The following is a 53,446-nucleotide window of genomic DNA, read 5'->3' on the forward strand; positions in this document are numbered from 1 at the left end:
GCGGGGCAGGCGGTGTCTACTGGCGCACCGTCTCGATGCCCAGCTGCCGCAACTGCGCCTGCACGCTGTCCGGCCCGGCCAGGTGGGCGGCGCCGACCGCGATGAAGACGGTGCCGGGCTGCTGCAGCATCGTGGCGATCTTCGTTGCCCATGCCTCGTTGCGCTGTACCAGCAGCAGCTGGTACAGCTTCGGCTCGCGCCGGCGCATGTCGTCGTTGCCGATGCGGGCGATGGCATCCACGTCGCCGGCCTTCCAGGCGTCGATCAGCTCGGTGAGCTTGGCCGAGTCGTCCGCCGCCTCGCGCATGGTCGAGCGCAGGAAATCCAGTTCCACCGGGCGCGGCATGTCGGCGAGCAGGCGGATCTGCTGCTCGGCGGTTTCCAGCCCCAGCACCGGTTTGCCGACCGCGGATGCCTGCGCCTTCAGCTGCTTGTCCACGCCATGCTCCGGATCGAGCCCGGCCTTCAGCAGCGGCGACACGGTGAGCGTCAGCGCCGCCAGCCACGGGCGCATCATGTCCAGCGTCTGCATGCCGCCGGGTACGCCGGCCTTGTTCGCGAGGATGCGCAGCCGCTGCGCATCCGCCTCGCCGAGCTGGGTCGACAGCGGGTGCGTCGGGTCCATGCCGTGGCGCAGCACCAGCGCGGCCATGTTCGCCGCATCGTCGTCGACTAGCTCGATATACAGCGTCCGGCTGTCCGAGAGCGCGCGGTCCAGCGCCGGGTAATGCCAGCTGGCATCGTTCGGCAGCAGGTGTACGGTGCCGAATAGGTAGATCGTGGTGTCGGCGTTCCTCACCACCCACAGGGCCGGTTTCGCCAGCACCGAAGTGCAGGCGAACAGCAGGGCAAGGCAGGCGAGCAGGCGCAGGGTGAGCGAGGGCTTCATGCGGGGAGTGTCGCGGCAGGACGGCAGTTGTTCAATCCTGGGGGTGACGGGGAGGGTTTCAGGCTGTGGGGGGAGATGCCAAGAGCCGACTTAATTTCCTCCGTCCCGTTATTTGCCGTTATTTGGGCAGTTCTTCAGCAGCCACCCTTGGCGGGCATCATCTTGAGATAGTCCACATTGATGTCCTTCGGAAGATTGGGGTACTCCCGAGAAAGATATGCGCGGGCATCGTCAACGGTGATCGACGGATCTCGAACGATGCCGAAGCGACCATCTCGTTGGAAAATCTTGATCGAACCGACGAAGGTGACCACGCCCGGGTGCGAGTGAAAGGTTGGAACACCGACCCCTTTCCCGACCACAAAGCTTTTGCCGCCGATGCCTTCGGGCAAGATTTGGCCGATGCCATAGTCCTCAGTTCCAACGCGTGGCTTGAGCTTGAGTACGATAAAGTTATTTTCCGACCATACATTCGCGACATTGATGAGTCCCGTGCAATTCCACGACGAGTCATCACGCTCGCCCTTGAACACTGACAATCTAACCCTGTCGGAGACCCCAAGGACGATGAACGTATCGCCTTGTGAGTAAGGTAGCGTTGGTCGCGCCTGATGATTTTGAATGCAGCCGCTCAGCCCGATCGTCATCGCCAGCAGCACGCACAGCCAACTCAGTTTCACGTTAGGTCCTTGTGGTGGATGATCTATTCGGAAAACGCGGTTATGGTCATAGGCGTGAGGTGCTTAAGATCCGGGGGCGGGCCAGATGATTGCTCATTGAGTCTAACTCTTATTAGATTTCAAACTGCAGTCTAATCCCGCAACCTATCGCGTGTCGGCGGCGTCCCTTCTCCGGCCGTCGTCCTTGAAATCAACGCTTTCGCTTGCCCTGCGCAGCCCGACCTCGCCGCCTGATCTCGCAGCATTTCGACGCGCCGTGTCATGTCACCTCGCAGACCCGGTCACCGTCTCGAAATACCCCGGCCGGCCATCCTACATCGCCATGCTGCCGCCGTTCGGGCGGGACCGGAACCGGCCATGTGACGTTTCTTCGCCTAGCGACTGCGGACCCCTCAGCGCGGCACGCGATACCCGCCGGGCACGCCGTGCGGGCTCAGGGTGAGTTGCCACAGCTGGTCGCGGCGGCTGCGGAACACCGCGGCGGAGACGGCGAGGTAGTAGCGCCACATGCGCCGGAAGCGTTCGTCGTAGCTGGCCGGCAGGCTGGGCCAGGCGGCTTCGACGTTGGCGCGCCATGCGCTCAGGGTGCGGTCGTAGTCGGCGCCGAAGTTGTGCCAGTCCTCGACCACGAACAGGTCCTCCAGCGCGGTGGCGACCTGGCTGGCGGAGGGGATCATCGAGTTCGGGAAGATGTACTTCTCGATCCACGGATCGGGCTGCGCCGGCGCACCATTGCTGCCGATGCAGTGCAGCAGCGACAGGCCGTCGTCCTTGAGGCAGCGGCGCACCGTCTCGAAGTAGGTGCGGTAGTTCTTGCCGCCGACGTGCTCGAACATGCCGATCGAATACACCGCGTCGAACTGCTCGTTGACCTCGCGGTAGTCCTGCAGGCGGATCTCGATCGGCAGCCCGCTGCACAGCTCGCGCGCGTAATCGGCCTGTTGCTGCGACACGGTGATGCCGACGCCCTCGACGCCGTAGTGTTCGGCCGCGTACTTCAGCGCCTCGCCCCAGCCGCAGCCGATGTCCAGCACACGCTGGCCGGTCTTCAGCTGCAGCTTGCGGCAGACCAGGTCGAGCTTGGCCGCCTGTGCGTCGTCGAGGTTGCCGGCCTTGGCCCAGTAGCCGCAGGAATACACCAGGCGCTTGCCCAGCATGGCGTGGAACAGGTCGTTGCCGAGGTCGTAGTGGACCTTGCCGATCTCGAACGCGCGCTCGCCGCGCTGCAGGTTGATGAAGCGCGCCTTGAGGTGGGCGAGCAGGGTATCGAGCGTCTTCAGTTCCTGGTCCAGCCCGGCTGTGAGCAGGCGGGCGAACAGCGCGGGCAGGTCGTCGGCATCCCACCAGCCGTCCATATAGGCCTCGCCCAGGCCGAGCGAACCGTGCGCGAACACGCGGGCGTACAGGCGTTCGTCGTGCACGCGCAGGTCGGTCGGGGCGTCGCCGTCGATGCGGATACCGGCCTGTTCGAGCAGCTCGCTGGCACGATTCTTCAGGTCGTCCTGGCTCATGCGCGCCTCGTCAATGGATGGATCCGCGATCAGTGTCCGCCCAGCACCGCAAAGCTTGCCGGCGAATATGCATACGTTGCGTCGACGCCGGCGCGCCGCACCAGCTGCAGCAGCAGCTCGGCCTGTTCCTCGCGCAGCAGGAACTCGATCCTGACCGGCAGGTCGTCGGCCAGCTCGAAGAACTGCTCCTCGTGCAGCACGCCATGCCGGCCGAAGCCGGCGATCGCGCGGAATATCGAGCCGCCACCCAGGCCGTGGGCCCTGGCCTGTTCCAGCAGCCACTCGGAAAGCAGCATGCCGTCGTGCTTCGCGCGCGAGTGGCAGTAGAAATACAGGTGCACGCCTTGCTGCAGGTTTTCCTGGTTCATGCGGTGCTCCCGGTCAGTGGCGCAAGAGGCTGCGGGTGAGGGCGATGCCGAGCACGGTCATCGCCAGCGAGCCGGCCACATGCACGGCCACGTGGCCGCTGAACCACAGGTACTGCTGGCGCAGCAGCAGGGTGGCCGACTCGGCCGAGAAGGTGGAGAACGTGGTCAGCCCGCCGAGGAAGCCGGTGAACACGAACAGCCGCAGCGCCGGCGACAGCGTCTGGAAGTGGTCGAACAGACCCATCACGCAGCCCATCAGCAGGCCGCCGGCGAGGTTCGCCGCCAGCGTGCCCAGCGGCAGGGTAGGGAAGACGGGGTTGAGCAGCACGCCCAGACCCCAGCGCAGCCAGCAGCCCAGGGCGCCGCCGACACCGATTGCCACAAATCCGTTCAAACCCACGTGCGTGCCTCCCGACAGTGAAAGTGTCCGGTTGCCGCGGCGGCAGGCGCGCCTGCGCCGCCGGGAACCGGAGGTGCAGGCATCATCAGCTTCAACGCGGGATCGCGAGTAGCGGTTTGTCCCGGCTCGAAGGTGCCGGAACGGGAGGCATGCCATCTCCGAGCGGCCATCCTAATGGATCGGGCCGGTCGATCGTCAAGCGCAGCGGCTCTATACTGCGCGGCCCCTCGCAGCCACCGTGCCGCCATGAGCCCAGCCCATCGTCCCGTGCGCCGCAGCCTCCCCTGGCTGCTGGCCGCGCTGTCGATGATCGGGCCGTTCTCGATCGACGCGGTGTTCCCGGCGTTTCCGCTGGTCGGCGCGCGCTTCGGCGTGGACGCCGCGGCGCTGCAGCAGCTGATCAGCGTGTACCTGGTCACCTATGCCGCGATGAGCCTGTTCCATGGCGCGATCTCCGACGCGGTCGGGCGCAAGCCGGTGGTCGTCGCCGGCCTGCTGGTGTATGCGCTGGCGTCGGTGGGCGCGGCGACGTCCACCTCGTTCGCGATGCTGCTGGCCTGCCGCGGCCTGCAGGGCATGTGCGCCGGCGCCGGACTGGTGGTGGGCCGGGCGGTGATCCGCGACAGCCTGGAAGGAGCGGCCGCGCAACGGCTGATGTCGCAGGTGATGATGATCTTCGGGGTGGCGCCGGTGATCGCGCCGATGGTCGGCGCGCTGCTGCTGCCGCTGGGTGGCTGGCACGGCATCTTCTGGCTGCTGGCCGCGTTCACCGTGCTGCTGGCGCTGGCCCTGCAGCTGTTCCTGGACGAAACCCATCCACCAGCGCGGCGCACGCGATTTGCGCCGCGGCCGCTGCTGGCCGGCTACCTCGCCTTTGGCCGCGACCGGCTGTTCTGGCCGCTGCTGGTTTCCAGCTCGGTCAATTTCGCCGGGCTGTTCCTGTACATCGCCTCGGCGCCGCATATCGTGCGGGGGCTGCTGCAGCTGTCGGCGCAGGGCTTTCCATGGCTGTTCCTGCCGGTGGTGAGCGGCCTGATCGGCGGCGCCTGGCTGTCCGGGCGGATGGCCGAGCGGCACAGCGCGAAGTTCACGGTGAGCCTGGGTTATGCGGTGATGCTGCTGGCGTGCGCGGCGCACCTGCTGCTGGCGCTGCTGCTCCCGGTGCCGCGGTTGCCGTGGTCGATGCTGCCGCTGATCCTGCACGGCATCGGCGTGCAGCTGGCGTTCCCGACCCTCACGCTGTTGCTGCTGGATCGCTTCCCGCACCGTCGCGGCGGAATTTCCTCGGTGCAGGCGTTCGCCAGCCTGCTGCTGTGCAGTTTCGTGGCCGGGGTGATGTCGCCGTTGCTGTCGGCGAGCATGCTGCATCTGGCACTGGGCGCGTCGGCGCTGACCCTGCTCGGCGCGCTGGCGTGGTGGTGGTATCACCGCATCACGCGCTATCCGCTGGAGCAACCGCTGGCCGACACCGGGACGGCGGCGATGCAGGCGGAAATCGCCGAGCCGCGCTGAAACGAGCGCGCTGGATCAGGCCGGTGAGGCCGGCGTCGGCGCCGCGACGCCCAACGCCGATTCCGCCGGTATCAGCACGGAGGCATCGGCCAGCGCCCGGACCAGCGACGGTGAACGGTAGCTGCCGTCGGCGAGCCAGCGTTGCCATACCGAGGCGTCGATCTTCTCGTTGACGCCGGTGCCGAGCAGGCGGTCGAACGGCGGCTCGAATTCCTTGTAGATGCCGGCCATGAACTCTCGGTACGAATTGCGCGGCACGCCGCTTTCGGCGTCGGCCGATGGCACCAGCAGTTCGCGGCAGCCCAGGCCAGCGTCGATTGCCTTGTGCTGCAGCCATGCCAGCGGCAGGTCGGGCAGCGGATCGGGCCGGCGGCCGGCGCCGTCGCGCTCGTTGCCGCCGCCGACATCGGAGTGCGAACCGATGAACCAGCGCTGTTCGATCTCGATCTGCTCGAGCTTCTTCGAGGTCAGCGTCTCGCCGGGCTTCACCGTGTACGGGTTGCGTGTCCATACCGTGGGCGCGAAGTCGGCGCGGTGCTCGTCCAGCGCCAGCGCCTGGTAGGCGTATTTCACGATCTTGCTGAGTTCGGTGTCGTGGAACTGGTAGCGCTTGCGCGCAAAGGGAAACCACGAGGCGGTGCAGGGGATGCCGAGCGAGCCGACGGTATCCCACACGCCGATGAAGTGGATGTCGATCACGATCGAATGGCTGGCGCGGAATGCCACCGCGGCCGGGTCGTCGGGCTTGCAGAGGGTATCGCGGTAGAACGCGTAGGCCGCGGAAACGTCGGCCCTGGCCACGCCGCCGCGCGTGTCGCAGCGGAGCAGGCCGCACTTGCGGATCAGGCCGCCGAGGCTGCGTGCGGTGTAGGCGCCGCGGCTGAAGCCGAACAGGTAGAGCAGGTCGCCGGGCTGCCAGGTCTCGCACAGCCAGCGGTAACCATCGAGCACGTTGTCGGACAGGCCGTAACCGAACGCGCCGCCGAGCAGATGGGTCAGCCCGGGCTTCACGCCCACGCCGGGGATGTAGTTGACCAGCTGTGCGTTGCCGGCGTCGTCGCGCGGTGCCACCAGCCGGCGCAGGCGCTCCACGTTGGTGTTCGATTCGGGCTTGTTCCAGGTGCCGTCGAACAGCAGCACGAGCCTGCGCGTGGCCATGGCGCCCTCCGTCGTCCGGTTCGTCTGCGCCGACTCTAGGCCGTGATGCCGCGCCCGGCCAGTGCCGCGCGAATGGTATCGGCGGCACCTGCGATCGGGTGGCGGTATCCCTACAGGGTGGGCGAGTCGTCGTGCAGCATCGCCCGGCGCACGATGCTGATCGGCGCGGAACCCTGCTGCATGAAGCCGTCGTGGAACGCCATCAGGTTGAAGTCCTTGCCCTGCCGTGCCTCGAGATCGGCGCGCAGCTTCAGGATCTGCAGCTTGCCCAGCGTGTAGTACAGGTAGGTGGGATCGGCCGTGCCGCGCTTGGTTTCGACCTCGCCGACGGCACGCGACTGGTAGCCCTCGTTGACGAAGAAGTCGACCGCCTGCTCCATCGTCATCTGCCCGGTGTGCAGCTTGATGCCGACCACGAAGCGCGCGTTGCGCAGCAGGGCATCCTGCAGCTGGCCGAGCCGCAGCAGCAATTGCTGGCGTCGGTCGTGCGGGAACTCGAACTGCGCCAGCCCCGCGTCCAGCATCATCTGCTCGCAGTAGTGCGCCCAGCCCTCGATATTGGTGTTGGCGCCGAGCAGCTTGCGCACGCGGTCATCGAGGCGCTGCATCCATAGGAACTGGATGTAGTGGCCGGGATAGGCCTCGTGGGTGGCGACGGAGCTGATCACCGGATAGTTGAACTGCGCCATGAACTCCTGCGTGCGCTGGCTGTTCCAGCCGGGCTCGGGCAGGGTGACGTTGAAGTAGGCCTCCTTGGCGACGGTCTCGTACGGCCCGGGCGTGTCCATCGAGGCGAACGTGGTGGCGCGCATGAATGGGGGGGTTTCCTCCAGGATCGGCCGCACGTCCGAGGGAATCGTGATGATCCGTTTCTGCCGGATGAAGGCAGTCAGGTGGTCGAAGGTGGCGCGGAAGCTCTCAAGCAGCTTGTCCGGGGGAGGGTAGTCGGAGCCGAGTTCCGCCAGCACCTGACGCGGGGTCTTGGCCGGGTCCAGCTGGTGCGCCACCTCGGCGAAGCGGCGCTGGTTCTGGCGCAGGTCGGCCATGTCGATGGCGAGCAGCCGGTCCAGCGGCAGGGTGACCATCTCGTCGTACTTCAGCTTGTCGCGGAACGCGGCGGCGCCGATGCGGAAGTCGCCGTGCGCGCCCGGCAGCACGTCGCTCTTCAACCACGCCTGGTAATCCTCCAGCGCCTGGATCACGGCAGCGTTGCTGCTGGCGAATTGCCGCTTCAGCTCCGCGTCTGAGACCGCGGTGAAGGCCGCCGGCACGTCGTTGCGGAAGAACTGCACCAGCCCCGGCAGCTGTTCCAGCGCGATCTGCACGTAGATCTTCGGTGGGTTGTCGAGATTCTGGCGTGCCGCGGCAAGCACTGCCGGCATCAGGCGTTCGCGTGCGATCAGCGCGCGCAGGCGGGTTTCCGGCGGGGCGAACTTGCGTTCCATCAGGGTGAACGCGCTGCTGGTGATGCCGCTGGAATAGATGTCAGGGTTCTTCTGCCACGGCCGGATCGTCTCCAGCGTCAGCAGGGTGCTGCGGATGTTGTTCAGCACCAGCTCGCGATCGCCACGTACGCGCTCGCCCAGCGGCGCGGGATCGACCGCCGCCACGCGCCGCTCCCATTGCCTGAGTGCGTTGACGTTGGCCTCGATGTCGGTGCGCGTATAGCCCTCGAGTTTGTCGTCGTAGGCGTGAATGCCGTCGATGGTGGCGGTGGAGGGGTTGGCCGGGAAGTAGTAGCTGTCGAAGTAGCCGTCGGCCAGGTGCATGAAGGCCTGGTCCGCCGCGGCGCTGTCGGCGGCGGCCGCCGTGGTGCTGCCCAGCGTCAGCGCGGCGACCAGGCCGATCAGGAGGCGTGCGGTTCGGAGCATGGTGGTTCTCTCTCGGAAGGCGTGCCGTCGGCGTGGGGCTGCCGGCACCGGAAGCGGCCATTTTTCAGTAGTTTCCGCGCGGGGCGCAAGCGGCGTACGCTGCGTGTTTCACCGCCGTCGACGGACGAGGGTTGCAAGCCATGGACAAGCAGGTGCAGATCGACCGGGCGCAGGTGTTCCGCAGGATGCACGACCGCACGGCGATCCTGCTGTTGCCGAACGCATGGGATGCGGGCAGCGCGCGGCTGTTCGCGCAACGCGGCTTCGCCGCGATCGCCACCACCAGCGCCGGCATGGCCTGGTCGCTCGGCTACGCCGACGGCGAACGGGCGCCGCTGGCCGAGGTGCTGGCGGCGATCGCGCGGATCACGCGGGTGGTCGAGCTGCCGGTGACGGCGGATATCGAAACCGGCTATGGCGAGACGCCGGAGGCGGTGGCCGCCACGGTGCGCGCCGTGATCGCGGCCGGCGCGGTGGGCATCAACCTGGAGGACGGCCGCCCCGGCCACGGCCCGCTGCGACCCGTCGAGGAAGCCGCGGCCCGTATCCGCGCCGCACGCGGAGCGGCGGACGCGGCTGGCGTGCCGATCGTGATCAACGCGCGGGTGGACAACTGGATGCAGCACGCGGCCGATCCGGCCGCACCGCTCGCCGATGCCGTGCAGCGTGCCCAGGCCTATCTGGCGGCGGGCGCCGACGGCATCTATCCGATCGGGCTGGGCGACCACGCCACGCTGGCCGCGCTGGTGCAGGCGGTCGCTGCCCCGGTCAACGTGGCCGCTGGGGCCGGCATGCCCGACCTGGCCGAGCTGGCCCGGCTCGGCGTGGCCCGCGTCAGCACGGCCACCCGCTTCGCCACGCTGGCGCTGGCGGCCGTGGATCACGCTGCCACGATGCTGCGCGGGAGCGGCCGCTTCGACGGTTTGGTCGCCACCTTCACCTACGCGGACGCGCAGCGGCTGTTCGAGCGCGGCTGAGCGGCGCAGCAGTTTTTTCATCGAGGAGTCTGCAATGAGCAAGCGTATCGACTACCGCAGGGCGGCACCCGCGGGCCTGAAGGCCATGCTGGGCCTGGAGACGTATGTGCACGGCTCCGGCCTGGAGCATTCGCTGATCGAGCTGGTGAAGATGCGGGTGTCGCAGATCAACGGTTGCGCCTACTGCCTGGACATGCACAGCAAGGACGCGCGTGCCGCCGGCGAGACGGAGCAGCGCCTGCACGTGCTGGCGGCATGGCGAGAGGCGCCGTTCTACTCGGCACGCGAGCGGGCCGCGCTGGCCTGGGCCGAGGCGGTCACCCTGGTGTCGAAGAATGAACTGCCCGAGGCCCTGTACGAGGAGGTGCACGCGCAGTTCGACGACAAGTCGATGGTCGACCTCACCCTGGCCATCATCACCATCAACGGCTGGAACCGTCTGGCGATCGGTTTTCGCGCGGACGTGGGCAGCTACCAGCCGAAGTCGGCGGGCTGAGCGTGGCGCGGGCGTCGGCTCCCGCGGTGTGGCCGCGTGTGCATGGCTGAGCGTGCCGTAACGCTGGATCGCGAGTTCTACCGGCGCGACCCGCGCGCGGTCGCCCCCGACCTGCTGAACAAGGTGTTGCTGAACGCGGATGGCCGCAGCGGCCGCATCGTGGAAACCGAGGCCTACTGCGGGGCGGCGGATGCGGCCGCGCATTCCTGGCGCGGCCGCACGGCGCGCAATGCGACGATGTTCGGCGCACCGGGGCTGCTCTATGTGTATTTCACCTATGGCATTCACTGGTGCTGCAACCCGGTGTGCGGCGAGGAGGGCGAAGGCGTCGCGGTGTTGCTGCGCGCACTGGCGCCGCTGACCGGGTTGGCCGCGATGCGTGCGGCGCGGCCAGGTTGCCGCAGCGACCGCGACCTGTGCCGCGGGCCGGCACGATTGTGCCAGGCCATGGGCATCGGCCGCGCGCAGGACGGCATCGACCTGGTCGACGGCGCCGGCGGATTTAGCATCGTCGACGACGGCGTGCCGCCGCCCGCTGCTCCCGTGGCCACGGCGCGCGTCGGCATCAGCCGGGCGGTCGAGCAGCCCTGGCGCTGGTATGTGCCGGGCGACCCGCACGTCTCACGTCGCTGAGAGGTTGTGAGTTTTTCAACCTCTCAGACCGGCCACGGATGGCCGGGCATGAAACAGTCACGTCAGTGACTGTTTCATGTGAGCGAGTCCGGACAAATCCGCCGGGAGCGGATTTGAACAGCCGCAGGCTGGCCCGTAGGGGGCATGCCAAGAATGGCATGCATACGTGTACCGGACTCGCGACAGAAGAAAACCGCAGGAGGTGGTTTTCTTCACAAGCTCTGAGCGGAGTGCCGTGGTTACGGCGGCGGCAACATGAAGTTGACGGCGGTTTGATCGCGCGTGGTCCACGGTTGTCGGCATCCTTTCATCAGCTGCGGAGTCCGAGCCATGCCGTACTCATCCATCAGCGAACTGCCCGACGCCGTGCGCAGCCATGTGCCGAAGCATGGGCAGGAGATCTACAAGGAGGCGTTCAACAGCGCCTGGGACGAATATGCCGACAAGGATGAGCGGCGCGGCAGCGAGTCGCGCGAGGAGGCCGCACACAAGGTGGCCTGGGCGGCAGTGAAGAAGAAGTATGGCAAGGGTGCCGACGGCGACTGGCACGCGAAGTAGCGGCCCCGGTCAGTGCGGCAGGCCGCGCGCCTGGAGGAAGTCGCGGGCGTTGGCTGCATCCTGCTCGAACCAGGCACGCGCCGAGCCGAGCCGGAACGAATAGCCCCAGGCGTCCATGTCGGCCATCAGGCGTGCGCGCCCCACGCCGGGCAGTTCGTCGGCCAGCACGATCTGCAGGAAGCAGGTGGCGTCCTCTTCCTCGATCGAGTCGGTGGCGTCGGTATGGACGTCTGGACGTCTTTCCGGCGGCAGCACGATCAGGTGGCCGGCTTCGTGCAGCAGCGAATGCACCGGGGTGTCGTCGCGGGCATAGACGGTGTTGCCGATGATGCCGGCTTCCTCGTCGCCCCAGAAGCTGCCGGGGATCGGCTCGCCCGGCGCCACCCGCTGCAGCTGCAGGCCGAAGCGGCCGAGCAGGGCGGCCGGCGCCACGAAGCCGATCTGGCCCACGCGCAGCACGGTGCCGGCCGGGTCGCCGGGAGAAAGGGGAGTGTCGGGGTGCATGGGCGTGCGCGTCGGGCGCAGGTGGCTTCGATGGAGAGGGCGCCGGGCGACGCGGGTCGGTCGCCCGGCGGACAGGCCGCGGCGGCAGGGACTCAGCCGGTCTTGGCTTCGCTCTTGGGCGCCTGCTTGCCTTCCGGCAGGGTGACCGAAAGCTCGAGGATCTCGTGGCCGCTGTCGCGCTCGAAATTGATGTTGATCGCATCGAGGTCGACGTGAACGTATTTCTTGATCACTTCGAGCAGTTCGTTGCGCATCATCGGCAGGTAGTCCGGCGCGCCGCGGGTGGAGCGCTCCTGGGCCACGATGATGCGCAGGCGTTCCCGTGCGACCGTGGCGGTGGCCTCGGGCTTGCGCTTCAGGAAATCAAGAATACCCATCGCGATCAACCTCCGAACACGCGCTGCAGGAAGCCCTTCTTGGGCACGTCGATGAAGCGCAGGGGGCGCTCTTCGCCGAGGATGCGGGCCACGGTGTCGCTGTAGGCCTGGCCGGCCTGCGATGCGGCATCGACGATAACCGGGATGCCGTTGTTGGAGGCGGTCAGCACGTTCTCCGACTCGGGGATCACGCCGACCACCTCGATGCCGAGGATCTCCTCGACGTCCTTCACGCTGAGCATTTCGCCGATCGCCACCCGCGCCGGGTTGTAGCGGGTCAGCAGCAGGTGCTGGATGACCGGGCCGTCGCCCTTCTCCGCGCGCCGGGTCTTGCTGGCGAGCAGGCCGAGGATGCGGTCGGAGTCGCGTACCGAGGAAACCTCCGGGTTGACCACCACCACCGCATGGTCGGCGAAGTACATCGCCAGGTGGGCGCCTTTCTCGATGCCCGCCGGGGAGTCGCAGACCACGTAGTCGAAGCCGTCCTCGGACAGGCCGTCGAGCACCTTCTCGACGCCTTCCTGGGTCAGCGCGTCCTTGTCGCGGGTCTGGCTGGCGGCCAGCACGAACAGGTTGTCGTGGCGCTTGTCCCTGATCAGCGCCTGCTTCAGCGTGGCTTCGCCGTGGACGACGTTGACGAAGTCGTACACCACGCGCCGCTCGCAGCCCATGATCAGGTCGAGGTTGCGCAGGCCGACGTCGAAGTCGATCACGGCGACTTTCTTGCCGGCCATGGCCAGGCCGGTGGCGAGGGAAGCGCTGGTCGTCGTCTTGCCGACGCCGCCTTTGCCGGAGGTGACAACGATAATCTCAGCAGTCAAGGGCCCATCTCCGCATGATTGTTCTTGTTGTAAGGGGTTACAGCCTGGCGATCAACAGCTTGTCGCCTTCGAGCCAGCATTGCACGGACTGGCCATCGAGGTCCCGGGGGATCTGCTCGAACACCCGGTATTGCCCGGCGATCGCCACCAGTTCGGCACGGAAGTCGGACACGAAGATGCGCGCCTTGCCGTCGCCCTGCGCGCCGGCCATGGCGCGGCCGCGCAGGCTGCCGTAGATGTGGATGTTGCCGTCGGCGATCACCTCGGCGCCGTTGGCGACGGCGCCGGTGACGATCAGGTCGCGGTCGCGCGCGTAGACCTGCTGGCCCGAGCGCACCGAACCGGCATGGTGCAGCGTCCCCTGCATGCTGCCCGGCGCCGGCGCCGACAGGATCGGTTCGCGCTGGATCTGCGCGGCGGGCTCGACCGCGGCTGCCGGCGCCCCGGCGGCCGCGGCGGCCGGTTCGTAGGCGGCGCGGAACTTGGCGATCAGCGGCAGGCCCATGCGTTTGGCCAGCGCCTCGGTCTCGCTGGTGCCGTAGGCCAGGCCCACCGGCAGCATGCCGGCGCTGCGCACGGCTTCCAGCAGGGCGTCGACGGCGCCATCGTCGGGCAACGCGGGCAGGTGGCTCAGGTCCAGCACCACCGCGGCACGGGCGAACATCTGCGGTGCGGCGCGCACGCGGCGCTCGAGTTCGTCGCACAACGCGGCGGCGTCGACCCGGCGCACGCGCACGCAGGCAATGCCGACCTGGCCGAAACGCAGGTCGCAAGCATCATTGGCATCCATTTTTGCATTCACGGGCGCCGCTCTCCGGCGAGGCGGCGCGGGGTGGAGTCATGCCGGAAAGGGCGCTCGCGCTCGGCCAGCCAGGGCACCTCAGGCAGGCCGCCGTGTTCGAGCCAGGTGTCGCGGACGTAGGCGTAGCTGGGCAGGTCGCGGGCCAGCAGGCTGACCTGCGGACCGTGCTCGCCCATGCGCTGCTGGCCCACTTCCTGGAAGCCGTAGGTGCCGTGGAACAGCACCACAACGTCGTCGCGCGGCTCCAGGAACACCTCGCAGGTGAGCAGCGGCACGCGCACCTCGGCGTAGCTGTGCACGTCGCAATAGAAGATGCGGCCCAGGCCGTGGCGGCGATAGGCGTTCGCGATCACGATACGGTCGATGTAGACGAACTGCGGATAGTGCTCGGCAAACCAGCGGTAGTTCGGGCTTTCGTAATCGCCGCCCTCGCGCAGCGCGATCAGGAAGCCGGCCAGGTGGCCGTCGATCTCGGCCACGCGGAAATACTCGGCGTGCTCGTGGAAGTAGCGCAGCTGGGCGGTATCAAGGGCGAGGATGGAGCGACCGGCGGCGTTGTTGAGCGCCAGTACGGCATCCAGGTCGTGCTCGCGCACGTCGCGGATGGCAAGGGCCATTCGTTGCTCCGCAATGGTGGAATCGGGACAAGGTCGACCGGCGGCCTCGCGCAATGGCCCATTATGACATGCGGCCGGGGTCCTTACATCTCGCAAGGGCACATGTAAAAGCTTCGTAAAGGCGTCGATGGCTCCACGGCCATGACTTCCCGCGCATTGCGCGGGATGTGCGTTCAGCCAATGATGCGGCCATGCGCTGGCCTTTCTTCAACCACATCCGCCTGCTCCGCTACGCGGGCTTCTTCACCTACCTGTCGGTGGGCACGCCGCTGATCACCAACTGGGCCACCGAGCGGCTGAACCAGTTGCAGCGGCCGAACTTCTCGCTGCTGCTGTGGACGCTGTGCTACCTGATCTTCGGCCTGATGTACTGGCTGCTGACCAGCAACCTCGGCTCGCGACGCTATCCGGTGCTGAAGCTGCTGGGGCTGGCCCTGATGACGGCGGCGGCGGTGGCGGTGGGCTGGTACAGCCACAGCGGGCTGTCGGCGATGCTGATGGTGGTTGCCTCGCTGGTGCTGCCGTGGCTGCTGCCGTTCTGGCTGGCGGTGTCCTGGCTGGTGCTGCAGCACCTGAGCCTGGTGGCGGTTTTCGCCACGTTCCCCGAGTACGACCACAGCGTCGCGTTGGGCTTCCTGCAGGCCAGCATCTACCTGGGCATCTCGGTGCTGGTGTTCATCACCTCGACGGTGGCCAGCCAGCAGGCCGAGCAGCGCGAGGTGCAGCGCCGGCTCAATGCCGAGTTGCGGGCTACCCGCGCGCTGCTGGCCGAATCCAGCCGGATCGCCGAACGCATGCGCATCGCGCGCGACCTGCACGACCTGATCGGCCATCACCTGACCGCATTGAGCCTGAACCTGGAAGTGGCCAGCCACCTCACCAACGAGGCGGCCGACGCGCACGTGCGCAAGGCGCAGAGCACCGCCAAGCTGCTGCTGGCCGACGTGCGCGAGGTGGTCAGCGAGTTGCGCCAGGACGACGCGATCGACCTGACCCAGGCGTTGCGCAGTCTCGCCGAGGGCGTGCCGGGTCTGAACGTGCACGTGGTGATGCCTCCGCGTTTCAGCGTGGAGGACCCGCGCCGCGCGCAGGTGCTGCTGCGCTGCGCGCAGGAGATAATCACCAATACGGCCAGGCACGCCGGCGCGCGCAACCTGTGGCTCAACTTCGCCTACGCCGCGGACGACCTGATCGGCCTGCATGCGCGCGACGACGGGCGCGGCGCCGAGCAGGTCGAACCAGGCAACGGCCTGTCCGGCATGCGCGAGCGGCTGGCCGAATTCGGCGGCAGCGTGGCGCTGGACACCGGCATGAGCCAGGGTTTTGCGCTGACCGTGCGGCTGCCGCTGGGCGAGCATACGGCGCTGGCGCACGCGCCGACCCGGTTTGAGCCGCCGGCGCTGAATGTGTCGTAGTCTTGGCGGCCCGCGCGGCGTGCGAAAATGCGCCGGTGTCGGCAGCGGCCCCGCCCGCAGGCTGTCAGCATCACTTCACTTCCTTGAGTCACGCTTGCCAGAGGATCCGCGATGATTTCCGTTTGTCTCGTCGACGACCAGAATCTGGTACGCCAGGGCGTCCGCTCGCTGCTGGACCTGGCCGAGGACATCCGCGTGGTGGCCGAGTGCGCCGACGGCACCCAGGCGGTGGCCGACATCCCGCGGATCAAGCCCGATGTGGTGCTGCTGGACCTGCGCATGCCGAACATGAGCGGGCTGGAGGTGCTGCAGGCGCTGTCCGCCCGCAACGAGCTGCCGCCGACGATCATCCTGACCACCTTCGATGACGACCAACTGGTGCTGCAAGGCCTCAAGGCCGGGGCGCGCGGCTACCTGCTGAAGGATGTCTCGCTGGAGCAGCTGGTCGAGGCCGTGCGCACGGTGGCCGGTGGCGGCTCGCTGGTGGCGCCGATGGTCACCCAGCGCCTGATGGCCGGGGTGGCACGGATGCAGAACCAGTTCACCAGCCTGGAGCAGCCCGACCCGCTGACCGAGCGCGAGACCGAGATCCTGCGCCTGCTTTCCGGCGGTTACAGCAACAAGGAAATTGCCAACTCGTTGAAGGTCGCCGAGGGCACGGTGAAGAACCATGTCTCCAACATCCTCTCCAAGCTGGGCGTGCGCGATCGCACGCGCGCCGTGCTGAAGGCGCTGGAGATGGGCATCGTCTGAGCCGGCGGGGGAGCCGCATTCCGGCCGCCGGAGGGCTTGCGGCGGCCCGTTTCGGGCGCTGCGAAGCCGTCGATGCGGGCCGATGGCGTTCCAGCCCGCGAGCAAGTAACATCCGTTGCTTCGGCGTTTGCCGACCCCCCGCCACGACCCCCGGCCAATCCTCCCGGCAGGCCTGTGTGGCGGCCGGGGCAACACTTCAGGTATGGCGTAAAGACGCTTCGGAGAACTCTGGAATGATGCGTGTCTTTGAATTTCTTGTTGCCCTGGTCATTGTTGCATTGATCGGTGTCCTGGCAGCTGTGGTCATGCCCGGTAGCGGTCATGTGGAGCGCCAGCTGGTCATCGGCAAGGACATGCGCCAGGTCTATGACGTGCTCAACAACTACCGCAGGCTGCCGGATTACGCGGTGCTGCGCTCGCTCGACCCGAACGTGCAGTTCAGCTTCTCCGGCAAGTCCTACGGCCCCGGCGCCGAGATCAGCTGGACCAGCTCCGACGCCAAGCTCGGCAACGGCGGCCTGACCGTCGCCAGCTCCACGCCGGAGTTCGACAAGATCGACGGCAACACCAAGAACGCCAGCATCGTGTGGAACCTGGACAACAACTGGCGCGGCCTGGACAAGCATTTCACGTTGGACCTGGAGCGCCAGGGCAGCCGCGGTCAGCTGACCCAGGTGACCTGGTCGTATGACGTCTCGTACGGCTGGAACCTGGTCAACCGCTTCGCCAACCTGTACATCCATGGCGATCCGGATTCGTTCATCCAGTTCAGCCTGAACAACCTGCAGAACGTGCTGGCGGGCGTCCCCAACATCGACTACAGCCAGCTGATTCCGTACATCGAGCAGACCCAGCCGACCCCGGTGCTGCTGGTGTCCACCTCGATCGAGCGCAAGAACGGCATCGAGGCGGTCGATGACGCCGTCGCCAAGGCGAACACCGAGGTGCAGGCCGCCGCCAAGAAGCTGGGTGTGCACGTCACCGGCTCGCGGATCCTGATCACCACCAACTACGGCGACCAGACCTTCAGCTTCGACGTGGCGTATCCGATCGACTCCAGCACGCTGACCGTCAACGGTCATGCCGAGCAGCTGACCGCGGCCGCTCCGCCGTCGATCGACGCCGCCGCACCGGCTACTGCCGGCAGCACGGCCGCCGCTGCGGACAGCAATGTCGCCGTCGGCAGCCGCGACCGCTACGGTCGCCTGGTGGTGGACGGCAACGTGCGCGCCACGCTGGCCTTCGGCGGCGCCGCGCTGAAAGGTATCTGGAACGGCACCTTCGCCGGCGTGCCGCAGACCCGCGACATGCTCAAGGCCTATGCGCAGACCCACGGCTACAAGTTCGACGATGTGGTCAACCGCCCGTACGACCTCATCGTGACGCCGGAAGTGAAGGACGCCGGCGGCAACATCACCACCTATGCGAAGTACGCGGTGTACCTGCCGATCAGCAATGCGCCGGAAAAGACCCCCGAGCAGGAAGCCGGCCTGCAGCCGCCGAGCCTCGACGGTGCACCGGCAGCTCCCGCCACGGCACCGGCTCCGGCCGGCACTGCCGCGGCACCGGCCAAGGCGGCCAGCGCCGGCAAGTAAGCCAGGCGCGGTTGTCGCGTGGCGAAAGGCCCTTCCGTCAAGGAGGGGCCTTTTCTTTTCCGGCGATGCATCCGGCGCCGAACTTTGCCGGTGTCTTGCGGTACATTGCAGGGCGATCCGCGCCGCCGCCCCCGGAGCCGCGCGTTCGACGCGAAGCCCCGTCACAGCCCACCAGCGGACATGATCGAAACCGACCAGCTCACCCGACGCTATGGCAACCTGACCGCAGTGGATGCGCTGAGCATCCGCGTCGAGCCGGGCCAGGTGCTGGGGCTGCTCGGTCCCAATGGTGCCGGCAAGTCCACCGCGATGCGCATGATCGCCGGTTTCCTGGTACCCACCTCGGGCACCGCGCGGGTGTGCGGGCACGATGTCGGCCGTGAGCCGCTGCAGGCAAAACGCGCGCTGGGCTATTTGCCTGAAGGCGCCCCCAGCTACGGCGAAATGACGGTGCGCGAGTTCCTGCAGTTCATCGTGCGCATGCGCGGGCTCGGGGCCGAGGCCGCTTACCGGCGCTACGACGCGGTGGTGCAGCAGCTGCAGCTGGAGGAAGTGCTGGAGCTGTGCATCGATACGTTGTCGAAGGGCCTGCGCCGGCGCGTCGGGCTGGCCCAGGCGATCCTGCACGATCCGCCGGTACTGATGCTGGACGAGCCCACTGACGGCCTCGATCCGAACCAGAAACACGCGGTGCGCCAGCTGATCGACGTGATGGCGCGCGATCGCACCATCCTGATCTCCACGCATCTGCTGGAGGAAGTGCACGCGCTGTGCAACCGGGTGGTGATCATCGCCCGCGGCCGGCTGCTGGCGGACGCCACTCCGGCCGAGCTGGAGGCGCGCTCGCGCTATCACGGTGCCGTGTCGTTCAGCGCGCCGGGCAGCGGCATGTCGCAGGAGATGCTCGGCCGCCTGCCGCAGGTGGCGGCGATCGAGGTCGACCCGCTGGACGGCCGCATCACGGTGTTTCCGAAACCGGGCGCGCGGATCCTGGAGCCGGTCGAGACGCTGCTGCGCGAGCAGGGCCTGGAGGTGTCGGAGATCCAGCTCGAGCGCGGCCGGCTGGACGAGGTGTTCCGCCAGATCACCACCGGCGGCGATGCCGCGGAGGGGCACGCATGAGTCCGGTCAATGCGGTGTTGCGGCGCGAGCTGCGCAGCTACTTCGTGACACCGGTGGCGTACGTGTTCCTGGTGATCTTCCTGGTGCTGGCCGGCATCCTCACCTTCTATGCGGGCGACTTCTACGAGCGCGGCCAGGCCGACCTGCAGCCGTTCTTCACGATGCATCCGTGGCTGTACCTGATCCTGGTGCCGGCGATCACCATGCGCATGTGGGCGGAGGAGGCCAAGGGCGGCACGCTGGAACTGCTGCTGACCCTGCCGCTGACGCTGTGGCAGGCGATGCTCGGGAAGTTCCTCGCCGCGTGGCTGTTCATCGGGCTGGCGCTGGTGCTGACGTTCCCGATCTGGATCACCGTCAACTACCTGGGGTCGCCGGACAACGGCGTGATCCTGGCCGGCTACCTGGGCAGCTGGCTGATGGCCGGCAGCTTCGTCGCGATCGGCGCCTGCCTGTCCGCGCTGACCCGCAGCCAGGTGGTGGCGTTCATCCTTACCGCACTGGTGTGCGTGCTGCTGATCCTGGTCGGCCAGCCGCAGGTGCAGGATTTCTTCTCCGGCACCTTGCCGCGCAAGCTGATCAACGCGGTGGCGCACCTGTCCATGCTGCGGCACTTCGAGGCGATCGCGCGCGGCGTGCTGGACACCCGCGACCTGGTGTACTTCCTGCTCAGCATGGCCGGCTGGCTGATCGCCGGCGTGCTGTTGCTCGACCTGAAACGGACGCGCTGATCCCATGCCCCGCCCGCGCCCGCATCGCCTGTTCACCAAGCCGACCCGGCGCGGTGTGCTGTATGGCGCGCTGGTCCTGCTGGTACTGCTGTTCGTGCCTTTGATCGTGGCCAGCAGCCGCTGGCTGCACGGATCGCGGATCGACCTCACCACCGACAAGCTGTACACGCTGACGCCCGGCACGCTGCACATCGTCGACACGCTGCAGCGGCCGTTGCGGCTGACCCTGTACTTTTCCGAACACGCCACCCGCGACCTGCCGCAACTGCGCAGCTACGAGCAGCGCGTGCGCGAAATGCTGCAGGAGATGGTGGCGCGCTCGCACGGCCGCATCCGCCTGCAGATCGTCGACCCGGTGCCGTATTCCGACGACGAGGCCAGTGCCGAAGGCAGCGGTCTGACCGCAGCCAACGGCGGCAGCAACGGCGAGCGGGTGTTCTTCGGGCTGGCCGGCAGCGTGATGTCGGGCAGTGCCGACAGCAGCGAAGGCGGCGACGAGCGCGTGGCGGACAAGACGCTGGCGATCGCGTTCTTCGACCCGGCGCGCGAGGCCTTCCTCGAATACGACATCGCCCGGCTGCTGTACGAGTTGAACCAGGTCAGCAAGCCGGTGGTCGGCGTGATCAGCTCGCTGCCCGTCGACGGCAACCCGGTGCTCGGCGAGCAGCGGTGGGCGGTGCTGCAGCAGCTGGGCCAGCTGTTCGACGTGAAGATGCTGGACCCGACCACATTGCGCACGGTCGACGGCAATATCAGGGTATTGCTGCTGATCCATCCCAAGCGGCTGCCGCCCGATGCGCAGTACGCGATCGACCAGTACGTGCTGCGCGGCGGCCACCTGGCGGTGTTCGTCGACCCCGACGCGGAACTCGACACCTCGCCGTACGCGCCCGACAGCATCACGTTCCCTGACCATGCCTCCGACCTGCCGCGGCTGTTCAAGGCCTGGGGCGTGGCATATGACCCGCACAAGATCGTGCTGGACCGCGCCCGCGCGCTGCAGATCGAACTGGGCGGCACCAGCCTCAACCACCCGGCGATGCTCGACCTTGGCGCGCAGGAGCTCAATCGCAACGACGCCGTCACCGCCAGCCTGCAGCGGATCAACGTGTCCACCGCGGGCTACTTCGATCTGGCAGCGGATGCGCACGCACGGCTGATCCCGCTGCTGCAGAGCAGTGCCGAAGCCGAGGTGGTGCCGACCCAGCGGGTGCTGGACGCGAGCACCGATCCCAGCTCGCTGCTGCAGGGCTACAAGCCGGACAACGCCCACTACGTGCTGGCGGCGCGCCTGCGCGGCACGTTCGACAGCGCCTTCCCCGAGCGCGCCGCCACACCCGGCCATCGGGCCAGGTCGGCGCCGGATGCGGAGGTGATCCTGGTTGCCGACACCGACCTGCTCAGCGACCGGCTGTGGGTGGAGCCGCAGACCATCCTCGGTCAGACGATGATGCGGGTCTTTGCCAACAACGGGGATTTCGCCACCAACCTGGTGGACAACCTCAGCGGCTCCTCGGCGCTGCTGTCGATTCGTGGCCGCTCCACTTCGCAGCGGCCGTTCACCAGGGTGCAGGCACTGCGCAACGTGGCCGACCAGAAATTCCTGCAGAAGGAACACGAGCTGGAGCAGGAGCTGGCCGACACCCGGCGCCGGCTGGACGAACTGCAGCCGGCCAAGGGCAGCCACGGCAGCGCCGCCACCGCCGAGCAGCGGCGCGAGATCGAGCAGTTCCGCCAGCGCCAGCTGGCGATCAACAAGGAATTGCGCGACGTGCAGCATCAGCTCAACGCCGAGATCGACTCGCTGGGCCTGCGCATCAAGTTCATCAACATCGTGCTGGTGCCGGCGCTGGTGGTGCTGATCGGCCTGCTGTACGGCTGGCGCCGCACCCGCTACAGCCGCCGGCGCCGGTGAAGGCGGCAATCTGCCGCAAGCCGGCGGCTGACTCTGCCGGCGCGCGGCATTATGCTGGGCGGTCGCCGGCCGTCGCCGGCGCAGACTGAAGTGCCGGTGCAGTGACCGCTAGCTTGCTGAAATGGATCGTGCCGTGGGAGTTCTCGTGGGTCCTGCTCGCGTGCTTCGCGACGGCCTGCGTGCTGTACCTGCGCGGCAGCCGCCGGTGGCCGGTGAGCTTCGGCCGCAAGCTGGCGTTCTGGGTCGGCATGGCGATCATTTACCTGTCGCTGCACACCTACCTGGACTACTACGCCGAGCATGAGTTCTTCATGCACCGCATCCAGCAGTTGCTGCTGCACCACATCGCGCCACTGCTGATCGTCACCGCGTATCCGGCCACGGTGCTGCGCGCCGGCCTGCCGCTGGTGTGGCGGGTGCGGCTGCTGCGGCCGCTGCAGCGTTCGTGGCCGTGGCGGGTGGTCAGCGGCGTACTGCTCAATCCAACGGTGGCGACGCTGCTGTTCGTCGCCTTCATCCTGGTCTGGCTGATTCCGTCCATGCAGACGCTGGCGATGCTGGACTGGCGCATCTACCGTTTCATGAACTGGAGCATGCTGGTCAGCGGCTTCGCCTATTGGTCGCTGGTGCTGGACCACCGGCCGCATCCGCCGGGGCGGATGACCGCGGGGCTGCGCGTGCTGTCGCCGGCGGTCACCATGACGCCGCAGATCATCGCCGGCGCGATCGTCACGTTCTCCAAGTCCGACCTGTATCCGATCTTCGAGATCTGCGGCCGCGCGTTCACCTTCAATGTGCTGACCGGCCAGCTGATCGGTGGCGTGATCATCTGGGTGCCGTCGGCGCTGGTGGAGTCGATCGGCGGCCTGATGGCGCTGCGCCTGTGGCTGCGGCTGTCGCGCAACGGCCGTTTGCCGCGCACGCCGCGTCATCGTCCGGCTTCGACCGCGGCGCCGCTTTTGTAGGGCGGGCACTACCCGCCGCTGGCGTCATGCAAGAGGCCGGCGGGCAATGCCCGCCCTACGGAACGTTTCAGTGTCCGGTGTCGTCCAGCGCATTCGCCGGCCGCGCGACGAAGTCGGTGGCCAGCGTGCTGCCGTCGGTGAACTTCAGCGTCAGCCTGACCGTGTCGCCGGCTTTGACCGGCGCCTTCGGCTGCATCAGCATCAGGTGGTAGCCGGCCGGCGCCAGCACCGCCTTGCCGTGTGCCGGCACCTCCAGCGAGTCGACCATGCTCATGCGGCTCATGCCGCCCGCGGTGGAACTCCGGTGCAGCATCACGTCGGCATACACCGTGCTGTCGGCACCGCTGAGCGCGACCGGCTGGTCGCCGTCGTTTTCCAGCGTGACATAGGCGCCGGCGGGCAGGGCGCCGGGAAGCACGCGGATCCAGGCGTGGCTGGCGCGGACGTGGTCGGCGGCTGCGGCGTGCGCGCCTCCGGCCAGCAGCAGGCCGGCGAGCAGCAGCGAAAGACGGGATGGCTTCATGGGTTGATTCCGGGGTCGAGCAGCAGGTGCAGGTCGTGCACGAGATCGTCCTGCGAGGCGGAGGGCGTGGCCAGCACGCGGGCGCGGCCATGGTTGTCGAAGACGTAGATCGCCGAGCTGTGGCTGACTTCGTAGGTCCCGTCGGCAGAACTGGGCTCGCGGGTAAAGGCGGAGCGATAGCGCTTGCTCAGGGCCTCGACGCTGCGCGCATCGCCGACCAGGCCCACGGCCCGCTTGTCGAACGCGTTGACATAGGCATGCATGATCGCCGGCGTGTCGCGCGCCGGGTCGACGCTGACGAACAGGATCCGCGCGCCGTCGGCCAGGGGCCCCAGCCGCTGCATCACCACGTGCAGCTGCGCCAGGGTCAGCGGGCAGACGTCGGGGCAGTGGGTGTAGCCGAAGTACAGCAGCACCACCTTGCCGCGGTAGTCGGCGCCGGTCACCGGCTTGCCGCTGTCGTCGGTAAGCCGGAAGTCGAGGTCGGGCATGTGCCCGCTGATGTTGGTCAGCCGGAACGGCAGCGGCGTGCTGCCGCAACCGCCCAGCAGCAGGCCGGTGGCGAACAGCAGCAAGAGCAGGAGAAAGGGCCGCGTGCGGCGGGGCTTCATGCGAGAATCCAAGGTCTTCATCTGTTCAAGCATACGACACCGGCCACGTGGCCGGGTTCGCCAGCTGGGAATTCGGTCACCATGCGGCAATCCGTCGACTTCCGTAGCGGCCTGCTGGTCGGCATCGCCGGCGCCAGCGCGGTGCTGCTGGGCGCCTTCGGCGCGCACGCGCTGCGTGGCGTGCTGGACGCCCGTGGCCTCGAACTGTGGCACACGGCGGTGAGCTACCAGATGTGGCATGCGCTGGCGCTGGCCACGACGGCCGGGCTCGGGCGCGGGCGCAGCAGGCGGTTGGCGATGGCCGCATTCGCGGTCGGCATCGTGCTGTTCAGCGGAAGCCTGTATGCCTTGGCGCTGGGGGCATCGCGCTGGGTCGGCATCATCACGCCGTTCGGCGGACTGGCCTTCGTCGCCGGCTGGCTGGCGCTTGGCTGGACGCTGTGCACGCGTCGGGAGTGATTTCCGCGGTGTCATCCTGCGGTCATGCCTGCCGGCGATGCTGCCGGCATGGACACGCCGATCGCCCTTCGTGAGCGGCCCCCTGCAGCAGGGTGGTCCAGCCGTGGCCTGCGTCTTTTCGGCATCGCCCTGTGCGCGGTGTCGGCTTCGTGCCTGCTGTGGTCGTGGCAGCCAGCCGCCCGGAAGGTGACGAGCGGAACGTCGGCCAACCAACTGGTGCACTGGCGGGATGCGGACCATGACTGGCTGCTGGTGGTCGATCCGGCGACTCGCGAGCTGGTGGTCTACGACGCCGTCGACGGTCGTCCGCTGGACCGGCTCGGTGCGGACGACGGCCTGCCGGACGTGCAGTCGATCGCGCCGCAGGGGCGCGGGCTGCTGGTGGCGGGCGCGCAGCCCCGGACGGCGCGCCGGCTAGAGTTGCCGGAATTGCGGGCGGTCGCCATCGACGGCCGCTGAGCAGGTCGGTGGCTGCCGGCCAGCGGCATGTGCATTCCCGCGTTCGGCACGGTCGTCGGTCATTTCTTTCCGGGGGCGGATCCATCCGCATCGTCGTCGACCGCGGGTTTGCCCGGGCTGGCCTTCAGTCGGCCCGCCTTGCGCAACGCCTCGCGCAACACGTACTCGATCTGTGCGTTGAGGCTGCGCAACTCGTCGTCCGACCAGCGCTGCATTGCCTCCAGCACGGTGGCGCTGATGCGCAGCGGGTAGGCTTTTTTCTCGCCGGCCATCGCGACGCGTCAGTACAGCGTGCCGGTATTCAACACCGGCTGGCTGCCGCGCTCGCCGCACAGCACCACCAGCAGGTTGCTGACCATCGCCGCCTTGCGCTCCTCGTCCAGGCTCACCACGCCGCGTCGGTTGAGCTGGTCCAGTGCCATCTCGACCATGCTCACCGCGCCCTCGACGATCTTCGTGCGGGCGGCGATGATCGCGCCGGCCTGTTGCCGCTGCAGCATCGCCTGGGCGATTTCCTGGGCGTAGGCGAGGTGGCTGATGCGCGCCTCGACCACCTGCACGCCGGCCTTGCCAAGGCGGGTCTGGATCTCGTCGCGCAGGTGCGAGTTGATCACGTCGCCGTGGCTGCGCAGCGACGGCTTGCCGTCGTCGTGGGCGTCGTACGGATAGCTCTGCGCCATCTGCCGCAGCGCCGATTCACTCTGGATGTGCACGAAGTTCTCGTAGTCGTCGACGCAGAACACCGCCTCGGCCGTGTCCAGCACCTGCCACACCACCACCGCGCCGATCTCGATCGGGTTGCCGTCGTTGTCGTTGACCTTCAGCTTGCCGCTCTCGAAGTTGCGCACGCGCAGCGAGATGCGGCGGCGGCTGCAGAACGGGTTGGTCCAGCGCAGGCCTTCGTGGCGCACCGTTCCGGCGTACTTGCCGAACAGCTGCAGTACCTGGCCTTCGTTCGGCGCGACCTGGAAAAAGCCTTTCAGCATGAAGCCGTCGATGGCCAGCAGGATCACGCCGGCGATCGCCGGCGGTGCCGGCTGCCCCTGCGCAGCCGGCAGCACCAGTGCGATGCCGATCGCGGCGAGCACGATGCACAGCCCGATGAAAGGGATGCCGGCGACGGAAAAACCATGGCGTTCGTTCATGTGTCATCTCCCTGAGGTTTGGTGATTAGATATCAATTTGATATCTAATTCAAGTGAGCGCGGCACGGCGGATCCATGTCGGGCAGGCTGCCTCGTGCCCGGCCGCATACAATGCCGGTTTGCCTGCACCGGAGAACCCGATGAAGCCATTCGGCACCCCCCATTCCGACCACGCGCTGCGCGTGCTGCTGCTTGGCGCCGGCGAGCTGGGCAAGGAGGTGGCGATCGAGCTGCAGCGCTACGCGGTGGAAGTGATCGCGGTGGATCGCTACGCGAATGCGCCGGCGATGCAGGTCGCCCATCGCAGCCACGTGATCGACATGCTGGACGGCAAGGCACTGCGCGCGGTGATCGAGCAGGAAAAGCCCGACCTGGTGGTGCCGGAGATCGAGGCGATCCATACGCCGACCCTGGTCGAGCTGGAGAAGGAGGGCCAGCGGGTGATCCCCACCGCGCGCGCGGCATGGCTGACCATGGACCGCGAGGGCATCCGCCGGCTGGCCGCTGAGGAACTCAGGCTGCCCACCTCGCCCTACCGCTTCTGCGACGACGAGGCGCAGTATCGCGACGCGGTGGCCGCGATCGGCTATCCGTTCGTGATCAAGCCGGTGATGAGTTCGTCGGGCAAGGGCCAGAGCGTGGTGCGCAGCGCCGACGAGTTGCAACACGCATGGGATTACGCGCAGTCCGGTGGGCGTGCGGGCAAGGGCCGGGTGATCGTCGAGGGCTTCGTCGATTTCGACTATGAGATCACCATGCTCACCGTGCGGCACGTCGACGGCGTCAGCTTCTGCGCGCCGATCGGCCATCGCCAGGAAGAGGGCGACTATCGCGAGTCGTGGCAGCCGCAGCCGATGAGCGACGCCGCGCTGGCCGAGGCACAGCGGCAGGCCGCCGCGGTCACCGGTGCGCTGGGCGGCTGGGGCGTGTTCGGCGTGGAGTTCTTCGTGAAGGGCGATGCGGTGATCTTCTCCGAGGTCAGCCCACGGCCGCACGACACCGGCCTGGTCACCCTGATCTCGCAGGAGTTCTCCGAGTTCGCGCTGCATGCGCGGGCGATCCTCGGCCTGCCGATCCCGGTGATCCACCAGTACGGGCCGGCGGCGTCGTGCGCGGTGCTGGTCGAAGGCGAGGGCGCGGGCCCGCGCTACCACGGCGTGGCCGCGGCGCTGGTCGAGCCGGACACGCAGCTGCGCATCTTCGGCAAGCCCGAGGTGAAGGGGCGCCGGCGCATGGCGGTGACGCTGGCGCGCGCCGGCACACTGGAGGCGGCGGTGGGCAAGGCGGTGCGCGCGGCGGGCCATCTGCGCATCGAGCTGTGAGCGCATCCGTCTGAACGAATCGACGCGATAGGCTTGGCGATGGCGGCCGCGTCGTCGCCACCGGTATTCGACTAAGGAGAGGCAGGATGGAATCAACCGGGTTTGCGCACTGGCTGGTCGTGCTGGTCGAACTGGTCACGGCCTTTGCCCTGCTGTTGCTGGCGCTGGCGGTGGTGGTGCTGGCGGTGACCTGGGTGGTCGATCGCAACCAGACCGGCAACGCGGTGCTGCGCAACTTCCCGGTGGTCGGCCACTTCCGCTACTGGTTCCTGCATCTGGGCGAGTTCTTCCGCCAGTACCTGTATTCCAGCGACCGCGAGGAGATGCCGTTCAACCGCGCCCAGCGCACCTGGGTCTATCGCGCCGCGAAGAACGTGGACAACACCAATGCATTCGGTTCCAGCCGCGACCTGCGTGCCGAGGGCGTGCCGTTCTTCGTCAACGCGCCGTTCCCCGACCTGGGCGTGGACCACGTCGAGCCGGTGCCGGTGACGATCGGTCCGTACGCGCGCGAGCCGTACAGCCATGCGGCGTTCTTCAACATCTCGGCGATGAGTTTCGGCGCATTGTCGGCGCCGGCCGTGCGCGCGCTGTCGCGCGGCGCGGCCAAGGCGGGCATCTGGATGGACACCGGTGAGGGTGGCCTGGCGCCGTACCACTTGGAAGGCGGCTGCGACATCATCTTCGAGATCGGCACCGCCAAGTACGGCGTGCGCACGCCGGACGGCAAGCTCGACGACGACAAGCTGCTGGCGATCTGCGCCCACCCGCAGGTGAAGATGGTCAGCATCAAGCTGGGCCAGGGCGCCAAGCCCGGCATGGGCGGCCTGCTGCCGGGCGCCAAGGTCACCGCCGAGATCGCGGCGATCCGCGGCATTCCGGTCGGCGAGGATTCGCAGAGCCCGAACCGCCATCTCGACATCGGCAACGTCACGCAGTTGATGGACAGCATCGGGCACATCCGCGAGCTCACCGGCAAGCCGGTTGGCTTCAAGGCGGTGCTGGGCGGCGTGGAGTGGATCGGCGAGCTGTGCGACGAGGTGAGGAAGCGCGGCATCGAGAGCGCGCCCGACTTCATCATCGTCGACGGCTCCGAAGGCGGTACCGGCGCGGCGCCGCAGACCCTGATGGAAGGCGTCGGCCTGCCATTGCACGAGGCCCTGCCGGCACTGCTCGACATGCTGATCGTCAAGGGCCTGCGCCAGCGCATCAAGGTGGTCTGCTCGGGCAAGTGCATCACTGCCTACGACGTGGCGTGGGCACTCTCGCTGGGGGCGGACTTCGTCAACTCGGCGCGCGGCTTCATGCTGGCGCTGGGCTGCATCCAGTCGCTGCAGTGCAACCGCAACACCTGTCCCACCGGCATCACCACGCAGGACCCGAAGCTGCAGCGCGGCCTGGTGGTAAGCGACAAGAGCGAGCGGGTGTTCCACTACGCGAAGAACGTGATGCACGAGGTCGGCATCATCGCGCATAGCTGCGGGGTCAGCGAACCGCGCCAGCTCAACCGCAGCCACTGCCGCGTCGTGGGCGACGACGGCCTGTCGATCCCGCTGGAGAAGCTGTTTCCGTACCCGCAGGCGCAGGATTCGGCGCGGAAATCCCGGTAGGGCGGGCACTGCCCGCCGCTGGTTCGCATGGGGCGGCGGGCAGTGCCCGCCCTACGGCTGCGGCATCGCCTGCCAGCCTTCGGCGGTGCGGATCTGCAACGGCCTGAAGCGCCGCTTGTAGTCCATCTTCGGATGGCCGTCGATCCAGAAGCCCAGGTACAGCCACGGCAGGCCGCGGCGGCGGGCCAGCGCCACTTGCTGCAGGATCGCGTAGGTACCGAGCCCGCGCACGGCTTCGTCGGGGTCGTAGAACGTGTAGACGGCCGAGATGCCGTTGAGGCAGACGTCGGTGACCGCCACCGCCAGCAGGCGTTCGCCCTGGCGCAGTTCCAGGAACAGGGTGGGGCTCCACGGAGCGGTGAGGAAGCGGCGGAAGTCGCTGGCCTCGGCGTCGTCCATGCCGCCGCCGGCGTGGCGGCTCTGCAGGTAACGCTCGTACAGCGCGTGGCGTTCGCGGTTGTAGCCGGGAATCGACTCGCTCAGATCCAGATCGGCGTTGCGTTTCAGGCAGCGTCGCTGCGCACGGTCCGGCTGGAAGTTGGCCACGTCGATGCGGCACGGCGTGCAGGCACGGCATTGCGGGCAATTCGGAAAATACAGGTGGCCGCCGGCGCGACGGAACCCGCGTTCCAGCGCCGGGCCGTACAACTTGTCGAGGTTCGGCGCGGCCGGGTCCAGCACCAGGTTCTGCGCCGTGCGGTCGGCGTAATAGCCGCACGCATGGGGCAGGGTCTGGAACAGGCGGACTTGGTCGGAGCGGCGCATGGCCGGATTCTATGCCGCCCACGGCGGCGGCGCATCCGGGGGGCGGATCACACGCGCAGGAAGCGCAGCATCGCCACGGCGAGCACCGCCAGCACGACCAGGATCACGATGCGGCGCACGCGGGTCACCGCGCGGTTGCGCCGTTCCAGCGGGCTGGGGTTGCGCGCGGCGGCCAATTCCTCGCCGTAGCGAATCGTCGGCTCGATGCCGATCTCGCGCAGCAACGCACGGGCGCGGGCGTAGTCGTCGGCGTGGGTGATCCACACCTGCGCCCAACTGCTGCGGTCGTCCTGCCGTTGCGAGTAGCTGAAGCGCTGCCAGCTCGGCCGGTTGTAGTTGGAGCGGTTTTCCACGGTAGCCGCGATGCCATGTTCGGCCATCAGGGCGACCACGGTGTCGATGTTTTCAGGGCGGGGCGAGGTATAGATCTGGCGCATGGCTGCAGTTTACTCACTCGCCGCGCACGCGGATCAGGCCTTCCTGCGCGGTGGAGGCGACCAGCCGGCCATCGCGGCTGAAGATCTGCCCGCGCGCCAGGCCGCGGCCACCCTGCGCGGTGGGGCTGTCGAACGAGTACAGCAGCCACTCATCGACGCGGAACGGGCGATGGAACCACAATGCGTGGTCGAGGCTGGCCATCTGCACGTTGTGGGTCATGTACGAGATGCCGTGCGGCAGCGTGGCGGTGCCGATCAGGTGGAAATCCGAGGCGTAGGCCAGCAGCGCCCGGTGCAGGATCGCCGAATCGTCGATCGGCGAGGTCAGCCGGAACCAGATGTGCTGGATCGGCGGCCGCTTGACCGGGTGCAGCTCGTCGCGCGGCCACACCTGGCGGAACTCGAACGGACCGTCGATGCCCAGCCAGCGCTGCAGTTTCACCGGCAGCCGCGCCAGCTCGTCGGGCGGCAGCGGGTGCAGCGGCTCGATGTCTTCCGGCACCGGCACTTTCGGCATGCTGGTCTGGTGTTCCACGCCCGGCTCGGGCGCCTGGAACGAGATCGAGCCGTTCAGGATCGGCTGGCCGTGCTGGATCGCCACCACCCGGCGCGAGGAGAACGTGCCGCCGTCGCGGGTGCGCTCCACGCTGTAGACGATCGGCGCCTCGATGTCGCCGGCGCGCAGGAAGTAGGCGTGCAGCGAATGCGCCTCGCGCGACGGGTCAACCGTCTGCTGCGCCGCCGCCAGCGCCTGTCCCAGCACCTGGCCGCCGAACACGAAACGCGTGCCGATGTCGCGGCTCTGGCCGCGGAACAGGTTGTCTTCCAGCCGTTCCAGCTGCAGCAGGTCGACGAGTTCGGCGACGTGGTCTTCGCTCATGGCATGTCCTTGCGGGGATTCGCCAGTATAGCGACGGCGCCCGGCGAAACCGCATTCAGCCGGTGACGGCCTGGCCTGTGGCGAGCGTGCCTGTGCCTGCGTGCCGGGCGAGGAAGCGGCGCCGGGTCGTGCCCGGCGCCGCCGCCGTGCCGCAGCCTCTCAGGACTGCGCTGTCGCCTCGCGCAGCTTCTGCGCGCATTCCTCGCAGCAGACCTCGACGGTACGGCCGCCGAGGGTGACTTCGATGGCGTTGCCGTCCAGCGGATAGTCACAGGCGGCGCAGGTGGTCTCTTCCGTTTGCATGGTGAGTCTCCGGTAGGTGCCCGCGATCGGGCCTGCACAGGAGACCACCGGCCGTCGGCGGCGGCTGTCAGGATCTTTAGCGATTCATGAGGCGCGGTTCAGCGCGGCCCGGCGGAAGGCCGTGGGCGTGCGGCCGTAGGCCTGGCGGAAGGCGGCGCTGAAGTGGCTGTGGCTGGAGAAGCCGAGGTCCAGCGCCAGCGCGGCGACGTCTTCGCAGTCGGCCACCCGGTCCAGCGCGCGGGCCAGGCGCAGGCGCAGGTGGTAGCGGTACAGCGGCATGCCTTCGACCTGCTGGAAGGCCTGGGTGAGATAGACCGGCGAGCCGCCGACTTCCGCCGCGATGTCCGCCAGCGCCCAGCGCCGGGTGAGGTCGCTGGCGAGCAGCAGTTTGGCCCGGTCCACCAGCCGCTGCCGCGCACGGGTGGCGCCGGGCGCGTGGGCGGTGCGCGGGCCGAGGCTGCGGCACACCAGGGTCAGCGCCAGGCTCTCGCCTTCCAGCGGTTCGATGCCGCCGTGGCGCAGGCTGTGGCGCAGCAGCGCCACCAGCACCTGCGCGCGCTCGTCGATGCGCAGCGCCTGGTGGCGGAACACGGGCTGGTCGCGCCGCTGCAGCATCGCGGCCGGCGCCAGCTCGCGCAGCAATGGCGGCGACACGATCAGCGACAGGCAGGCATCGCCGCCGGCCACCGGATGGCTGACCCGATAGCCCTCGTCGGCGTTGAAGAACAGCACGTGATTGGCATCGGCCACCGACTGCGTGCTGCCGACATGGCGCAGGTACAGGCCGCGGTAGGGAAACACCAGCCGGGTGGAGGCGGTTGATTCCTCGGTGCTGCGGTGGCGGCATTCGCCGCGGCAGCACACGTCGTGTACCGCGGCGGTGGCGGATTGCAGCAGCGGCTGGACGTCGAACTCCGGCATGGCGGCGGCTCGCAGTGGCGATGCAGTCTAGCGCAGCCGTTCGAGGCCGCAGGCGGGGACGACGGCGTTCCACGGGAACAGCGGACCGGGGTCGAGCTTGCGGCGGATCTGCAGCGCGGGGTCGTCGCTGGCCGGCATCAGCGCGGTATCCAGGTCCTCGTGGCCGGCGATGCGGCGAAGGTTCGGGAACTCCTCGCGCAATTGCGCCAGCAGGGCGCCTAGTGCGGCGATCTGGGCGTCGGCGTACGGTTCGGTCATCTGCTGATGGCGCGAATCCCACCATTGCGGATAGCGCCCGCGGTTGACCAGCTCGATGCCGACCGAATCCGGGTTGTGCCCGCGCACGTGGTTCGCGACGCGGGTGCCGGGCACGTAGCGCAGCACCGCGCCGTCGCGGTCGACGTAATAGTGGCCGCTGTTGCCGGTGCCGCTGGCGTGCAGCACGCGCTCGCCGTACTCCCGTGCCATTGCCAGGTCGGGCAGTTCGGTGCAGTGGATCACTACCAGCTCGACCGCCGCGGCCGGGCGTTCGGGCAGCAGGTCGACGTAGGGCAACGGCTGGTCGCGGAAGGTCAGGGGCATCGACCAAGTCTCGCATGCGGCGGCCGGGGGTGGAAACGCTGCCTGTTACCATGCACCTCCTGCCTTTCCCGCTTTCCACGGAGCCCGCCATGCGCGGCCAGATCATTCTTTCGCACGGCTCGGATTCCGGCCCGGACGCCACCAAGGTCAGCGCGCTGGCCGCGCTGGCCGAATCGCTGGGCTGGCGCACGCACCGGCCGGACTACAGCGCCGACGACGCACGCGGCCACGCCGCTTCGGTGGCGCCGCGGATCGCCCGCCTGCGCGCCACCGTCGAGGCGCTGGAGGCGCCGCCGCTGCTGGTCGGCTCCAGCATGGGCGCGTTCGTCTCCGGCCTGGTCTCGCTGGACGTGCCGGTGGCCGGTCTGCTGTTGCTGGCCACGCCCAGCGAAATCCCCGGCTACGCGCGCAAGTTCGACCTGCGCGGGGGCGTGCCCGCGCTGCTGATCCACGGCTGGCGCGACGAAGTCTGCCCGCTGGCCGGCACGCACGCGTTCTCCGCCGGGCGCCGGCTGCCGCTGCTGGTGCTGGACGACGACCATCGGCTGGGTGCGAGCATGGACATGATCGCCGCGCAGTTCCGGCTCCTGCTGGATCAGCTGGCGACCAGCGCATGAGCCATTACTTCGCCACCTGCCCGAAGGGCATGGAATACCTGCTGCGCGACGAACTGGTCGCGCTCGGCGCCGAGGATGTGCGCGAAGCGCTGGCCGGTGCGCATTTTTCCGGCACGCTGGAAACGGCGTACAAAGCTTGCCTGTGGTCGCGCCTGGCCAGCCGCATCCTGCTGCCGCTGGCGGAGTTCGACGCGGCCGACGACGATGCGCTCTATCGCGGCGTGCAGGAAATCGATTGGAGTGCCCACCTGGCGGCGCATGCCACCTTCGCCGTGGATGCCGGTACCGCGCTGAGCAAATTGACGCACAGCCAGTTCGTCGGCCTGCGCGTGAAGGATGCGGTGGTGGACCAGTTCCGCCAGCGTGATGGCTCGCGTCCGGGCATTGATACCGACGAGCCGGACATCCGCATCAATGTGCGCCTGCGCCGCGATCGCGCCACCGTGTCGCTGGACCTGGCCGGCTCGCCGCTGCACCGGCGCGGCTGGCGCGAGGTGCAGGGCGAGGCCCCGCTGAAGGAGAACCTTGCCGCCGCGATGCTGCTGCGCGCGCAGTGGCCTGCGGTGTATGCCGCAGGCGGCGCGCTGCTCGACCCGATGTGCGGCTCCGGCACGCTGCTGATCGAAGGCGCGCTGATGGCGGCCGACGTGGCGCCCGGCTTGCGTCGCGAGTACTTCGGTTTCCTCGGTTGGCAGCAGCACGACATCGCCTTGTGGCGCGGTCTGCTGGACGAGGCGAGGCAGCGTGCCGAGGCCGGTCTGCGCGCGCTGCGCCCGTGCTTCTTCGGCAGCGACGCCGACCCGCGCATGGTGCAGACGGCCAAGCGCAACGCGCAGGAAGCGGGCGTGGCCGGCTTCTTCACCCTGGACCGGCAGGACGTGGCGCACGCCGCGCCGCCGCCCGGCGTCGACTATGGCCTGCTCATCACCAACCCGCCGTACGGCGAACGCCTCGGCGACCGCGTCGAGATGCCGAAGCTGTACCGTGCGCTGGGCGACACGCTGCGTCAGCGCTTCAGCGGCTGGCGTGCCGCGGTGCTGGCCGGCGACGTGGAACTGGGCCGCGCCATGCAACTGCACGCGGACAAACGCTACGCGCTGTACAACGGCGCGCTCGAAACCGTGCTGCTGACGTTCGACCTGCAGCCGCGCGAGGAGAAACCGCGCGAGCCGAAGCCGCTGTCCGCCGGCGCGCAGATGCTGAAGAACCGGCTGGAAAAGAACGTCAGGCACCTGCGCAAGCGGCTTGCCCGCGAGGGCATCCACGGCTGGCGCGCCTACGACCAGGATCTGCCCGAGTACGCCGCCGCGATCGACGTTTACGGCGACACGAACGGCGATGATCACCTGCACATCCAGGAATACCGCGCTCCGGCCGACATTCCCGCCGACGTCGCGCGGCTGCGCCTGCGCGAGGTCGCCCGCGTCGCCGGCGAGGTGCTCGGCGTGCCGCGCGAGCGCATCGCGCTGAAGACCCGTGAGCGCGGCAAGGGCGGTTCCAAGTATGGCCAGCTCGACCAGCGCGGCGAGTTCATCGAGGTGGAGGAGGGCGGCCTGAAGTTCCTGGTCAACCTCACCGACTATCTGGATACCGGCCTGTTCCTCGACCACCGGCTGGTGCGCGCCAGGGTGCGCGAGCTGGCGCGGGGTCGCTGCTTCCTCAACCTGTTCGCCTACACCGCCACCGCCAGCGTGTATGCCGCCGCCGGCGGCGCACTGGAAACCACCAGCGTGGACCTGTCGGCCACCTATCTGGAATGGGCCTCGCGCAACCTGGCACTGAACGGTTTCAGCGGCGCCCGCCAGCGGCTGATGCAGTTCGACGCGCTGGAGTTCCTGCAGCGCGACCGCGGTCACTACGGCCTGATCTATGTCGATCCGCCCACTTTCTCGAACTCCAAGCGCGCCGAGGATTTCGACGTGCAGCGCGATCACGTGGCCCTGCTGGAGGCCTGCAATGCGCGGCTGACCCGCGACGGCGTGATTGTGTTCTCCAACAACTTCCGCCGCTTCAGGCTGGACCGCGAGGCGCTGGAGCAGCACTTCGAGATCGAGGACTGGAGCGCTCCCAGCATCCCGTTCGACTTCGCCCGCCGCGCCGACATCCACGGCTGCTGGCTGCTGCGCCGGCGCCAGGCTGTGACCGGGATCAACCCCTGGGATACCGCGCACATCAAAAAATGAACCCTTCAGTGCATATTAAGCGTGATCGGACGAGCATCCATCCCGTACAACGGAGAACGATCATGACCAAACGCTTCGGTAATGCAAGCAAGCTGGCAGTCATCGGCCTGGCGGTCGCGGCAGCTGTGGCCATGCCGTTGAGCGCTTCCGCGCACGATCATGATGGCTATCGTGGATGGCGTGGTGGCTACCACGGCGGCTACCACGACTACGACGGTGGTCGTTACCGTCACGGCGGCTACTGGAGCGGCGGCCGCTGGATCGCCGGCGCCATCGTCACTGGTGCCGTGGCTGGCCTGGTCAGCGACGCATTGCGCCCGGCACCGGTGTATTACGAGGCACCGGTGGTATACGGCCCGCCGCGGACAGTGATCTACGAGGACGCCCCGGTCGTGCGTCGCCGCGTGGTCGAGACCCGCACCGTGGTGTACGGCGACCCGTACCAGACGCGGTATGTCCGCGGATATGGTGACGATGACGACGATGATTGATCCGGTGCGCCGGATCATCGCTCCGCAGCATGAAGAGTCCGGCATGTCCGGGCTCTTCGCGTCTTGACCGTCGACATCTCAGTGCGCCGGCATGGCCGTTGGCTGCTCGGCGCCGCTGCCGTGCCGGGCGGCGTGTTCGCCGAGCTCTTTGAAGCGGGCCTTGTCGATCTTGCGGACCGACTCGATCGCGCATGGCGGCTGGTAGCGCGAGCGTACCGTTTCACCGACCTCGCCGCAGATGCGGCCCCGGTTGACGATGGCGTTGGACGGGTTGGGCCGGAAGATCAGCCCGGGCGGCGGCGTGCCCAGTCGCGGGCAGTCGTTCTGCAGCGTCACCAGGTAATGTTTCGGACCGGTGCGCACGATGGCGGTGCGTGCGTCGACGATGTACCACTCGTTGATCTGCGTGGTATCGATGCACTCGTTTGCCGGCAGGGGCGAACGGGCGGTGCCCGGCTCGGCCGCGTGCACGTTGCCGACGGCGAGAGCGAACAGCAGGGCGGGAAGAATCGCTTTCATGGGCGTGACCTCGGCGGTTGGTGCGAAGCGGGCGGCGCGGGACGGCGGAAGAGCTGCGCTGCAAAGCATCTGCCATCTACATATCACAATAAGTGAACGGTTTGCGCGGCATGCTGGCGGGCATGATTTTGAACCACCCGCATCGCGAAACGCCCCATGCCGCGGCCGCCATGCGGATGCCGGGAGGGCGATGATGACGACCTGGCAATCGTCCGCAGCGGCGGCCATCGCGGCGCGATTCCACCGGGTGCGCCGGTGCACGCTGGAGCTGTGCGCCGGCCTCAGCGCCGAGGACCTGCAACTGCAGTCGATGCCCGACGCCAGCCCCGGCAAGTGGCACCTGGCGCATACCAGCTGGTTCTTCGAGCAGTTCGTGCTGGGCCGCGACCCGGCATACCGACCGCGCGACCCGGCCTGGCATTACCTGTTCAACTCCTACTACCAGTCGGTCGGCCCGATGCATGCCCGGCCGCAGCGCGGTCTGCTGTCGCGGCCGTCGCTGGACGAAGTACACGACTACCGGCGCCGCATCGACGACGCGGTGGGCGAACTGCTCGGCCGCGATGACGATGCAGGGCTGCTCGAACTGGTCGAGCTGGGTCTGCAGCACGAACAGCAGCACCAGGAACTGCTGCTGACCGATATCAAGCATGCATTCTGGTGCAACCCGCTGCAGCCGGCGTATCGCGCACCGATTGCCGCGGCGGATGCGAAAGCGGTGCCGCTGCGTTTCGTCGCGGGCCGTGAGGGCATCGTCGAGATCGGCCACCGCGGCGAGGGCTTCGCGTTCGACAACGAAACTCCGCGCCACCGCACCCTGCTGCAGCCGCACGCGCTGGCCAACCGCCTGGTGACCAATGCCGAGTATCTGGCCTTCGTGCGCGAGGGTGGCTACCGCGAACCCGGGCTGTGGCTGTCCGACGGCTGGGCCACGGTGCAGCGCGAGGGTTGGCGGCATCCGCTCTACTGGCAGGAGGACCTGGCCAGCGAATTCACCCTGGCCGGCGTGCGCGCGCTCGATCCGCACGAACCGGTCTGTCATCTCAGCTATTACGAGGCCGAAGCGTTCGCGCATTGGGCTGGCGCGCGGCTGCCCACCGAGGCCGAGTGGGAATCGGCGGCGCAGGGCGTCGCGATCGACGGCAACCTGCAGGATGCGCGGCGCTTCCAGCCGCGCGCGGCAGCAGTTGGCGACACCGGCCTGCAGCAGCTTTACGGCGACGCATGGGAGTGGACCGCGTCGCCCTACATCAACTATCCGGGCTTCCGCCCGCTGCCCGGTTCGCTGGGCGAGTACAACGGCAAGTTCATGTGCGGCCAATGGGTATTGCGCGGCGGCTCCTGCGCCACCCCGCGCGATCATATCCGCGCTTCGTACCGCAATTTCTTTCCACCTCAGGCCCGTTGGCAATTCGCCGGGCTGCGATTGGGCCAGGACCGATGAGCAGTGTGCAACCCTGTGGCATCAGCGACGACGAACGCCGCCCGCCGAGCAGCGAGCTGCTGGAGGTCGTCCAGCGCGGCCTCGGCATGAAGCCGAAGCGGCTGCCGTCGTGGTTGTTCTACGACGAACGCGGCTCGGCGCTGTTCGAGCGGATCTGCGAGCAGCCGGAGTACTACCTCACGCGCTGCGAGATCGCGCTGATGGACGAACACGCGGCCGACATCGCCGAGGCACTGGGCAGCGAGGTGCGGCTGGTCGAGTACGGCAGCGGCAACGCGATCAAGACCCGCATGCTGCTCGAGCACCTGCACGCGCCGGTGACCTATGTGCCAGTGGAGATCTCGCCCGAGCCGTTGCGGCAAAGCATGGAACGGCTGGCGGCGGCGTTCCCGCGGCTGCCGCTGCAGCCGCTGTGCGCGGATTTCAGCCGGCCGCTGCGGTTGCCGATCCCGCCGCGGGCGCCGCGGCGCACCGTGCTGTATTTCCCCGGTTCCACCATCGGCAATTTCGAGAACCGCGGCGCCGCCGCGCTGCTGCGCAAGATGCGCAACGAGATGGGCGACGCCGGCGGCATCCTGATCGGGGTGGACCTGAAGAAGGATCCGGCGCTGATCGAGGCGGCCTACAACGACCGCGCCGGCGTCACCGCCGAGTTCACCTTGAACATGCTGGCGCGGCTGAACCGCGAGATCGGCAGCAACTTCGAGCTGTCCGCCTTCGCCCACCGCGCGCACTACAACCCGATGGCCGGGCGTATCGAGACGCATCTGGTCAGTCGCCGCGAGCAGCAGGTGAAGGTGGGCCGCGTGAACGTGCCGTTCCGCATCGACGAGGCGATCCAGGTGGAGTACAGCTGCAAGTATTCGCTGGAGGATTTCGCCGCGCTGGCCGCCCGCGCCGGGCTGGCCGTGCAGCGCGTGTGGACCGACCCGCAGCGGATGTTCAGCGTGCAGTACCTGGTGCGCGCCAGCGCCGCGGCGCGCTGACGCAGCGACTGCTTGTTGCCGGTTCTTTGCAGGGCGGGCACGGCCCGCCGGCTTTTGATCCCGTGACGCAGCAGCGGCGGACAGTGTCCGCCCTACGAAGCCGGAAAGGTGCGTGCCATCAGTGGATGCCGTACAGCGCCTTCACGTCGCCGGTCAACGCGGCCTGGCTGTCCGCCCGTGCGTAGAACATGTGGCCGCCGGGATAGTTCTTCACCTGCACGCGGGTCGGGTCGCCCATCGCCGGCATCTGGTCGACGATCAACACCGAGGCCATGAACGGGCAGGACAGGTCGTCCCAGCCGTGCGCGATCAGCACGCGCAGGCCCGGGTCGTTGGCGACCGCCTCGCGCAGTTGCGATACCGAGCCCTTGTCGGCGTCCTCGTCCTGGTGCCACAACTTGTTCACCTCGTAGCTGAGCGCGTTGTAGCGGCCGTCGACTTTCCAGCCCACGACGCGGGTGACGAAGTCGACCATCGCGCTGGTGGTGGGCGCGATGATGCCGTTGAGGATCGGGTCGCCGGTCTGCTGGTGCGGCGCGTACGGGAACGGGTCCCAGGCGGTGACGTTGGAGTCGTAGCGGCTGCCCAGCTTGCCTTCGGCTCGGTATACCTCGCGCAGGTAGGCCTGGGTCTCGATGCGCCCGCCGGAGCGCTTCACGAACAGCGGGTCGAGCCCGGTCAGCTCGGTGACTTTCTTCACCACGCGGTCGGTGGCGTGCGGGTCGGAGCGGCCGCGCATCAGGTCGCTGGCGTATTCGCCGCGGGTGTATTCGACGATCGGCGCCATTGCCTCGGCGCTGAGCCGGTGCTCGCGCTCCAGGTGCGCGGCGGCGATCGAGGGCAGGGTGAGCATCCACGGCAGCGGCGACACGTTCTCGTCGTGGTAGGCCGCCGGGTCGAGGTAGGGCGACAGCAGCACCACGCCCTTCATCGCCACGCCGAGCCGGGTCTGCAGGTACTCGGTGATGCGCGGGCCGCGGAAGCCGCCATAGCTTTCGCCGACCAGGTACTTGCGCGAACCCATGCGACCGTTCTTGACCAGCCAGTCGTAGACGATGCGCGACAGGTACTTGATGTCGCTGTCGGTGCTGTAGAACTGCTTGGTCGCTTCCTTGTCGTCGACCAGCGCGCGGCTGTATCCGGTGCCTACGGGATCGATGAACACCAGGTCGGTGAAGCCCAGCCAGGTGCCGGGGTTGTCGTGCAGCGTCGCCGGATCGGACGGGTTGTCGCCCTCGACGCCGAAGTTCACCTTCTTCGGCCCGATCGCACCGAGGTTCAAGTACACCGACGAGGCGCCCGGGCCGCCGTTCAGCGCGAACGTCACCGGCCGGTCCTTGCCGGGCATGGTATAGGCGGTGAACACCACTTCACCGGTGGTCTTGCCCTTCTCGTCGCGCACCGGCAGCGCGCCGACGGTGACCGTGTACTTGAGCGTCTTGCCGTCCACCGTGGCCGATTGCGTCACGTGCGCATCGGCCGGCAGCGGCGGCAGCTGGAAGCCATCGCTGCCGGCCGGCTCCGCCGCTGCCGGCTTGTGGGTGTCGGCGGCGAGCACCGGGGCAAGGCTGGACGCGGCCAGCACGAAGGCGGCCAGCAGGACGGAGGGCAGGGACTTGCGCACGATGTTTCCTTGCGGACGAAAGCGGCCAGCTTAACCGGCCGCGCCGCGGCGGAAGTGTGCATAAAGGCATGGGTGGTGGCGCTCAGCGCCTGTGAAGAAAACCACTTCCTGTGGTTTTCTTCTGTCGCGAGTCCGGCACATGTCCGGACTCGCTCACGCGGATCGGGCACTTCGTGCCCGATCCGCGTCCGGCCATCGGGCAACCGCTCCTGCGTTGCCTCAACTCGGGCGTCCATGCCCTCGCCATGGCCGGGCTTCGAGGTTGAAAAATTCACAACCTCTCAGCGCCGCGCCGCCACGACGGGCTCCGGCCTGGCGAGCGGTGGCGCCACGCGTGCCATCCAGCGCTCGAATGCCAGCATGAAGCCCTGCAGCGACTGCGCGGTGGCCGGATCGGTCAGCGTGCCGTCGGTGTCGAAGCGGCTGGCCGCGCCTGCCACAAACAGGGTCGGTGCCGGCATGACCAGCGCGCCGCAAGTGTGCAGCACCTGGCGCAGCGAAGCCTGGGCCAGGCGCGTACCCCACGGGCCGCTGCTGGCGCCGAGCACGGCCATGGGTTTTTCCGGCAGCACATCACCCGCAGGGCTTTCGCGCGACAGCCAGTCCAGCGCGTTCTTCAGCACACCGGGGATGGCATGGTTGTACTCGGGCGTGGCGATGACCAGGCCGTCCGCGGCGGCGATCGCCGCGCGCAGCGCCTGCACGCCGGCGGGGCCGGCCGGGTCGTGTTGCTCCAGGTCTTCGTCGAACAGCGGCACGGCAGCCAGCGCGTCGTAGACGTCCAGTTGCAGCGTCGCCGGTGCCTGGGCCATGGCGGCCCGAAGCAGGCGGCGGTTCCAGGAATCGCGGCGCAGGCTGCCGGCAAGGCACAGCACGCGGCGGACGGGAGCGGCGTGTAAGGTGGTCATCTCGGTATCTCCGGTGAGCAAAGGGTCAGGGTTCGAACAGCAGCAGGAAGGCGCAGGCGACCAGCAGGACGCCCATCACGATGTCGACGCCGCGGCGCACCGCAGGGCGCACCAGCCACCGGGCCAGCCATGCGCCCAGCGCGGCCCACAGCAGCAGGCACAGGGTGGGGATCAGCACGAACAGTCCGGCCAGCGGCAGGTAATCGCGCAGGCCGGTGGCCGGCATCGCCGCCAGCACGGTCAGCACGATCACCCAGCTTTTCGGGTTGAGGAACTGGAAGCCGATCAGGCCCAGGGTGCCGGCCGGCAAGGCCGCCGACGTCGCGGCGGCGTGTCGTGGCGCGACGCCGGCGGCGCACAGCGATACGCCGAGCCAGATCAGGTACAGGGCGCCGATCGCGCCGGTCCACCGCCGCAGTGACAGGTGCGTGGCGAAAGCCGCACCTGCACCCAGCGCCACCACCGCGAGCAGCAACAGGCCGCCGCACACGATGCCGGCGATCGCCGGCAGCGCGCCGCGCAGGCCGGCGTGTCCTGCCGCGCGCAGCACCACCAGGTTGTTCGGGCCGGGCGTGATCGCGGCCACGCAGAGCAGGCCGCACGCGGCGAGCAACGGATCCATGCGGCTCCTCATCGGCAATGGTCGAATGAAGTGCATGTTCGGACGGATCACTGGTCTGTGCCGCAAGGTTTATGGTCTAGAATTCCGACCATGAACGAGTTGCCGTTGAATGCCCTGCGCGCGTTCGCCATGGTCTACGCGCATGGCGGCGTGCGCGCCGCCGCGCGTGAGCTGGGCATGGCGCACTCCTCGGTGAGCCGGCACCTGGGCGAGCTGGATCGCTGGCTGGGCGTGCCGTTGCTGCGTGCGGCGGCCGGGCGCGGTCCGCTGGTTTTCACCCCGCAGGGCGAGGCGCTGGGTCGCGCCACGCTGGCCGGCCTGCGCGAGATCGAACAGGCGGTGGCGGCGTTGCGCGAGACCCGGCCGGCGCATGCGGTGACGTTGTCCACCTCGCCGTCGTTCGCGATCCGCTGGCTGCTGCCGCGGTTGCCCGCGCTGGAAAAGGCGCACCCGAAGATCGAGCTGTCGGTGCAGGTGGAACAGCGGCTGGACGCGTTGGACGATGGCCGCATCGACCTGGCGATCCGCATGGGCAACGGACCGTGGCCGGGGCTGCATGCCGAGCCGTTGATGGACGACGCGCTGTACCCGGTGATGAGCCCGGCGCTGTGGCAGGCGTCCGGACGTCCGTCGAAGCCGGCGCAACTGGCCGGCCTGCGCCTGCTGCACGATCGCGACCCGCAGGCGGCGTGGGAGCTGTGGCGGCAGGTACATGGGCCGGCGAAGCTTTCGCTGCAGGGTGGCGCGCGCTACACCTCGTCCGACCTGGTGTTGCGCGCGGCGATGCAGGGTCAGGGCGTGGCGCTGGCGCGGCACCGGCTGGCCGCGGACGATGTGGCGAACGGCAGCCTGCTGCGCCCGTTCGGCGAGCTCGACGTACCGCTGGGGCCGTCGTACTGGATCGTGCGGCCGCCGGCAAAACCGCGCGCCGCGGTGGCTGCGGTGATCGACTGGCTGCGCTGGCAGGCGGCCGGCGCCGGCACGCGCTGATCAGCCGCGCGCCAGCGCACCCTCTACGAACTGCTGCAGCTGCGCCGCATTGAGCGCACCGGATTGCCGCGCGATCTCGCGGCCCTGCCTGAACATGATCAGGGTGGGGATGCTGCGGATGCCGAAGCGCCCGGCCAGTTGCGGCTGCGCCTCGGTATCCAGCTTGGCCAGCCGCAGGCGCGGTTCGAACTTGCCGGCGGCCTGCACGAACACCGGCGCGAAGCCGACGCACGGCCCGCACCAAGGCGCCCAGAAATCCACCAGCACCGGCAGGTCGCCGCGGCCGGCGATCGCGTCGAAGTTCGCCGCGGTCAGCTCCACCGGATGTCCCTCGAACAGCGCCTGCTTGCAGCGGCCGCAGTTGGGGTGCTCGCCGAGGCGTTCGGCCGGCACGCGGTTCAGCGCGCCGCAATGCGGGCAGGGGATGGCCAGCGGTGTACTCATGGCAGACTCCGGTAACGGGTCAGGCGCCAGGCGCCAACGCCGACAAGATGGCGGCGCCCGTTGCCGAAACCAAGCCGAGCCGACATGCCGCGACGTCCCGATGCATCCGCTTCACACTGGCCGCAGCGAAGCCTGCTTGCGCTGGGCATGCTGTGGGCCTTGCCAAACAGCGTGGCCGGCCTGCTGCTGGGTTTGGCCGGCGTGGCCTTCGGCGCGCAGCTGCGCTGGCAGCAGCGCGAACTGGCGCTGGTGGTGCGGCGCTGGCCGTGGGGCGGCGGGGCGTTGACCCTGGGCAACGTGATCGTGCACACCGGCGAGCGGCTGGACGTGCCGTGCTTCACCTATGCGCATCGCGCGGGCCGCTGCATCGAGCCGCCTGTGTCCCTGGCCGACCACGAACGTGCCCACGTCTACCAGTACATGCTGCTCGGTCCGCTGTTCCTGCCGCTGTACCTGCTGTGCGGCGGCATCAGCGTGCGCAATCCGTTCGAGCGCGCGGCCGATCGCTACGCCCGCTCGGGGCGCGGCTGGTGGCCGTGGTCGCGGGAAGGCCGCTGAGCCGCTTGCGCGGTCAGGCTGCCGCGCGGGGCACGAAGCGCAGCGCCACCGAGTTCATGCAGTAGCGCAGGCCCGTCGGCCGAGGGCCGTCGTCGAAGACATGGCCGAGGTGGCTGTCACAGCCGGCGCAGCCGATCGCGATGCGGTCCATGCCGAACATGGTGTCGTGGCGCTCGATCACGTTGCGGGCGGCGATCGGCTGCCAGAAGCTGGGCCAGCCGGTGCCGGAGTCGAACTCGGTGGCGGCGTCGTACAGCGCGGTGGCGCAGGCAACGCAGCGGAACAGGCCGGGCACGGAGGGCCGTTCGTGCTCGCCGCTGAATGCGCGCTCGGTGCCGTCCTGACGCATGATCTCGTACGACGCCGGCGCCAGCCGCTGCCGCCATTGCGCATCGCTCAGCACCAGCTTCGCCACCTTGCGCGCGCCGAGGTCGCGGCCGGCGTCGTCGAAGATTTCCAGCAACACCGCGCCGGGTATGCCGACCGGCATGTTCGCCGCCGCATGCAGGCGCGGCACCAGCAGGCCGCCGCCGACGGCCAGCAACGCACCGCCGCCGAGAGCGGCGCGCAGGAAGCGGCGGCGATCCATCGCGAGGGTTTCATCAATGCGGGACATGGCAGCCTCCGTGGAGATGCGTGCAGCGGTCAATCAACCGAACGTGAACGCGTACGCCTGCACGCCCGGATCCTGGAACTCGATCTCGAACAGCCGCTCGCCGCTGCCGCTGGCCTGGCGTACCAGCTGGTACAGGCGCTGGCCGGTGACCGTGCCGTTGCCGGCCTCGTCGGTGTCCATGCCGTGGTCGGCGCCGGGCGGCTTGCCGTCGATGGTGACGCGGTAGCGGATCGGCTTGCCGTCGCTGGCCGGGCCGAGCACCAGGTGCAGGTCGCGGCCGCGGAAGCGGTAGACGATGGCGCCGCCGTCCCGGTCCAGCTGCGCGTTCTCGTCGTGCACCGTCCAGCGGCCGTCGAGCGACCACTGGTCCGCGGCGAGCGAGGAGGGTGCGTGGTAGTCGTGTGCGTCGTCGCGCGCCACCCGGCCGCCGACGAAGTTCATCGCGCGGGCATAGCCGACGTAGGTCTCCGGCGAACGGGTGGGATCGTTCGACGCGGCCGCCTCGACGCCGTGGTGATCGTCGCTGACGTAGCCGCCGGGCAGGTTCTTCTGGCCGGCATCGACCAGCAGCTGGCGGATCACATCCTCGCTTTCCCGGTACTCGCCTTCACCGAAGTGGTGATGGCGGATCTGCCCCTGCGCGTCGATGAAGTAGTGCGCCGGCCAGTACTCGTTGTTGAAGCCTTTCCAGATCGCATAGTTGTTGTCCAGCGCGACGGGATAGTCGACGCCCAGATCCTTGATCGCCTTGGCGACGTTGGCCGGGTCCTTCTCGAACGCGAACTCCGGCGCGTGCACGCCGATCACCACCAGGCCGTGGTCCTTGTACTTGTCGGCCCAGCCGCGCACGTACGGCAGCGTGCGAATGCAGTTGATGCAGGAGTAGGTCCAGAAATCGACCAGCACCACCTTGCCGCGCAGCGAGTCGGTGGTCAGCGGCGGGCTGTTCAGCCATTGCGTGGCACCGGCCAGCGACGGGAACGTACCTTCCACCGGCAGCGGCTCGCCGGCCTTCGGCGCCGGCTGCGGTGCGGGCGCCGGACGCACCGCATTGATCAGCTTCTGTTCGATGCCGCCGGTGCTGGCCAGCGAGACGCGGGTGAGCAGGCCGGTATCCAGGCCCAGCGCGATCGCGGCCACGCCGCACAGCACCAGCACGCCGAGCGCACGGCGCACCCACTCGCCGGCGCCGAGCGAGCGCCTCATCAATGCGAACACCTTGCCGCCGATCAGCAGCGCCAGACCCAGCGAGGTGGCCGCGCCGGCGGCATAGGTGAGCAGCAGCAGGGTGGTCTGCACGCTGGCGCCGTTCAGCGCCGCGCCGGTCAGCAGCAGGCCCAGGATCGGCCCCGCGCACGGTGCCCACAGCAAGCCGGTGGCCACGCCCAGGCCGGCCGCGCCCCAGACTGAATCGCCGTCGCCGGCCGAGCGCTGCGACAGCCGGTTGCCCAGCGCCACGAACGGGCGGGTGATCCACTCGGCCAGATGGGTCGACAGCAGGGTGAGGCCGAGGAAGGCCAGCACCAGCATCGCCACCCAGCGGCCGTACTGGTTCGCGTGCACCGCCCAGCCGCCGCCCAGCGCGGCCAGCGTGGCGACCACCGCGAAGGTGATCGCCATGCCCAGCAGCATCGGGAAGCCATTGCGCATGAACGGCCGGTCGGAACGGGCGAACACGAACGGCAGCACCGGCAGGATGCACGGGCTGAGGATGGTCAGTACGCCGCCGAGATAGGCGAGGATCAGCACGAGCATGGGAGGCATCCGTGGAAGGTTGTCTGGTTATTCGCCGGCGTGCCGACGGCGGTTACCTGCAGGTACGGGGTAACCCCGGGACCGGATGCGGCGAATACTCCCAAAGTCCGTGAAGAAAACCACTTCCTGTGGTTTTCTTCTGTCGCGAGTCCGGTACACGCCCGGACTCGCTCACAAGGAACAGTCACTTGCGTGACTGTTCCTTGTCCGGCCATCCGTGGCCGGGGCCTGAGAGGTTGAATAGTCACAACCTCTCAGGCGTTCCGCCGTGGAGCGAAGCATGTCGCAAGCCTTGACCGCCACCGCCTGCATGGGTCTAGATAGTGGACTTTCCCTGCGGACGAGTCCCGCTCCGACCGTGTCAGCCGACGTCGCCACCGCGAACGACAGCGAAACCCCCGACCGGCGCCGGGTGGCGTGGATGGCGGCTGCGCAGGCCGGCGACCGCCGTGCCTACGAGAGGCTGCTGGCCGATTCGGTGGCGCTTATCCGCACTACCGCGCGGCGCCAGGGCGTGGCGCCGGATGGCCTGGACGACGTGGTGCAGGAGACCCTGATCACCGTGCACCGGGTGCGCCATACCTACGACCCGGGCCGTTCGTACGATGCGTGGCTGACCGCGATCGCCAGCCGCCGCGCGATCGACGCGCTGCGCAGCCGCGGCCGTCGCGACAGCCGCGAACTGCACGACGACTACGCGCTCGACCGGCACCCGGATGCCGACGACGCCAGCGCCGCCACCGAGAGCGGCCAGCGTGCGCAGCGCTTGCACGAGGCGATCGCCGAACTGCCGCCGGGTCAGCGCGAGGCGGTGGAACAGCTGGGCCTGCGCGAGCGTTCGCTCAGCGAGGCGGCCGAGCTGACCGGCCGCAACGCCGGCGCGCTGAAAGTGAATCTGCACCGCGCGTTGAAGGCGCTGCGCGAACGTTTCCATGGAGAACCCTGACGTGATGCCCGAGCCGTCATCCCATGAGGCGCTGATCGACCGTCTCGGCACCGGGCTGGTGCCGGTGCGGCGGCTGTTGCCGCCATGGTTGCGCACCGCCGGCTGGCTGCTGGTGGTGGTGGCGCTTGCGGTCGGGCTGCTGCTGCATTACGGCGCGGCCCCGATGCTGCGGCGCTGGGCCGCCACGCCCGACCTGGCCTGGGCCGGCGTCGGCGCAGTGATTACCGCGATCAGCGCGGCGTGGGCCGCGTTTGCGCTGGGCGTGCCGGGGCGGCCGGCGGCGTGGGCGTGGCTGCCGCTGCCCGGCGCAGTGCTGTGGATCGGCGCCAGCGGCCTCGGCTGCCTGCGCGAATGGATCGCGCCGGGCACCGAGATCGCCAGCATGCATCAGTCCGCCGATTGCCTGGTTTTCATCATCAGTTTCTCGGTGCCGTTGTCCGCCTTGCTGATCGTGCTGCTGCGCCGTGCCTGCCCGCTGCGGCCGGTGCTCACGGCCGTGCTGATCGGGCTGGCCAGCGCGGCCGCCTCGGCCAGCCTACTGGAGATCTGCCACGCCTACGATTCGGCCGCCACCGATCTGCTGACGCATGCGCTGGCCGTCGTCGCGGTGGTGGGTGTCAACGCCGCGATGGGCGGGCGGCTGCTGTCTAAAGCCTGAAGTCGCGCGGCCACCGTAGGGCGGGCAATGCCCGCCGGTCTGTCGTGATGTCGCAAGGCAAGAGCCGGCGGGCGGTGCCCGCCCTACGCGGTTCGTGATGCGTGTGATGCTTTGCCCTAATCCCGGCTCAGTCGCGGAAGTTGTCGAACTGCAGCGGCAGTTCGACGTCGGCCTTGCGCAGCACCGCCATGGCCAGTTGCAGGTCGTCGCGCTTCTTGCCGCTGACGCGCAGCTTGTCGCCGTTGATCTGCGCCTCGACCTTGAGCTTGGCCGCCTTCAGCTCGGCCACCAGTTTCTTGGCGATCGGCTGCTCGATACCCTGCTTCACCGTGATCTTCTGGCGCGAGCCGCCGAGGTTGGTTTCCGGATCGCCCGCATCGAGCGCGCGGATGTCGATCTTCCGCGCGGTCAGCCGGCCGCGCAGGATGTCCAGCATCTGCTGCAGCTGGAATTCGCTGGGCGCGCTCTGGGTGATCACGCCGTCGTCCAGTACGTATTTCGCGTCCACGCCCTTGAAGTCGAAGCGCGTGGCCAGTTCGCGGTTGGCCTGGTCGATCGCATTGGTCAGCTCGTGCTTGTCGACTTCGGAGATCACGTCAAAGGAAGGCATGGCGGCGGCTCGCTCGCTGGAAACTGAAGGCCTGAGTGTAAGCGATGCGGCTGGGCGATAATGCCGGACCTTCATTTCCGTCATTCCGGCGAAAGCCGGAATCCAGCGCCTCGTAACCGGCACAGGCACTGGATCCCGGCTTTCGCCGGGATGACGAACAAAAGCGCAATGGCGGGGCCATGGTGAGTTCTTGAAAACCGACGTGTTGATCATCGGCGCCGGCGCGGCGGGCCTGATGTGCGCGATCGCCGCCGGCCAGCGCGGCCGCCGCGTGCTGGTGGTCGACCATGCCAACAAGGTCGGCAAGAAGATCCTGATGTCCGGCGGCGGCCGCTGCAATTTCACCAACATGGGTGCGACGCCGGCGAACTACCTCTCGGCCAACCCGCATTTCGCCAAGTCGGCGCTGGCGCGCTACACGCCGTGGGATTTCATCGCGTTGGTCGAGAAACATCGCATCGCGTACCACGAGAAGGAACTGGGCCAGCTGTTCTGTGACGACTCGTCGAAGCAGATCGTGCGCATGCTGCTGGACGAGTGCGCTGCGGCTGGCGTGACGGTGGAGGCGAGTTGCGGCGTGCAACGCGTGCGCAGGACGCCGGAAGGCTTCAGCGTGCTCACAGCGCGCGGCGAGGTGCATGCCGAGTCGCTGGTGGTCGCCAGCGGCGGCCTGTCGATCCCCAGCATGGGTGCCAGCGGTTTCGGCTACGAACTGGCGCGCCAGTTCGGCCACGCCGTGCTGCCCACGCGCGCCGGCCTGGTGCCGTTGACCCTGAGCGGCAAGCACCAGGAGCATTACCAGGACCTCGCCGGCGTGGCGCTGCCCGCGGTGGAGGCGCGCGTTGGCAGGCACGGCTTTCGCGCCGGCCTGCTGTTCACCCATCGCGGGATCAGTGGCCCGGCGATCCTGCAGATCTCCTCGTACTGGCAGCCGGGCGACGACCTGCGCATCGACCTGCTGCCGGACCTCGACGTCGGCGCCTACCTGGTCGAACAACGCACGGCACGGCCGCTGGCGGAGCTGAAGACCGTGCTCGGCGAGGTATTGCCGAAACGGCTGGCACAGCGGCTGTGCGAACAGTGGTTCCTCGCTCCTCAAGACAGTGGCCATCCATGGCCACTCCCCGCGTACGACAACCGGCCGATGCGCCAGTACCGCGAGGCCGAACTGGTGCAGGTCGGTGCGCAGCTCAACGCCTGGCCGATCACCGCCAGCGGCAACGAAGGCTATCGCACCGCCGAAGTCACCCTGGGCGGCGTCGACACCGACGGACTCTCATCCAGCACCATGCAATCGAAACTCGTACCGGGCCTATACTTCATCGGCGAGGTGGTCGATGTCACCGGCTGGCTCGGCGGCTACAACTTCCAGTGGGCATGGGCCTCGGGGCAGGCGGCAGGAACAGTGGCGTGACAGGCGGATTTCGCGCGGATTGAATATCGCGCGTGCTTCACTGGGCGCCGGTTTCGGCACGAGGAGACTTGCATGAAAGTCGGATTCATCGGTCTCGGTGCGATGGGCAGCGCGATGGCCAGCAACCTGCTGGCGGCCGGCCACACGCTGACGGTTTGGAACCGCTCGGTGGCGGCCACCGAACCGCTGGCCTCGCTGGGCGCGAAGGTGGCGAAGACTGCCGACCGCGCCGTGCAGGGCGAAGTGCTGTGCAGCATGCTGGCGAACGACCAGGCGGTACGCGAGGTGTTCCTCGATGGCGGCCTGCTCGACGCGATGGATCCCGGCATCGTGCACGTCAACCACGCCACCATCTCGGTCGCACTGGCGCAGGAGCTGGCCGCGGAGCACGGCAAGCGCGGGCTGGAGTATGTCGCCGCGCCGGTGTTCGGCCGCCCGGACATGGCTGCCGCGGCGAAGCTGAATATCGTCGTGGCCGGCAAGCCGGCCGCCGTCGAGCGGATACGCCCGTTGCTGGAGGCCATGGGCAGCCGGGTGTGGCTGCTTGGCGAAGCGCCGGAGCGGGCCAACGTGGTGAAGATCGCGGGCAACTTCATGCTGGCCAGTGCCATCGAAAGCATGGCCGAAGCCACCGCGCTGACCCGTGCCTACGGCGTCGGCGCGGCAGATTTCCTCGACGTGATGACGAACACCCTGTTCGCCGCGCCGGCCTATCAGGGCTACGGCAAGTTGATCGCCGAGCAGCGCTTCAAGCCGGCCGGGTTCGCCTTGCCGCTGGGCTGCAAGGACGTGGGGCTGGCGCTGGCGGCGGGGGAGGCGCAGCGCGTGCCGCTGCCGTTCGCCGGCGTGCTGCGCGACGCCCTGCTGGAGGCGCTGGCCGCCGGCGACGAGCAACTGGACTGGTCCGCGCTGGCGCTGGTCGCCGCGCGGCGGGCGCATCTGGACGAACGCGAATGACCCTGCATCCGGATCGTGCGGCTTCGTCGGCCGGACGCTATGGTTGCCACTCCAGCGTGCCGTCGACCACCGTATGGCTGCGTCCGCCGACCCAGATCGCATTGCCGTCGATGTGCACGATCAGTTGTGCATCATGGCCGATCTCGCGACCCTGGCTGACCTTGTAGCCGCGGGCCAGCGGGCCGTGCGGTTCGGCCTGCGCGATATACGCGGCGATCAGGCCATTGGCGGCGCCGGAGGCTGGGTCCTCGACAATGCCCACGCCCGCCGGGAATGCGCGCACCACCAACTGGTAATCGGGTTGACGGCTTCGTGCGAACGCGCACAGGCCCATGCTGTCGCTGGCCTGCGCCAGCGCGGCGATCGCCGCATGGTCGGGTTGCCACGTGCGCAGGCCGGCTTCGTCGGCCAGCTCGGCCAGCCACCAGCGGCGGCCGCCGTCGACCAGCGCCGGCGGCAGCGCACCCAACTCGATGCCGGCCAGCGTGGCCGCCAGCAGCGGGTGGGCGTCGCGGCCGGTGTCGAGCACGCGCTCGCCCGGCGACTGCAACAGCAGTTCGCGCTCGGCACCGTCGCCCACGATACGGATCGGCAGCACGCCGGCGCCGCATTCCTGCCACAGCAGTCCATCGCGCGGTTCGGCCAGGCCGCAGGCGAGCGCGGCGTGCGCGCTGCCGATGCTGGGGTGGCCGGCGAACGGGATTTCCTTGCGCGGGGTGAAGATGCGCACGCGGTAGCTGGCCCGCGGGTCGGTCGGCGGCAGCAGGAAGGTGGTCTCGACCAGCGCCGTCCAGCGTGCGAAGCGCTGCATGCCTTCGCTGCTCCAGGCGTCGGCGCCGATCACCACCCCCAGGTGGTTGCCGCCGCCCGGAGTGGCGGCAAAGACGTCCAGATGCAGGTAGCGAAGCGAAGTCATGGAATCCATCGGGCGACCGGCGGCCGCATGAAACGGCGCATGATAGCCGGCCGCCGCCGCCCGGGGCAGTGATTTTTCGTCATATCCGTGAGGCCGTGCCGGCATGAGCGGCCGCACCGGGAAGTCGACAAGCCGCGGCGGTGACGCCAAGATGGCCGCTTTGGCTGCCCGACGCGGAACTGCCCATGCCGATCACCCTGATCATCATCGCCATCACCTGCATCGTCTCGTTCATGGCGTTCAACAACAGCCGCCTGATGAACGACCTGATCCTGTGGCCGCCGGCGATCGCCCGCCAGCGTGAATACCATCGCCTGGTGACCTACGGGCTGGTGCACGCGGATTTCGGGCACCTGCTGTTCAACATGATCACGCTGTTCTTCTTCGGTCGGGTGATGGAGGGCTTCTTCACCGCGCGGCTGGGTACGCTCGGCTTCGCGCTGTTCTACATCGGCGGTCTGGTGGTCTCGATCCTGCCGACCTACCTGAAGAACCGCGGCAACCCGAACTACCGCAGCCTCGGCGCCTCGGGCGCGGTTTCGGCGGTACTGTTCGCCTTCATCCTGCTGGCGCCGTGGTCGCGCATCATCGTGCTGGTGATACCGATGCCGGCAATCGTCTACGCGGTGCTGTACACCGGCTACTCGATCTACATGGACCGGCGCGGCCAGGGCAACGTGAACCACAGTGCGCACCTGTGGGGTGCAGCGTACGGCATCGTCTTCACCCTGCTGACGGAGCCGCGCGTGCTGCCGCATTTCCTCGATGCGCTGGCCCATCCCGGTTTCCGCGGATGAACGGTTACCGCGCTGCGCAATGCCCGCCGTAGTCAGGGCGTGCATACTGGCGACGGTTGCATCGATCACCGCAGGAGAATGAGCGCATGGCTATGACCCGCAAGTCGGCCGCGAAGAAGTCCGCGGCAAGAAAAACGTCCGCCGCGAAAACCCCGGCGAAGAAGGCTGCGCCGCGCAAGGCGGCGGTGAAGAAGGTTGCTGCGAAGAAGGTCGCAGCGAAGAAGGTCGCGACGAAGAAACCTGCAGCGAAGAAGCAGGCAGTGAAGAAGGCCTCGCCAAGGAAGAGCGCCGCGAAAAAGGTTGCGACGAAAAAGGTCACGGGCCGGAAAACGGCTGCGAAGAAAGTCGTCGCGAAAAAGGCGGCCGCCCGCAAGCCGGTGGCCGGGAAAACCATCGCCAGGCAGCAAATCCGCAAGCCGGCCGCTGCCAAGGCGGCGAAGAAGCCGTCGGCGAAGGCCGCCGTTAAACCGGCGATCGCGACGAAGAGGCCGGTGGCGCCCGCGCAGCCTGTGCCGCCGCAGGCGCCGCTTCAGCACATCAGCCAAGAGGATGCGGTAGCGAAGATCCAGGCGCTGCTTGAGGCCAAGCAGGAGCGCGTCCGGCAGGGGCCGGGCTGGCCGGATGCGAATCCGTCGCTGCCGGTTTCAGGCGGCGCCGACCTGCACCCGCCGTTGTCGATGGAAGCCGGTGGCACCGATGGACGC

General features: G+C 68.4%; 60 protein-coding genes and 1 riboswitch (1 of these 61 only partly in view). Of the genes, 29 read left to right on the forward strand and 31 right to left on the reverse strand.

From position 1 onward, the window contains the following. Positions 1 to 16: 16 nt before the first annotated feature. The 5 genes from DEO45_RS06575 to crcB all read right to left on the reverse strand — a co-directional run bounded on the left by DEO45_RS06575 (position 17) and on the right by crcB (position 3,848). Positions 17 to 889 (reverse strand): TraB/GumN family protein, encoded by an 873-nt coding sequence (locus DEO45_RS06575; protein ID WP_114341496.1) that lies wholly within the window; start codon positions 887 to 889, stop codon positions 17 to 19. A gap of 134 nt (positions 890 to 1,023) precedes the next feature. Next, on the reverse strand, positions 1,024 to 1,569 hold the full coding sequence (locus tag DEO45_RS06580; protein ID WP_223250807.1) for a hypothetical protein: 546 nt from the start codon (positions 1,567 to 1,569) through the stop codon (positions 1,024 to 1,026). Positions 1,570 to 1,961: 392 nt separating this feature from the next. Beyond that, positions 1,962 to 3,095, reverse strand: a complete 1,134-nt coding sequence (gene cfa / locus DEO45_RS06585; protein WP_262982187.1) for a cyclopropane fatty acyl phospholipid synthase — start codon at positions 3,093 to 3,095, stop codon at positions 1,962 to 1,964. Positions 3,096 to 3,109: 14 nt separating this feature from the next. Further along, positions 3,110 to 3,448 (reverse strand): DUF190 domain-containing protein, encoded by a 339-nt coding sequence (locus DEO45_RS06590; RefSeq protein ID WP_114341498.1) that lies wholly within the window; start codon positions 3,446 to 3,448, stop codon positions 3,110 to 3,112. Positions 3,449 to 3,461: 13 nt separating this feature from the next. Then, positions 3,462 to 3,848, reverse strand: a complete 387-nt coding sequence (crcB, locus tag DEO45_RS06595) for a fluoride efflux transporter CrcB (RefSeq protein WP_114341499.1) — start codon at positions 3,846 to 3,848, stop codon at positions 3,462 to 3,464. Positions 3,849 to 3,917: 69 nt separating this feature from the next. Further along, positions 3,918 to 4,017: riboswitch (Fluoride riboswitch) on the reverse strand. A 77-nt stretch (positions 4,018 to 4,094) separates the two neighbouring features. On the opposite strand from crcB, the gene DEO45_RS06600 reads away from it, so the two are divergent. Continuing rightward, positions 4,095 to 5,360: a multidrug effflux MFS transporter gene (locus tag DEO45_RS06600; protein ID WP_114341500.1), complete on the forward strand. Its 1,266-nt coding sequence runs from the start codon at positions 4,095 to 4,097 to the stop codon at positions 5,358 to 5,360. Between the two features lie 15 nt (positions 5,361 to 5,375). Here the strand turns inward: DEO45_RS06600 and DEO45_RS06605 are convergent, their stop codons facing one another. Then, entirely contained in the window at positions 5,376 to 6,518 is a 1,143-nt protein-coding gene (locus DEO45_RS06605) for a DUF2235 domain-containing protein (protein WP_114341501.1), read from the reverse strand. Positions 6,519 to 6,628: 110 nt separating this feature from the next. Then, positions 6,629 to 8,389 carry a DUF885 domain-containing protein gene (locus DEO45_RS06610; RefSeq protein ID WP_114341502.1) on the reverse strand — a complete coding sequence of 587 codons (1,761 nt, stop codon included), beginning with the start codon at positions 8,387 to 8,389 and terminating at the stop codon, positions 6,629 to 6,631. A gap of 140 nt (positions 8,390 to 8,529) precedes the next feature. Between DEO45_RS06610 and DEO45_RS06615 the strand changes: the two genes are divergently transcribed. The 4 genes from DEO45_RS06615 (at position 8,530) to DEO45_RS06630 (ending at position 11,053) form a co-directional block, all read left to right on the forward strand. Beyond that, positions 8,530 to 9,366, forward strand: coding sequence for an isocitrate lyase/PEP mutase family protein (locus tag DEO45_RS06615; protein WP_114341503.1), 837 nt, complete (start codon positions 8,530 to 8,532; stop codon positions 9,364 to 9,366). A 34-nt stretch (positions 9,367 to 9,400) separates the two neighbouring features. Next, the gene (locus DEO45_RS06620) at positions 9,401 to 9,862 is read left to right on the forward strand and encodes a carboxymuconolactone decarboxylase family protein (protein ID WP_114341504.1); all 462 of its coding nucleotides are present in this window, start codon (positions 9,401 to 9,403) and stop codon (positions 9,860 to 9,862) included. Between the two features lie 42 nt (positions 9,863 to 9,904). Beyond that, complete coding sequence (locus DEO45_RS06625) at positions 9,905 to 10,495, forward strand: DNA-3-methyladenine glycosylase (RefSeq protein ID WP_114341505.1); 591 nt, start codon at positions 9,905 to 9,907, stop codon at positions 10,493 to 10,495. Between the two features lie 330 nt (positions 10,496 to 10,825). Then, positions 10,826 to 11,053, forward strand: coding sequence for a ChaB family protein (locus DEO45_RS06630; RefSeq protein WP_114341506.1), 228 nt, complete (start codon positions 10,826 to 10,828; stop codon positions 11,051 to 11,053). Between the two features lie 9 nt (positions 11,054 to 11,062). Here DEO45_RS06630 and DEO45_RS06635 read toward each other — a convergent pair whose 3' ends face one another. The 5 genes from DEO45_RS06635 to DEO45_RS06655 all read right to left on the reverse strand — a co-directional run bounded on the left by DEO45_RS06635 (position 11,063) and on the right by DEO45_RS06655 (position 14,174). Further along, on the reverse strand, positions 11,063 to 11,557 hold the full coding sequence (locus DEO45_RS06635; protein WP_114341507.1) for a hypothetical protein: 495 nt from the start codon (positions 11,555 to 11,557) through the stop codon (positions 11,063 to 11,065). Positions 11,558 to 11,649: 92 nt separating this feature from the next. After that, positions 11,650 to 11,934 (reverse strand): cell division topological specificity factor MinE, encoded by a 285-nt coding sequence (gene minE, locus DEO45_RS06640; RefSeq protein WP_114341885.1) that lies wholly within the window; start codon positions 11,932 to 11,934, stop codon positions 11,650 to 11,652. A gap of 5 nt (positions 11,935 to 11,939) precedes the next feature. Further along, positions 11,940 to 12,755 (reverse strand): septum site-determining protein MinD, encoded by an 816-nt coding sequence (gene minD / locus DEO45_RS06645; protein ID WP_114341508.1) that lies wholly within the window; start codon positions 12,753 to 12,755, stop codon positions 11,940 to 11,942. Between the two features lie 37 nt (positions 12,756 to 12,792). Next, on the reverse strand, positions 12,793 to 13,545 hold the full coding sequence (minC, locus tag DEO45_RS06650; protein WP_428992428.1) for a septum site-determining protein MinC: 753 nt from the start codon (positions 13,543 to 13,545) through the stop codon (positions 12,793 to 12,795). Between the two features lie 8 nt (positions 13,546 to 13,553). After that, positions 13,554 to 14,174 (reverse strand): GNAT family N-acetyltransferase, encoded by a 621-nt coding sequence (locus tag DEO45_RS06655; protein ID WP_114341510.1) that lies wholly within the window; start codon positions 14,172 to 14,174, stop codon positions 13,554 to 13,556. 191 nt (positions 14,175 to 14,365) lie between these two features. Here DEO45_RS06655 and DEO45_RS06660 point away from each other — a divergent pair, with 191 nt between their 5' ends. From DEO45_RS06660 to DEO45_RS06690, 7 genes are all read left to right on the forward strand, one after another. Continuing rightward, entirely contained in the window at positions 14,366 to 15,589 is a 1,224-nt protein-coding gene (locus DEO45_RS06660) for a sensor histidine kinase (protein ID WP_114341511.1), read from the forward strand. Positions 15,590 to 15,700: 111 nt separating this feature from the next. Beyond that, the gene (locus DEO45_RS06665) at positions 15,701 to 16,342 is read left to right on the forward strand and encodes a response regulator (RefSeq protein ID WP_068097004.1); all 642 of its coding nucleotides are present in this window, start codon (positions 15,701 to 15,703) and stop codon (positions 16,340 to 16,342) included. 233 nt (positions 16,343 to 16,575) lie between these two features. Then, entirely contained in the window at positions 16,576 to 17,937 is a 1,362-nt protein-coding gene (locus tag DEO45_RS06670; protein ID WP_114341512.1) for a polyketide cyclase, read from the forward strand. A gap of 180 nt (positions 17,938 to 18,117) precedes the next feature. Continuing rightward, positions 18,118 to 19,059: an ABC transporter ATP-binding protein gene (locus DEO45_RS06675; protein WP_114341513.1), complete on the forward strand. Its 942-nt coding sequence runs from the start codon at positions 18,118 to 18,120 to the stop codon at positions 19,057 to 19,059. After that, positions 19,056 to 19,790 carry an ABC transporter permease subunit gene (locus DEO45_RS06680; RefSeq protein WP_114341514.1) on the forward strand — a complete coding sequence of 245 codons (735 nt, stop codon included), beginning with the start codon at positions 19,056 to 19,058 and terminating at the stop codon, positions 19,788 to 19,790. Before DEO45_RS06675 ends, DEO45_RS06680 begins: the two co-directional genes overlap by 4 nt. A gap of 4 nt (positions 19,791 to 19,794) precedes the next feature. Then, complete coding sequence (locus DEO45_RS06685; protein WP_114341515.1) at positions 19,795 to 21,705, forward strand: Gldg family protein; 1,911 nt, start codon at positions 19,795 to 19,797, stop codon at positions 21,703 to 21,705. Between the two features lie 101 nt (positions 21,706 to 21,806). Next, positions 21,807 to 22,670, forward strand: coding sequence for a cytochrome c oxidase assembly protein (locus DEO45_RS06690; RefSeq protein ID WP_114341516.1), 864 nt, complete (start codon positions 21,807 to 21,809; stop codon positions 22,668 to 22,670). A 67-nt stretch (positions 22,671 to 22,737) separates the two neighbouring features. Here DEO45_RS06690 and DEO45_RS06695 read toward each other — a convergent pair whose 3' ends face one another. Together DEO45_RS06695 and DEO45_RS06700 are read right to left on the reverse strand one after the other, a co-directional pair. Then, entirely contained in the window at positions 22,738 to 23,193 is a 456-nt protein-coding gene (locus DEO45_RS06695) for a copper chaperone PCu(A)C (protein ID WP_114341517.1), read from the reverse strand. Continuing rightward, positions 23,190 to 23,804, reverse strand: coding sequence for an SCO family protein (locus DEO45_RS06700; protein WP_114341518.1), 615 nt, complete (start codon positions 23,802 to 23,804; stop codon positions 23,190 to 23,192). Before DEO45_RS06700 ends, DEO45_RS06695 begins: the two co-directional genes overlap by 4 nt. 81 nt (positions 23,805 to 23,885) lie before the next feature. Between DEO45_RS06700 and DEO45_RS06705 the strand changes: the two genes are divergently transcribed. Then, positions 23,886 to 24,263, forward strand: coding sequence for a DUF423 domain-containing protein (locus tag DEO45_RS06705; RefSeq protein WP_114341519.1), 378 nt, complete (start codon positions 23,886 to 23,888; stop codon positions 24,261 to 24,263). Between the two features lie 48 nt (positions 24,264 to 24,311). Beyond that, a complete protein-coding gene (locus DEO45_RS06710) occupies positions 24,312 to 24,722 on the forward strand; it encodes a hypothetical protein (RefSeq protein WP_223250808.1) in 411 nt (136 codons plus the stop codon). A 59-nt stretch (positions 24,723 to 24,781) separates the two neighbouring features. Here the strand turns inward: DEO45_RS06710 and DEO45_RS06715 are convergent, their stop codons facing one another. Both DEO45_RS06715 and DEO45_RS06720 read right to left on the reverse strand, forming a co-directional pair. Further along, positions 24,782 to 24,994 (reverse strand): Arc family DNA binding domain-containing protein, encoded by a 213-nt coding sequence (locus DEO45_RS06715; RefSeq protein ID WP_114341520.1) that lies wholly within the window; start codon positions 24,992 to 24,994, stop codon positions 24,782 to 24,784. A gap of 9 nt (positions 24,995 to 25,003) precedes the next feature. Continuing rightward, positions 25,004 to 25,867, reverse strand: a complete 864-nt coding sequence (locus tag DEO45_RS06720) for an SPFH domain-containing protein (protein ID WP_114341521.1) — start codon at positions 25,865 to 25,867, stop codon at positions 25,004 to 25,006. Between the two features lie 140 nt (positions 25,868 to 26,007). Here DEO45_RS06720 and purT point away from each other — a divergent pair, with 140 nt between their 5' ends. Both purT and DEO45_RS06730 read left to right on the forward strand, forming a co-directional pair. Further along, positions 26,008 to 27,189, forward strand: coding sequence for a formate-dependent phosphoribosylglycinamide formyltransferase (gene purT, locus DEO45_RS06725; RefSeq protein WP_114341522.1), 1,182 nt, complete (start codon positions 26,008 to 26,010; stop codon positions 27,187 to 27,189). A gap of 86 nt (positions 27,190 to 27,275) precedes the next feature. Further along, complete coding sequence (locus DEO45_RS06730) at positions 27,276 to 28,799, forward strand: FMN-binding glutamate synthase family protein (protein ID WP_114341523.1); 1,524 nt, start codon at positions 27,276 to 27,278, stop codon at positions 28,797 to 28,799. A 51-nt stretch (positions 28,800 to 28,850) separates the two neighbouring features. Here the strand turns inward: DEO45_RS06730 and DEO45_RS06735 are convergent, their stop codons facing one another. From DEO45_RS06735 to DEO45_RS06755, 6 genes are all read right to left on the reverse strand, one after another. Next, positions 28,851 to 29,564 (reverse strand): arginyltransferase, encoded by a 714-nt coding sequence (locus DEO45_RS06735; RefSeq protein WP_114341524.1) that lies wholly within the window; start codon positions 29,562 to 29,564, stop codon positions 28,851 to 28,853. Positions 29,565 to 29,611: 47 nt separating this feature from the next. Continuing rightward, the gene (locus tag DEO45_RS06740; protein WP_114341527.1) at positions 29,612 to 30,001 is read right to left on the reverse strand and encodes a DUF2007 domain-containing protein; all 390 of its coding nucleotides are present in this window, start codon (positions 29,999 to 30,001) and stop codon (positions 29,612 to 29,614) included. Between the two features lie 13 nt (positions 30,002 to 30,014). Beyond that, complete coding sequence (locus tag DEO45_RS06745) at positions 30,015 to 30,881, reverse strand: acyl-CoA thioesterase (RefSeq protein WP_114341531.1); 867 nt, start codon at positions 30,879 to 30,881, stop codon at positions 30,015 to 30,017. A 159-nt stretch (positions 30,882 to 31,040) separates the two neighbouring features. Continuing rightward, the gene (locus DEO45_RS16570; RefSeq protein ID WP_189339689.1) at positions 31,041 to 31,184 is read right to left on the reverse strand and encodes a hypothetical protein; all 144 of its coding nucleotides are present in this window, start codon (positions 31,182 to 31,184) and stop codon (positions 31,041 to 31,043) included. Between the two features lie 84 nt (positions 31,185 to 31,268). Continuing rightward, a complete protein-coding gene (locus tag DEO45_RS06750) occupies positions 31,269 to 32,105 on the reverse strand; it encodes a helix-turn-helix transcriptional regulator (protein WP_114341534.1) in 837 nt (278 codons plus the stop codon). Positions 32,106 to 32,132: 27 nt separating this feature from the next. Further along, on the reverse strand, positions 32,133 to 32,687 hold the full coding sequence (locus DEO45_RS06755) for an N-acetylmuramoyl-L-alanine amidase (RefSeq protein WP_114341537.1): 555 nt from the start codon (positions 32,685 to 32,687) through the stop codon (positions 32,133 to 32,135). Positions 32,688 to 32,776: 89 nt separating this feature from the next. Here DEO45_RS06755 and DEO45_RS06760 point away from each other — a divergent pair, with 89 nt between their 5' ends. The 3 genes from DEO45_RS06760 (at position 32,777) to DEO45_RS06770 (ending at position 35,978) form a co-directional block, all read left to right on the forward strand. Further along, a complete protein-coding gene (locus DEO45_RS06760; protein ID WP_114341541.1) occupies positions 32,777 to 33,304 on the forward strand; it encodes an alpha/beta hydrolase in 528 nt (175 codons plus the stop codon). After that, a complete protein-coding gene (rlmKL, locus tag DEO45_RS06765; RefSeq protein ID WP_114341545.1) occupies positions 33,301 to 35,487 on the forward strand; it encodes a bifunctional 23S rRNA (guanine(2069)-N(7))-methyltransferase RlmK/23S rRNA (guanine(2445)-N(2))-methyltransferase RlmL in 2,187 nt (728 codons plus the stop codon). Before DEO45_RS06760 ends, rlmKL begins: the two co-directional genes overlap by 4 nt. 62 nt (positions 35,488 to 35,549) lie before the next feature. Further along, on the forward strand, positions 35,550 to 35,978 hold the full coding sequence (locus DEO45_RS06770) for a hypothetical protein (RefSeq protein ID WP_114341548.1): 429 nt from the start codon (positions 35,550 to 35,552) through the stop codon (positions 35,976 to 35,978). Between the two features lie 78 nt (positions 35,979 to 36,056). Here DEO45_RS06770 and DEO45_RS06775 read toward each other — a convergent pair whose 3' ends face one another. Then, positions 36,057 to 36,497, reverse strand: a complete 441-nt coding sequence (locus DEO45_RS06775) for a DUF6491 family protein (RefSeq protein WP_114341551.1) — start codon at positions 36,495 to 36,497, stop codon at positions 36,057 to 36,059. 193 nt (positions 36,498 to 36,690) lie between these two features. On the opposite strand from DEO45_RS06775, the gene egtB reads away from it, so the two are divergent. Together egtB and egtD are read left to right on the forward strand one after the other, a co-directional pair. Beyond that, positions 36,691 to 37,941, forward strand: a complete 1,251-nt coding sequence (egtB, locus tag DEO45_RS06780) for an ergothioneine biosynthesis protein EgtB (protein WP_114341890.1) — start codon at positions 36,691 to 36,693, stop codon at positions 37,939 to 37,941. After that, positions 37,938 to 38,927: an L-histidine N(alpha)-methyltransferase gene (gene egtD, locus DEO45_RS06785; protein WP_114341554.1), complete on the forward strand. Its 990-nt coding sequence runs from the start codon at positions 37,938 to 37,940 to the stop codon at positions 38,925 to 38,927. The genes egtB and egtD overlap by 4 nt, the downstream gene beginning before the upstream one ends. Positions 38,928 to 39,045: 118 nt before the next feature. Here egtD and DEO45_RS06790 read toward each other — a convergent pair whose 3' ends face one another. From DEO45_RS06790 to DEO45_RS06800, 3 genes are all read right to left on the reverse strand, one after another. Beyond that, on the reverse strand, positions 39,046 to 40,551 hold the full coding sequence (locus tag DEO45_RS06790; protein WP_114341558.1) for a S10 family peptidase: 1,506 nt from the start codon (positions 40,549 to 40,551) through the stop codon (positions 39,046 to 39,048). A gap of 281 nt (positions 40,552 to 40,832) precedes the next feature. Beyond that, positions 40,833 to 41,459: an NADPH-dependent FMN reductase gene (locus DEO45_RS06795; RefSeq protein WP_114341561.1), complete on the reverse strand. Its 627-nt coding sequence runs from the start codon at positions 41,457 to 41,459 to the stop codon at positions 40,833 to 40,835. A gap of 25 nt (positions 41,460 to 41,484) precedes the next feature. Then, the gene (locus DEO45_RS06800) at positions 41,485 to 42,081 is read right to left on the reverse strand and encodes a LysE family translocator (protein ID WP_114341563.1); all 597 of its coding nucleotides are present in this window, start codon (positions 42,079 to 42,081) and stop codon (positions 41,485 to 41,487) included. 90 nt (positions 42,082 to 42,171) lie between these two features. On the opposite strand from DEO45_RS06800, the gene DEO45_RS06805 reads away from it, so the two are divergent. Next, entirely contained in the window at positions 42,172 to 43,071 is a 900-nt protein-coding gene (locus DEO45_RS06805) for a LysR substrate-binding domain-containing protein (RefSeq protein ID WP_114341566.1), read from the forward strand. Here DEO45_RS06805 and trxC read toward each other — a convergent pair whose 3' ends face one another. Next, positions 43,072 to 43,515 (reverse strand): thioredoxin TrxC, encoded by a 444-nt coding sequence (gene trxC, locus DEO45_RS06810; RefSeq protein ID WP_108471148.1) that lies wholly within the window; start codon positions 43,513 to 43,515, stop codon positions 43,072 to 43,074. It lies immediately after the preceding gene. A gap of 84 nt (positions 43,516 to 43,599) precedes the next feature. Between trxC and DEO45_RS06815 the strand changes: the two genes are divergently transcribed. Continuing rightward, positions 43,600 to 44,073, forward strand: a complete 474-nt coding sequence (locus DEO45_RS06815) for a hypothetical protein (RefSeq protein WP_114341567.1) — start codon at positions 43,600 to 43,602, stop codon at positions 44,071 to 44,073. A gap of 13 nt (positions 44,074 to 44,086) precedes the next feature. On the opposite strand, the gene msrB is transcribed toward DEO45_RS06815, so the two are convergent. Both msrB and DEO45_RS06825 read right to left on the reverse strand, forming a co-directional pair. Then, on the reverse strand, positions 44,087 to 44,689 hold the full coding sequence (msrB, locus tag DEO45_RS06820; protein ID WP_114341570.1) for a peptide-methionine (R)-S-oxide reductase MsrB: 603 nt from the start codon (positions 44,687 to 44,689) through the stop codon (positions 44,087 to 44,089). 33 nt (positions 44,690 to 44,722) lie between these two features. After that, complete coding sequence (locus DEO45_RS06825; RefSeq protein WP_114341572.1) at positions 44,723 to 46,444, reverse strand: cytochrome c biogenesis protein DipZ; 1,722 nt, start codon at positions 46,442 to 46,444, stop codon at positions 44,723 to 44,725. A 358-nt stretch (positions 46,445 to 46,802) separates the two neighbouring features. On the opposite strand from DEO45_RS06825, the gene DEO45_RS06830 reads away from it, so the two are divergent. Both DEO45_RS06830 and DEO45_RS06835 read left to right on the forward strand, forming a co-directional pair. Beyond that, positions 46,803 to 47,390: an RNA polymerase sigma factor gene (locus DEO45_RS06830; RefSeq protein ID WP_317616007.1), complete on the forward strand. Its 588-nt coding sequence runs from the start codon at positions 46,803 to 46,805 to the stop codon at positions 47,388 to 47,390. Between the two features lie 4 nt (positions 47,391 to 47,394). Further along, the gene (locus tag DEO45_RS06835; RefSeq protein WP_114341574.1) at positions 47,395 to 48,048 is read left to right on the forward strand and encodes an NrsF family protein; all 654 of its coding nucleotides are present in this window, start codon (positions 47,395 to 47,397) and stop codon (positions 48,046 to 48,048) included. Positions 48,049 to 48,175: 127 nt separating this feature from the next. On the opposite strand, the gene DEO45_RS06840 is transcribed toward DEO45_RS06835, so the two are convergent. After that, complete coding sequence (locus DEO45_RS06840) at positions 48,176 to 48,658, reverse strand: YajQ family cyclic di-GMP-binding protein (protein ID WP_114341577.1); 483 nt, start codon at positions 48,656 to 48,658, stop codon at positions 48,176 to 48,178. Between the two features lie 190 nt (positions 48,659 to 48,848). Here DEO45_RS06840 and DEO45_RS06845 point away from each other — a divergent pair, with 190 nt between their 5' ends. Further along, complete coding sequence (locus DEO45_RS06845; RefSeq protein WP_114341579.1) at positions 48,849 to 50,072, forward strand: NAD(P)/FAD-dependent oxidoreductase; 1,224 nt, start codon at positions 48,849 to 48,851, stop codon at positions 50,070 to 50,072. A 72-nt stretch (positions 50,073 to 50,144) separates the two neighbouring features. Continuing rightward, positions 50,145 to 51,029 (forward strand): NAD(P)-dependent oxidoreductase, encoded by an 885-nt coding sequence (locus tag DEO45_RS06850; protein WP_114341582.1) that lies wholly within the window; start codon positions 50,145 to 50,147, stop codon positions 51,027 to 51,029. Positions 51,030 to 51,066: 37 nt separating this feature from the next. Here DEO45_RS06850 and DEO45_RS06855 read toward each other — a convergent pair whose 3' ends face one another. Beyond that, entirely contained in the window at positions 51,067 to 51,945 is an 879-nt protein-coding gene (locus tag DEO45_RS06855) for a PhzF family phenazine biosynthesis protein (protein ID WP_114341895.1), read from the reverse strand. A gap of 185 nt (positions 51,946 to 52,130) precedes the next feature. Between DEO45_RS06855 and DEO45_RS06860 the strand changes: the two genes are divergently transcribed. Then, positions 52,131 to 52,742 carry a rhomboid family intramembrane serine protease gene (locus DEO45_RS06860; protein ID WP_114341585.1) on the forward strand — a complete coding sequence of 204 codons (612 nt, stop codon included), beginning with the start codon at positions 52,131 to 52,133 and terminating at the stop codon, positions 52,740 to 52,742. An 86-nt stretch (positions 52,743 to 52,828) separates the two neighbouring features. Beyond that, positions 52,829 to 53,446, forward strand: the 5' portion of a protein-coding gene (locus tag DEO45_RS06865; protein WP_114341587.1) for a histone H1-like repetitive region-containing protein. It continues 45 nt past the right edge of the window; the window shows 618 of its 663 coding nt (coding positions 1-618); the start codon lies at positions 52,829 to 52,831; its stop codon lies off the right edge, out of view.

The sequence above is a fragment of the Rhodanobacter denitrificans genome, assembly GCF_003335105.1.
Classification (GTDB): Bacteria; Pseudomonadota; Gammaproteobacteria; order Xanthomonadales; family Rhodanobacteraceae; genus Rhodanobacter; species Rhodanobacter denitrificans_A.

Bases quoted from the DNA above. Each gene is read 5' to 3' on its own strand.
- DEO45_RS06575 (WP_114341496.1), bottom strand. From the start codon at position 889: ATGAAGCCCTCGCTCACCCTGCGCCTGCTCGCCTGCCTTGCCCTGCTG.
- DEO45_RS06590 (WP_114341498.1), bottom strand. From the start codon at position 3,448: ATGAACCAGGAAAACCTGCAGCAAGGCGTGCACCTGTATTTCTACTGC.
- DEO45_RS06600 (WP_114341500.1), top strand. From the start codon at position 4,095: ATGAGCCCAGCCCATCGTCCCGTGCGCCGCAGCCTCCCCTGGCTGCTG.
- DEO45_RS06605 (WP_114341501.1), bottom strand. From the start codon at position 6,518: ATGGCCACGCGCAGGCTCGTGCTGCTGTTCGACGGCACCTGGAACAAG.
- DEO45_RS06610 (WP_114341502.1), bottom strand. From the start codon at position 8,389: ATGCTCCGAACCGCACGCCTCCTGATCGGCCTGGTCGCCGCGCTGACG.
- DEO45_RS06615 (WP_114341503.1), top strand. From the start codon at position 8,530: ATGGACAAGCAGGTGCAGATCGACCGGGCGCAGGTGTTCCGCAGGATG.
- DEO45_RS06620 (WP_114341504.1), top strand. From the start codon at position 9,401: ATGAGCAAGCGTATCGACTACCGCAGGGCGGCACCCGCGGGCCTGAAG.
- DEO45_RS06625 (WP_114341505.1), top strand. From the start codon at position 9,905: ATGGCTGAGCGTGCCGTAACGCTGGATCGCGAGTTCTACCGGCGCGAC.
- DEO45_RS06630 (WP_114341506.1), top strand. From the start codon at position 10,826: ATGCCGTACTCATCCATCAGCGAACTGCCCGACGCCGTGCGCAGCCAT.
- DEO45_RS06635 (WP_114341507.1), bottom strand. From the start codon at position 11,557: ATGCACCCCGACACTCCCCTTTCTCCCGGCGACCCGGCCGGCACCGTG.
- minE (WP_114341885.1), bottom strand. From the start codon at position 11,934: ATGGGTATTCTTGATTTCCTGAAGCGCAAGCCCGAGGCCACCGCCACG.
- minC (WP_428992428.1), bottom strand. From the start codon at position 13,545: ATGGATGCCAATGATGCTTGCGACCTGCGTTTCGGCCAGGTCGGCATT.
- DEO45_RS06655 (WP_114341510.1), bottom strand. From the start codon at position 14,174: ATGGCCCTTGCCATCCGCGACGTGCGCGAGCACGACCTGGATGCCGTA.
- DEO45_RS06660 (WP_114341511.1), top strand. From the start codon at position 14,366: ATGCGCTGGCCTTTCTTCAACCACATCCGCCTGCTCCGCTACGCGGGC.
- DEO45_RS06665 (WP_068097004.1), top strand. From the start codon at position 15,701: ATGATTTCCGTTTGTCTCGTCGACGACCAGAATCTGGTACGCCAGGGC.
- DEO45_RS06670 (WP_114341512.1), top strand. From the start codon at position 16,576: ATGATGCGTGTCTTTGAATTTCTTGTTGCCCTGGTCATTGTTGCATTG.
- DEO45_RS06675 (WP_114341513.1), top strand. From the start codon at position 18,118: ATGATCGAAACCGACCAGCTCACCCGACGCTATGGCAACCTGACCGCA.
- DEO45_RS06680 (WP_114341514.1), top strand. From the start codon at position 19,056: ATGAGTCCGGTCAATGCGGTGTTGCGGCGCGAGCTGCGCAGCTACTTC.
- DEO45_RS06685 (WP_114341515.1), top strand. From the start codon at position 19,795: ATGCCCCGCCCGCGCCCGCATCGCCTGTTCACCAAGCCGACCCGGCGC.
- DEO45_RS06695 (WP_114341517.1), bottom strand. From the start codon at position 23,193: ATGAAGCCATCCCGTCTTTCGCTGCTGCTCGCCGGCCTGCTGCTGGCC.
- DEO45_RS06700 (WP_114341518.1), bottom strand. From the start codon at position 23,804: ATGAAGCCCCGCCGCACGCGGCCCTTTCTCCTGCTCTTGCTGCTGTTC.
- DEO45_RS06705 (WP_114341519.1), top strand. From the start codon at position 23,886: ATGCGGCAATCCGTCGACTTCCGTAGCGGCCTGCTGGTCGGCATCGCC.
- DEO45_RS06710 (WP_223250808.1), top strand. From the start codon at position 24,312: ATGGACACGCCGATCGCCCTTCGTGAGCGGCCCCCTGCAGCAGGGTGG.
- DEO45_RS06715 (WP_114341520.1), bottom strand. From the start codon at position 24,994: ATGGCCGGCGAGAAAAAAGCCTACCCGCTGCGCATCAGCGCCACCGTG.
- DEO45_RS06720 (WP_114341521.1), bottom strand. From the start codon at position 25,867: ATGAACGAACGCCATGGTTTTTCCGTCGCCGGCATCCCTTTCATCGGG.
- purT (WP_114341522.1), top strand. From the start codon at position 26,008: ATGAAGCCATTCGGCACCCCCCATTCCGACCACGCGCTGCGCGTGCTG.
- DEO45_RS06730 (WP_114341523.1), top strand. From the start codon at position 27,276: ATGGAATCAACCGGGTTTGCGCACTGGCTGGTCGTGCTGGTCGAACTG.
- DEO45_RS06735 (WP_114341524.1), bottom strand. From the start codon at position 29,564: ATGCGCCGCTCCGACCAAGTCCGCCTGTTCCAGACCCTGCCCCATGCG.
- DEO45_RS06740 (WP_114341527.1), bottom strand. From the start codon at position 30,001: ATGCGCCAGATCTATACCTCGCCCCGCCCTGAAAACATCGACACCGTG.
- DEO45_RS06745 (WP_114341531.1), bottom strand. From the start codon at position 30,881: ATGAGCGAAGACCACGTCGCCGAACTCGTCGACCTGCTGCAGCTGGAA.
- DEO45_RS16570 (WP_189339689.1), bottom strand. From the start codon at position 31,184: ATGCAAACGGAAGAGACCACCTGCGCCGCCTGTGACTATCCGCTGGAC.
- DEO45_RS06750 (WP_114341534.1), bottom strand. From the start codon at position 32,105: ATGCCGGAGTTCGACGTCCAGCCGCTGCTGCAATCCGCCACCGCCGCG.
- DEO45_RS06755 (WP_114341537.1), bottom strand. From the start codon at position 32,687: ATGCCCCTGACCTTCCGCGACCAGCCGTTGCCCTACGTCGACCTGCTG.
- DEO45_RS06760 (WP_114341541.1), top strand. From the start codon at position 32,777: ATGCGCGGCCAGATCATTCTTTCGCACGGCTCGGATTCCGGCCCGGAC.
- rlmKL (WP_114341545.1), top strand. From the start codon at position 33,301: ATGAGCCATTACTTCGCCACCTGCCCGAAGGGCATGGAATACCTGCTG.
- DEO45_RS06770 (WP_114341548.1), top strand. From the start codon at position 35,550: ATGACCAAACGCTTCGGTAATGCAAGCAAGCTGGCAGTCATCGGCCTG.
- DEO45_RS06775 (WP_114341551.1), bottom strand. From the start codon at position 36,497: ATGAAAGCGATTCTTCCCGCCCTGCTGTTCGCTCTCGCCGTCGGCAAC.
- egtB (WP_114341890.1), top strand. From the start codon at position 36,691: ATGACGACCTGGCAATCGTCCGCAGCGGCGGCCATCGCGGCGCGATTC.
- egtD (WP_114341554.1), top strand. From the start codon at position 37,938: ATGAGCAGTGTGCAACCCTGTGGCATCAGCGACGACGAACGCCGCCCG.
- DEO45_RS06795 (WP_114341561.1), bottom strand. From the start codon at position 41,459: ATGACCACCTTACACGCCGCTCCCGTCCGCCGCGTGCTGTGCCTTGCC.
- DEO45_RS06800 (WP_114341563.1), bottom strand. From the start codon at position 42,081: ATGGATCCGTTGCTCGCCGCGTGCGGCCTGCTCTGCGTGGCCGCGATC.
- DEO45_RS06805 (WP_114341566.1), top strand. From the start codon at position 42,172: ATGAACGAGTTGCCGTTGAATGCCCTGCGCGCGTTCGCCATGGTCTAC.
- trxC (WP_108471148.1), bottom strand. From the start codon at position 43,515: ATGAGTACACCGCTGGCCATCCCCTGCCCGCATTGCGGCGCGCTGAAC.
- DEO45_RS06815 (WP_114341567.1), top strand. From the start codon at position 43,600: ATGCCGCGACGTCCCGATGCATCCGCTTCACACTGGCCGCAGCGAAGC.
- msrB (WP_114341570.1), bottom strand. From the start codon at position 44,689: ATGTCCCGCATTGATGAAACCCTCGCGATGGATCGCCGCCGCTTCCTG.
- DEO45_RS06825 (WP_114341572.1), bottom strand. From the start codon at position 46,444: ATGCTCGTGCTGATCCTCGCCTATCTCGGCGGCGTACTGACCATCCTC.
- DEO45_RS06835 (WP_114341574.1), top strand. From the start codon at position 47,395: ATGCCCGAGCCGTCATCCCATGAGGCGCTGATCGACCGTCTCGGCACC.
- DEO45_RS06840 (WP_114341577.1), bottom strand. From the start codon at position 48,658: ATGCCTTCCTTTGACGTGATCTCCGAAGTCGACAAGCACGAGCTGACC.
- DEO45_RS06850 (WP_114341582.1), top strand. From the start codon at position 50,145: ATGAAAGTCGGATTCATCGGTCTCGGTGCGATGGGCAGCGCGATGGCC.
- DEO45_RS06855 (WP_114341895.1), bottom strand. From the start codon at position 51,945: ATGACTTCGCTTCGCTACCTGCATCTGGACGTCTTTGCCGCCACTCCG.
- DEO45_RS06860 (WP_114341585.1), top strand. From the start codon at position 52,131: ATGCCGATCACCCTGATCATCATCGCCATCACCTGCATCGTCTCGTTC.